This is a genomic window from Marinobacterium litorale DSM 23545 (genome assembly GCF_000428985.1).
GTDB classification, from domain to species: Bacteria; Pseudomonadota; Gammaproteobacteria; order Pseudomonadales; family Balneatricaceae; genus Marinobacterium_D; species Marinobacterium_D litorale.
The window spans coordinates 1-57,054 of sequence record NZ_AUAZ01000021.1 but is presented as its reverse complement, the minus strand read 5'-3'; the positions used below and the strand labels follow the sequence as shown (position 1 = coordinate 57,054).

The following is a 57,054-nucleotide window of genomic DNA, read 5'->3' as shown; positions in this document are numbered from 1 at the left end:
AGGATACCGCGACACAAGGTCGTTTTCCCCATTCCCAGATCGCCGTGCAGAAACAACACGGTGCCCGGTTTTAAAAGTGCGGAGAACCGCTCCCCGAAGGCGACCATAGCCGCCTCTCCATCAAGTTGGATCGATCGATCAGTCATTGAGTTCCAAACCATTAATCACCATCGGCAATTGCTCGAGCAGATCCGTGGCCAGCAAGCCCCGCGAGCCGCGCTGCAGCGCGACCCGGTCGGCAGCCCGGGCATGCACCATCACCCCTAGCCGCGCCGCGTCTACAGGGTCGAGTCGCTGCGCCAGCAAAGCCCCGATAATGCCGGATAATGTATCCCCCATACCAGCGGTTGCCATGCCGGGATTGCCATCACTGCACAAGTGGATCACATCCCCGTCACAGGTCAGCGAGCCCGCTCCTTTCAGCACGGTCACGCCGCCAAAGCGCGCCTGAATCTCCCGGGCCTGCTCAAACCGGTTACTCTGGATCTGGTCCGTGGATACACCCAGCAGCCGCGCAGCCTCACCGGGATGCGGTGTCATTATCCAGTCTGCCTCCTGAACCGGCGCGTCAGCGCCGGCAATCAGGTTAAGAGCATCGGCATCAACAACCAGCGGTTTTCCGCTGGCCAACGCTGCACCTAGAAGCTCGCACCCCCAGTCCGCTTTGCCAAGCCCAGGCCCGACAACCACCGCATCGGCGCTAGCCAGCAGAGGCTCGAGCTCATCGGCGCTTTCCACGCCATGGGCCATTACTTCCGGCACTTTCACTAAAGCGGCCAGACAGTGCTCGGGGCGGGTCGCCAGAGATACCAGCCCCGCTCCACTTCTCAATGCCGCCATTGCTGCCATCAGGGGCGCACCGCCCATACCCTGGTCACCACCGATGACCAGTAGGTGGCCATAACACCCCTTGTGGGCGGAACGCTCTCGCGGCGGCAACAACTCGCGCAGATCTTCATCATCAGTCCGGAATGCACTGACCGGCACCTCTTCAAAGACATCCTCCGGTAGCAACAGCCCATCAAATAGCAGCTCACCGGTGTGGTCGACCCCTTCATGGGTAAACAGACCTTGCTTCAAAGCGATGAAGGTCAGTGTACGCGTTGCCTTAACCGCACAACCGAGCACCCGGCCACTGTCGGCACAGAGCCCGGAAGGCGTGTCGATTGAAAATATATCAATACCGCTTCGATTAAGCTGGGCAATGACCGTGGCAGCATCGCCACGCACCTCGCCTTTCAAACCGATGCCCAAGAGTGCGTCGACGATCAACTCACCACGAAACTCCATCCCCGACACCCAGGGTTCCGCGCTGACTTCCGTGCTGGAGAGCCAGTTCCAGGCATCTCGCGCTTCGTTTTGCAGCCGACTGGCGTACCCTTCACCTACGACCACCAACTGAACATCAAGCCCGGCCTGTGCAGCGAGTCCCGCGACAACCAGGCCATCGCCTCCGTTATTGCCGCCTCCACATATGACTGTAACCCGCCGCACCCCGGGCCAATACTGCTGCAAAACCGCCCAGGCTGCTTGGGCGGCTCGCTGCATCAGCCGAAAACCGGGAATACCAAACTGCTCAATCGCCGCCCGGTCCAGCGCATGACACTGCTCCGCTGTGTATAATGTGGCGGGTAAACGTGTTCGATCGATACTCATGACTCCCACACCCCTGTTAACTCTGCACGCATTATAGTGGAACAGACCTTTACTCAGGCAAACACCGTCAACCTTGACGACTCGACACTGGCCCAGCTGGCCAGAGAACTCAAACAGCAGGCAGCCGACCTGGGTTTTCAGCAGTGCGCGATCACCTACCCCGATGCACGCCTGGAAGCGGACCAGCTAAAGCGCTGGCTTGCGTCCGGCTTTCACGGCGAGATGGACTACCTGGAAAACCACTTTGATAAGCGGACCGACCCACGCCAGCTACTGCCAGGCACTGAACGTATTATCATTTTCCGCATAGACTACCTGCCCCCTTCGGTGGCCACTCTGGATGTTCTCGCCTCGCCCGACAAGGCCTACATCGCTCGCTACGCGCTGGGTCGGGATTATCACAAGCTGGTACGCCAGCGCCTTAAAACACTTGGTCGTTGGCTAGAACAGCAGGTGGGCTCCGAAGCTCAGGTGCAGTTTCGCCCCTTCGTGGACAGCGCCCCGATTCTGGAACGCCCACTGGCGCGAAATGCCGGATTGGGCTGGATCGGCAAAAACACACTGCTGCTAAACCGCCGTGCAGGATCGCTGTTTTTTCTCGGCGAACTGTTCACCAATCTGCCATTACCGGTAGACCCGCCGGAGACTCAAAACCATTGCGGGCGCTGCACCGCCTGCCTGGATATCTGCCCAACGCAAGCCTTTCCGCAGCCCGGTGTATTGGATGCCCGTCGCTGCATCTCATACCTGACCATCGAATACAGCGGCAGTATTCCTGAGCCGTTAAGACCCAAAATGGGCAACCGGATCTTCGGCTGCGACGACTGTCAGCTGATCTGCCCCTGGAACCGCTTTGCCAAACGCTCTGCCGAGGATGACTTCAAACCGCGTCATCAGCTGGATACGCTGGATCTGCTGTCACTGTTCAACTGGGATGAAGCAACATTTCTGAACAAGACCGAGGGCTCCGCCATTCGCCGAACCGGTTACCAGGGCTGGCAGCGCAACCTGGCGGTGGCGCTGGGCAACTCTGCCGGGGGCGAATGGGTTATCAGAGCACTCAAGGCCAAACGCGATGCGTCCAGCCCGCTGGTACAGGAGCATATCGACTGGGCGCTCGAACGTCTGCGCACAGACTCACGCCCCACACCCCTGCCAATACTGGAACACCCATCGACTCAGAGCGAGAAAAAGTGACTGCGGTAGTAACGCAGCTCCTCGATTGATTCACGGATATCATCCAACGCCAGATGGGTGCCGGTTTTCTTGATCCCCTTGAGAATATCGGGCTTCCAGCGCTTGGCCAGCTCCTTGACCGTGCTCACATCCAGATTGCGGTAGTGAAAGAAAGCTTCCAGTTCTGGCATGTAACGGTAGAGAAAACGCCGGTCCTGACCAATGCTGTTACCGCACATGGGGGATACGCCCTTATCGACGTGCTGAGCGATGAACGCCAGCATCATCTGCTCCGCTTCCGCCTCAGTCGTCGTACTCGCCTTCACGCGCGCGGTTAAGCCCGATTGCCCATGAGTGCGGGTACACCACTCATCCATCTGATCCAACAGCTCATTCGACTGATGGACACAGATCACCGGCCCCTCGGCAATCACGTTAAGATCGGCATCGGTAATGATGGCCGCCATTTCAATAATTCGGTCCTTTTCCGGAATCAGTCCGGTCATTTCCAGATCAACCCAAACCAGGTTTTGATCGCGCGCCATCGGCAGCCTCTCCCGTGCAAACGCTGTAAATTTTGCTGATTTTCGAATACCTTAGCACATCAATTCAAGTCACTGCGGGGTAACGCTGGAGACGATGGCGAAACGAAAGCTGACCAGACGCCAGGCTTGGCGTGTTAACAAGATCCAGGAGGAACGCGCGCGCCGTGCAGAACGGTTGGATGAACAGCTGGACTCTCAGCTCGAAGGCGGCGATCTGGGCCCTGAACAGCCCGGTCTGATCATCTCCCACTTTGGCCGCACGGTGGATGTTGAAGCGCTGAGCGGCGAGTCCCGTGGCGAAATTTACCGCTGTCATATGCGTACTCACCTCGGTCAGCTGGTCACCGGTGATCAGGTGGTCTGGCGTGCCTCCAATGATGGTGGCGTCGTCGTCGCGACCAACCCGAGACGGTCGGAGCTCAAACGCCCCAACAATCTGGGCGAGTTAAAACCGGTTGCCGCCAATATCGACTATATCGTGGTTGTATTTGCCGTGGAGCCTCGTGCTCACCCCAACCTGATCGATCGATATCTGGTAGCGGCCGAGGCCTGCGGCATTGAGCCGGTGCTGTTACTCAACAAGACGGACCTGCTCGAGACCGAGCGCGGCGCCTACCTGCCGCCACTGCTCGCTGAGTATGAACGGATTGGCTACCAGGTCCTGCGGGTCTCCACCACTCTGGATCACGGACTGGATCCACTCAAGACATTGCTCAGGGGACACACCAGCGTCTTTGTGGGTCAATCCGGTGTCGGCAAATCGTCGCTGATCAACAAGCTGCTCCCCGGCGTTGACTTGAAAGTCGGCGAACTGTCGGAGCAGACACGCAAAGGGCGTCATACGACTACCACGGCACGGCTTTTTCACTTCCCCGAGGGGGGAGACCTGATCGACTCACCGGGAATTCGCGAGTTTGCGCTCTGGCACATAGAGCCATCGCAGGTTGTGGAAGGCTTCCCGGAACTGCGCGAGCTGCACGGACTTTGCCGTTTTCGTGACTGCCGTCATCAAAGCGAGCCCGGTTGCGCCTTTATAGAAGCACTGGAGCAGGGCAAAATCAGCCCCAGCCGATTCGACAGTTATCAGCAGATCTTGGCGTCGCTCGACGACGGTCAGATTCGAAACAGCTAAGCCCCAACGAGATCTTAACAACGGAAGCGATGGCATGAGCAGTAGCGCCAAACTATTTGGCCTGGAAGACTGGAGCACATACCTCAGCGAGAAGACTCTGCCGGTACGCGCCAGTACACTGGTGCGGCTGAAGCGTGCAATGGCTGACGATCGCACGACACTGGTCCAGCTGGGTCATCAGGTGCGTCAGGACCCGGTACTTTCACTGCACGTCACCCGTCTGGCCCAGGGACGCCACGAGGCAAAAGGCTCCACCGTCACCAGTGTCGATCATGCCATCGCTTCGCTGGGCTTCGATCAGATCGAGCAACTCACCCGTGAGCTTGAGACGATCAAACTGCATGCCCACAGTGTCGCCCAACGGAGTTTCTTCCGCTCTATCGCGACCAGCCAGCATGCCTCTGTTCAAGCCGCTGACTGGGTGAATTACAAGCAGCTGCCCTATGCCGAAGAAGCACGTCTGGCTGCTCTCTTCTACGGACTGGTGCATTGGATGCTCTGGCTTTATGCACCCCTCCACAAAGATACGTTTCAAATTGCCGTGATCGAAGATAACGCCAGTCCGGTGGAAGCGGAGCGGCGCATTTTCGGCTGCACAACTCAAGAGCTGGGCAAAGCGCTGGCCGATAACTGGAAGCTGACCGAACTGACGGTCAACTCGCTCGACCACGATACATCGCCCTCGCTGTCTACTCTCAAACAACTGCATATGCGCGCGCTGAAGGATCCGCGCATAGAGGGTAAAGACCTGCGCACACTCAACCATCTGGTGCAGCAACACTACTTTCCAGTCAAACTGGCGAACTGGATGACACTAACAGTCGGCCGCGGCTGGGACCATCCGCGGGCGGCTCGCATGTTTGACATCATCAGCGATTATCTGGATATGCCTCTGGCCGATACCATGGCACGTTTGCACACAAACTGCGCTGAAGCGGCACGTGCCTACCATGTTCCGGGAATAATGACGCCGGCGGCCGAACTCATACTGCTGCCGGGGGCCGGACGCCTCCCTCACCGGCTCAGCCCAAAAGAACTTCAAGTCTACGAAGAAAAGTTCCCTGCTCCTATGCCCAACGAAGAGCCGATACCGGAAGAGCCCCCAGAAACGCCTGAAGAACCGGTCCTGTTGACACCTCATATTTACCAGCAGGTGCTTGAGCGATTTCAGAAAGGCTACGAACTATACACAAAACCGGCCCATATTCTTCAGGGCCTGATTCAAGGCCTGCACCGGGGCCTGGGGCTGGAACGCGTCATTCTGTTCCTGGTACAGAATAAAACCGGTCAGCTAAAAGCGGCCCGCGGCATGGGAATCGAGCATGAAGATCCGCTGGCCACCCTCGACGTTGACCTGAAACAACCCAGCCTGTTGGCTAAGCTTTGCGAGAAGCCGGCCGCCCTTGCGATCGGGGCGCATAATCGCAAACAGATTCGTGCTAACCTGCCCCGGGACCTGCGGGGCTGGTTCGGGGAAGATGACTGCCTGCTGATGTCGATTTTTCGCGATGGCACGCCGGTCGCAATCATTTATGCGGACCGAAGGGACTTCAGTGGTGAGTTGACCGAGTTCCACCAGAGACACTTCCGCAAACTCTGCACGGCGGCATCGCATGCCCTCAAAAACATAGGCAACGGCCGTTAATTATCCAACTGTATTGGGAGAGTCACTTTGACCGCACTGCCACTGGTGATAGAGCCACAGGCCCTCCACTCAGCAATAAGCCGCGACAATCTACTGATTATTGACCTCTCCAGCGAAGAGAACTACCAACGCGCCCATATCCCCGGCGCCGTGCGCATGGATCCGAAAGATCTGCTGTCGGGCGAGCCCCCGATACCCAACAAGCTCCCCTCGGCCGCTCAGCTCAGCGAACGGTTATCACGGCTTGGCCTGACCGAGGACACTCAGGTTGTCGCCTATGATGACCAGCTGGGGCCCTGGGCGGGGCGATTGGTCTGGACGCTGGCCTGTATCGGCCACAGACGTGCCAGCGTTCTCAACGGCCAGCTGGCTGGGTGGGAAGCACTGGCACTGCCAGTCGAAAGCCAGGCCAACACGCCTGAGCCGAGCCACTTTGAAGCCCGGTTGCAAAGCGGCTTAGTCGTTGATATCCCCTGGTTGATGACGCACCTCTCAGATCCGTCGGTCAAGGTCTGGGATGCTCGCAGTGCCGAGGAGTACAACGGTGAAAAAGTCGTTAACGCCAAAGTGGGCGGTCACCTGCCCGGCGCGCGTTGGCTGGAGTGGACCGACCTGATTGAACCGGGGCCAGTGCCGAGGCTGCTGGCTCCCGAGATTATTCGCGAAAAAATTGAGGCTGCGGGCCTTGCCGATGCAACAACGCTGGTGACTCATTGTCAGACACACCGTCGATCGGGGCTGACCTGGCTGGCCGGTCGCTGGGCAGGCCTCGGTGACATACGCTGCTATGACGGCTCCTGGTTTGAATGGGGCAATACCCCGGACCTGCCGGTCGAACGCTGAACATTACTCGGAGAGTGATTGGTTTGAAAGACACGCTGTTTATCCTGTTCCAGCACCTGGTACCGCAACATCTGCTCTCTCGTATCGTTGGCCGGATAGCGTCCTGCCGCACGCGCTGGATCAAAAACCTGTTTATCCGTCGCTTTCATCACCATTATCAGATCGATATGAGCGAGGCGGCCGAGGAGAATCCAACTGCCTACCCGAGCTTTAACGCTTTTTTCACCCGCGCCCTGAAACCCGATGCCCGTTCTATCGATAACATGGAAGATGCTCTGGTATCCCCCTGCGACGGTGTAGTCAGTCAAGCCGGACCTTTGCATCACGGCCGGGTCATCCAGGCCAAGGGCCGGGGTTACAGCCTGACCACCCTGCTTGGTGGGGAGATGGCACGGTCCGAGCCCTTCATCAACGGCTCTTTCGCAACCCTCTACCTTTCACCGCGGGATTATCACCGGGTCCATATGCCCGTGGATGGCACATTGCGCGAAGCAATCTATATCCCCGGTGACCTCTTTTCCGTAAACAGCACGACAGCGGCCAATGTGGATAATCTGTTTGCCCGCAACGAACGTCTGGTGACCATTTTTGATACCGACCGCGGGCCCATGGCAATGGTTTTGGTGGGTGCCATGATCGTGGCCGGGATCGAGACCGTCTGGAGCGGCCAGGTTGCCCCCCGCAACCGTGAACCACAGCATCTCTACAGCCGCTCCGCACCGAAACCGATCCACCTGAAAAAAGGTGAAGAGATGGGACGTTTTTATCTCGGATCGACGGTTATCCTGGCATTCGGCCCCCAAGTCATGGAATGGGAACAGAGTTTGCAGCCACAGTCCAAAGTCACACTGGGGCGGCGGATCGGGACCTTTAATTCGTCATCTTCGACCCAATAAAACAGTTAAACCGGATAGAAAGGCGACGACATGAACACAGCTTGGCAGGATACGCTTTCTCACTTGGGCTACACCTTGGACGATGAGGCTAAGGCCACACCCCAAGTGCCCTATGACGGCACCGGAACAGCAGTGGCTCCCCTGACTCAGCACCGGATCATCGAGATCATCGGGCCGGAAACCGAAAAGTTTCTGCAGGGCCAGCTCAGCTGCGATATTGCCGATGTCGACAAACTCGGCAGCCGCCTGGGCGCCCACTGCAATATCAAGGGCCACATGATCAGCCTGTTCCGTGTCATGAAACGCTCACTGGATACCTTCTGGCTGCGTACCCGTTCTGACAACCTGGACAAGGCGCTGCCCACACTGAAGAAATATATCCTCTTCTCCAAAGCGGAGGCGGATCTGAACGACGAACTGGTCGGCATCGGGCTGTTTGGTACGGGGGCAGCCGAGATTGCCTCCAAACTGGTCAGCAAGCCGCCCGAGTGCGTGGATGAGGTCAGCTGCGAGGGCGAGCGCTTACTGGTCCGCGTCCCCGGTGTAGATCGTTTTGAATGCTGGCTGCCGGCAGCAGAAGCCGCAACGATCTTGAACGAACTCGGTGACTCGGTTCAACTGGCGGGTACCGATGACTGGTTATTGCAAGAGATCCGCGCTGCCGTCCCCGATGTCTGCGCAAGTACGTCGGAAGCTTTTATCCCACAGATGACCAACCTGCAGGCGTTCGAAGGTGTCAGCTTCAATAAAGGCTGCTATACCGGCCAGGAGGTCGTGACTCGACTGCAACACCGCGGCATCCTCAAAAAACCGATGTACCGTGTCGCTGTGAGTGCATCGGAATGCCCAGAACCCGGCCAGGCTCTGCATACCACCGAGAAAGAAAACATCGGCCAGATCGTCATAGCCGCTCCGACCGGCGACAGCGGCTATGAGATGCTGGCTGTGATCACCAAGGAGCAGGCCGAGAACGCAGAGCTCCACCTTGCCACTCAGGACGGCCCTGTAGTTAAGCTGCTGGAGCTGCCATATACCCTGGATCCCCGGATGTTTGAAAGCAAGCGTTAACATCCCTCGGCGCCGGCCCTCAAGCCCGCGGGCCGGCCCCCAAAAACCATCAGGTCATTCGTTCCCTTCACCACCTCCCGACCTTCTCAGCTCAAGCAGTTGCTGAGATAACTTCTGGTTCTGAAGTCTCTGGTTGAAAAGCTCATTATCAGACTTTTCCAACTTACGCTGAAGCTTTGCAACCTCAGCTTTGAGCGACTCGACCTCGGCTTTCTGACGCTCGACTGCTGCGTTCAGATCCGCAAACCCAGCGGAGCGCCCCTTCGACCCACCTGCCTGGTAATCTGAAGAAGTCCCGAGCTCCGAGCCGATATGACTGTGCAAAGCCTCAAGATCACGTTTCTCCTGTTGGCTGTAACCGATACCACTCTCGACCGCCCGATGAGCACTCGCCGCGCCTATCGAACCGGCCAGACACGCCTCAAGCATACGATGAAACTCCACCAGCTCGATAATGGTGATGTTTCGCTTTTTCTCTCCTTGTAACAGCTGTGCAATCTGCCCAACCTCATGGGCGGCTTTATGTTCCGGCAAATAGCGGGATAGTAACCGCACGGCCTCCTCACGCTTCGCCTGAAAGGGGATATACGCCTCCAACCCCGTGGGACGACTGGCCTGAGCGCGCTGCCCCAGCGACAATGCCTGCATAAACTCTACGAGCTGCAAGCGCTCCCGTTTGGCGGGCGAGTACAGCCAGGAACCAATAACGAAACTGAATACATTCAGAGCCAGAGACCAGAATACACTGTGGCTGAGCGGAGATAGCGCCTCAAACCCCAACAACGCCTCCGGCCGCAACCAATCCAGACGAGCCGGCCCATCGATCAACCACTGCGTTCCGAACCACCCCTCCCGGCTGAAGGCCGGGATAACCAGCGTATAGAACCAGGTTAGCAGCCCCACCAGTAGTCCCGCGATAGCACCCATCCGGTTTGCGCCACGCCAAAACATCCCGCCAAACATGGGGGGCGCAAATTGAAGCACCGCCACAAAGGCTATTGTGCCCATCGCGGCGAGCATGTAGCTATCACTGAAATCCCAGGCAAACAGGTAGCTGCTCAGGATAATCAGCACGATCGTCAGCCATCGCAGCTTGAGCAGACGATGACGCAGGAAGTTAAGCCCCCGCACTTCTTCGATAACCGGCAGCATCAAATGGTTGGTTACCATGGTGGATAGCGTCATGGCACTGATAACAATCATGCCACTGGCGGCCGAAAAGCCGCCGATAAACACCAGCAACGCCAACCATCCTTCACCGGCCGCATACGGAAGGATCAGCACAAACTGATCCGCCTGAGCCGGCGACAGCCCCTGCAGAAGGCCCGCCGCAGCTATCGGTATAATAAACAGGTCAAAAATGACGTAATACAGCACGAAAATGCCAATTGCCGTGAGAATATCCCGTTCATGGGAGTTTTCCACAACTAACAGATGGAACTGCCGGGGCAAACATTGAACCCCCACCATTCCCAGGATAATCAGTGCCATCCACTCCCCCACAAAGGATCCCGATGGAGGGTGCAACGACATCAAGCGCTCAAGGCCCACCGTTTCAAGGCGATTAATGAGGTCTCCAAAACCGTCATACTGCATCCAGGTCACGAAGATACCGATCATCAGAATCGCCACAAGCTTCACCAACCCTTGCAGCGCGAGCACCACCAGCACACCGGGGTGACGTTCGGTGGGGTCCAGCCGACGCGCACCGAAAACGACGGTGAAGACAATCATTGCCAGCATCACCCAAAGCCCAACGCCGCTCCAGTCCTCCTCCCGTACCGGCAAGATGACACTGATAGTGGAGACGATCGACTTCAGCTGCAGGGCGATGTAGGGAATGACACCGAACAGCGCTGTTACCGTAACGAGCCCGGCGACAGCCTGCGAGCGGTTATAACGTGCAGAAATAAAGTCGGCGATATTGGTGATATGGTAGCTTTCTTTGATCCGTACAATGCGCCGGATCGTGTACCACCAACCGAGTACCGCCAGTATCGATCCGATTTCGGTACCCAGATAGAGCAACCCGGACTCAGCGGCAAACCCCACGTTGCCGTAGAACCCCCAGGACGTGAAGTACACCGTTAGGGCAAAGGCATAGATGTATGGCGTCCATGCTGTTCTGCCGGCAGGACGTTTTTCCGCCACCTGCGCCGCAATAAACAGAATCAGCATGTACACAGTCAGGGTGAGGACAACCAGGCTGGTACTAAACATAGGGTAACGGCCCGCCTGCATTGAATTTTTAACCGGCAATTACCCAGTTATAGTTAGCTGGGGGCAGGGAGGCAAACATGAATGAGCCCCAACGCCGGCTGGACGTCAGGGCGTGGCGTTATTCGCTGATCGTTATCCCATGAAATGGGTCGCACAGATTTTATTGCCTGAGGGGTCTCGCAAGTAGGCCAGGTACAGTTTACGACCGCCTGTTTCTCGAAGACCCGGCGGCTCCTCACAGGGGGTTCCCCCACTGGCGAGCCCCGCCTCGTGCCAGGCATGCACCAGCTCTGGGCTGCTTACCTTAAAGCCGATCGTCATACCATTTCCAGGCGTGGCGTTTTGACCATCAATAGGAGCCGTTATCGCAAAAGTCCCTTCAGAACTCAGATAAAAGCAACGCCCCTTTTGATCGATCACACCCTCCGGATAACCCAGAGTGCTTAAGATAGCGTCATAAAACGCTTTGGACTTCTCAATATCGTTTGAGCCAACCATTACATGACTGAACATCGCTTTACCTTTTTATTGTTGATTAATAGGCTGCCCTTCCGAAGGCACACTTGCTATATCTAACGGGAAACATCTTCCGGCAGCTGCCAATTCACGGGCTCCCGCCCCTGAGTTTCTAACCAGGCATTGGCCTGCGAAAAATGTCTGCAGCCCAGAAACCCCCGATGAGCCGACAGCGGCGACGGGTGCGGTGCTTTGAGCACCAGATGTTTGTTCTGATCGATGAATGCCCCCTTTTTCTGGGCATAACTGCCCCAGAGCATGAATACGACGTGCTCGCACTGCTCATTGACCAGGTGAATGATGCGATCGGTGAACTGCTCCCAGCCCTTGCCCTGATGCGCATTGGCGCTGCTATCTTCCACCGTAAGTACCGCGTTCAGCAGAAGAACCCCCTGCTGCGCCCAAGACTCCAGATACCCGTGGCGCACCGGTGTGATACCAAGATCTGACTGGAGCTCTTTATAGATATTGACGAGCGAAGGAGGAACTTTAACGCCGGGTTTAACTGAAAAGCAGAGACCATGAGCCTGGCCCGGCTGATGGTAAGGATCCTGTCCGATGATGACCACGCGCACGTTATCCAGCGCTGTTGCCTCCAGCGCATGAAACCAGTTGCTGGAGTGTGGGTAGATAGTGACATGCTGTTCTTTACGCTGTTTAAGAAACCCTTTTAGTTTCTGCATGTAGGGTTTATCAAACTCCGGCGCCAGCAGGGGCTTCCAGCTGGGGGCGTTATCCAGTGCCATCTTCACCTCGCTATCGATCATGTTTAGAGCTGTCCGCTGTCACGGATCCGGCCGTCGGCGGTTCGCAGCGCCTTGACTACCTCGCCGTGCCAGAGCGAATAGTACCGAATCTTGCCCGGTGCATGGGAGAAGAACGCGGAGATCAACACGATCAGTACAAAGTTAAAAGCGGCTGTACCCGGCCAGATCAACGCGACGGCCAATAAAACCAACTTCAGTAGAACGGCCTGACCACGCAACTGGAACAGCCACACACCATCGCCCCAGATCTCCACCGCCATCATCAACACCCCGCTTACCAACGCCAGCAAACCGTAGAACCGCCACTGCTCGAACGGCAGTTGAAACAGAAACAGGCCCGCCACGCCTGCGACCCCTACCAAGTGCAGGCCCCGCAGAGTCAGGCTGATATAGCGCTTACCCGGCAGGGTCCGGGAGGATTCGGGGAACAGTGTACGCTTGATACCCATGACATCGATCCAAAAAGAAGGCCGCACAGGGCGGCCTTGGGGTGTTCACTTCGCTTGCCTGAGTTCGACTCACGCGCGAGGACGCATGGCCGGAAACAGAATCACATCACGGATCGATGCAGAATCGGTAAACAGCATAACCAGACGGTCGATACCGATCCCTTCACCGGCGGTCGGCGGCAAGCCATATTCCAGTGCGTTGACGAAGTCTGCATCGTAGTGCATCGCCTCATCATCACCGGCGTCTTTCTCTTCGACCTGTTTGCGGAAGCGCTCGGCCTGGTCTTCGGCGTCGTTAAGCTCCGAGAAGCCGTTGGCCAGCTCGCGACCACCGACGAAGAACTCGAAGCGGTCGGTAACAAACGGGTTATCATCGCTGCGACGGGCCAGTGGGCTGACTTCGGTCGGATACTCGGTGATAAAGGTTGGTTGCTTCAGGCGGTGCTCGCAGGTCTCCTCAAAAATTTCGATCTGGATCTTGCCCAGGCCCCAGCCATCTTTCACATCGATATCCAGACGCTGAGCGATTTCGCGGGCCGCATGCTCATTGGCCAGCGCTTCAGCGGAAATATCCGGATTGAAGTGCAGGATCGCATCAAATACTGACATGCGGGTAAACGGCTTGGCCAGGTCATACTCGAACGACTCCAGCACCTCCCCCTCTTCATTGCGCACAGTGTTGGTGATGGTGGTCGTACCCAGCACATTTTGCGCCACAGTGCGCAACATCTCTTCAGTCAGGTCCATCAGATCGTGGTAATCGGCATAGGCCTGGTAGAACTCAATCATGGTGAATTCTGGATTATGGCGTGTGGAGAGCCCTTCGTTGCGGAAGTTGCGGTTGATCTCGAACACGCGCTCAAACCCGCCCACCACCAGGCGCTTGAGGTACAGCTCCGGCGCGATACGCAGGTACATATCGATATCCAGCGCGTTGTGATGGGTCACGAACGGGCGTGCCGAGGCGCCACCGGGAATCGCCTGGAGCATGGGTGTTTCCACTTCCAGGAAGCGGCGCTCGGCCAGGAACTGACGGATCGCAGCGATGATGCGGAAGCGGGTTTCGAACACTTCACGGGACTGTTCGTTGGTGATCAGGTCCACATAGCGCTGACGGTAGCGCATCTCCATGTCCTGCAGGCCCTTGTGCTTGTCCGGGAGCGGGCGCAAGCTCTTGGTCAGCAGCTGGTACTCGTCCAGTGTCACGTACAGGTCACCCTTGCCGGATTTCTGCAGGGTACCGGTCACACCGATGATATCGCCCAAGTCCAGGGACTTGGCGAAGGGGCGCGCCTCCTTGGTAACGTACAGCTGGATACGGCCACTCATATCCTGCAGCACCATGAAGGCGCCGCGGTTAAGCATAATGCGCCCCGCCACGGACACCTTGATACCCGCTTCGGCCAACTCCTCTTTGCTCTTCTCCCCATGTGTCTTCTGCAGATCACCGGCATAGGCATCACGACGGAAGGTATTAGGAAAAGCGTTGCCCTGTTCTCGCTGGGCAGCCAGCTTTTCGCGGCGCTCCGCGATCAGGCGGTTTTCATCTTGCTGAGTGTTGGTCTGAGCGTTGTCGGACATCAGGTCTTTACCTTAAAAATCGGCTTAAATCGGACAATATAGGAGCTCGTATCAGAGCCCGGCCTTCAGGCTGGCCACAATAAACTGGTCAAGCTCACCGTCGAGCACACGGTCACAGTTGGAGGTCTGAACGTTGGTACGCAGATCCTTGATACGCTGGTCATCCAGTACGTAGGAACGGATCTGGCTGCCCCAGCCGATATCAGCCTTGGTTTCCTCAACCTCCTGCGCTGCCTGCTGCCGCTTGAGCATTTCCATTTCGTAGAGCTTCGCACGCAGCTGTTTCATACAGGTGTCGCGGTTCTGATGCTGTGAACGCGCAGACTGGCTCTGCACCACGATACCGGAGGGCTCGTGGGTAATACGCACTGCGGACTCAGTCCGGTTGACGTGCTGACCACCGGCGCCGGAGGCTCGATAGACGTCGACACGCAGATCGGCTGGATTAATCTCGATATCGACGTTGTCATCGATTTCGGGCGAGACAAACACGGACGCAAACGAGGTGTGACGTCGACCGCCGGAGTCAAACGGCGACTTGCGCACCAGGCGGTGGACGCCGGTTTCAGTGCGCAGCCAGCCAAAGGCATACTCACCTTCGAAGCGAATCGTGGCGGACTTGATGCCGGCCACATCACCATCGGAGACTTCAATCAGTTCGGTTTTAAAGCCCTTTGCCTCGCCCCAGCGCAGGTACATACGCAGCATCATATTGGCCCAGTCCTGAGCCTCGGTGCCGCCGGAGCCCGCCTGGATATCAAGGAAGGCATTATTGGCATCGGCTTCGCCGGAAAACATGCGACGAAACTCGAGCTGAGTCAGTTTTTCGATGAGTGACTCAACTTCGGACTCCACCTCGGCAACGGTGTCCTCATCCTCTTCTTCGACGGCCAGATCGAGCAATTCACGGGCATCGGAAACACCGCTGGTCAGCGTATCGATTGTCTCGACCACCGCCTCCAGGCTGGCCCGCTCACGGCCCAGCTGCTGTGCGTTTTCCGGGTTATTCCAGACCTCGGGATCCTCGAGCTCACGCTGCACCTCCTCGAGGCGCTCTTTCTTCACGTCATATTCGAGGTAGGTACGCAGCAGTTCGGTGCGCTCGCCGATATCCTTGAGGCTGTTCAGTATCGGATTGATTTCCATCGGGGGTCAAAAACTCACTGCTTGGAAAAAGGAGCGTATTCTACCTGATCCCGCGCCTTGTTTGAATTATGTACGCCAGTGTCACCGGTTAAATCGACATATTCCGAAATCTGTAGAACAATGAATCCTACTCTTGGGTAGCCTGCACGCCTCAAACACGATGCCTCCAACGACCGCCGTTATTACCCTGCTGCTTCTGGCCCTGCCAGGTACTGCACAGGCTTTCATCCCGGATCAGCCGGCCGAACTGCTGGACCTGACCGATACGAGCTATGGCTACCTGGCGCTGCTGGTGTTCGCCATCGGCTACCTGTTCGTGGTTGGCGAAGACCGCTTCGGACTGCAGAAATCAAAACCGGTCATCGTTGCCGCCGGCATCATCTGGTTACTGGTTGGCTTCGCCTATGCGTCACAGGGGGATACAACAACAGCCGGCATTCAGCTGCAAAAAGCGATTCTCGATTATGCCGAACTGTTCCTTTTCCTGCTCTCGGCGATGACGTTTATCAATATGATGGAGGAGCGGCACGTTTTTGTGGCTCTACGCTCTTGGCTGATCTCCCGCGATTACTCCCTGCGCACGGTATACTGGTTAACAGGAACCCTGACATTTCTGCTATCTCCGATCGCCGATAATATGTCCTCCGCTCTGCTGATGGGCGCGGTGGTCATGGCCGTGGGCGGACATACGCCGCGGTTTGTCGCCCTGGGATGCATCAACATCGTGGTAGCGGCTAACGCCGGCGGTGTTTTCAGCCCCTTTGGCGATATCACCTCGCTGATGGTCTGGCAGCAAGGCCGGGTACAGTTTGTGGAATTTCTGCTGCTTATCGTGCCCTCGCTGGTGAACTGGCTGGTACCGGCTGCAATTATCAGTGTCAAACTCCCCGATGGCCCGCCCCAGGCCCGTCACAACCGCCAGCGAATGAAAAAAGGCGCCACCTGGATCATGGGCCTCTTTGTAGCGACAGTCGCGTTTTCGGTTTTTGTTCATGCCCAGCTTCACCTTCCCCCGGTACTGGGAATGATGACAGGACTCGGGCTGGTCAAGCTCTATGCCTATCTACTCAGCCGACATGACCCTGTCCTGTTTGAACACGGCCATATCCGTCACCATCACCGCGACAATCTGGGTGGTTCTCACCACGAGATTCGCGGTGATCACACCAGCGTGGTTCAGCGCTTCGATATGTTTCGCGTGGTCGAACGCTCGGCCTGGGATACTCTGATGTTTTTTTACGGCATCGTTTTATGTATCGGCGGGCTCGCCACCCTGGGCTACCTGGATGGACTCTCTGAATTTCTCTACGGCGAGCTGGGCGCACTGGGTGCCAACACTCTGATTGGAGTGATCTCCGCTATGTTCGACAACATTCCCATCATGTTTGCCGTTCTGGAGATGAACCCGCAGATGTCACTCAGTGGCTGGCTACTGGTGACCTTGACCGTGGGGACCGGTGGATCTCTGCTGGCAATTGGCTCCGCAGCCGGGGTTGCTTTAATGGGACAGGCTGCGGGAACCTATACCTTTGTCACTCATCTTAAATGGAGTTGGGCGATCCTGTTGGGATACTTGCTCAGCATCGGCTGTCATCTGCTGATTAACGGAACTTAAGGACACTAAGAGATGGATACCTGCGTACAACACACCCAACGACCGGTCTGGGATATTTTTATCCGCATTTTCCATTGGACACTGGCCGCCAGCATTCTGTTTGCCTGGTGGAGTGGAGAAGAGGGCGGAAACTGGATGAATCTGCATATGCAGGCGGGCTACCTGGTCCTGTCGCTGATTGTATTCCGTATTATCTGGGGATTTACCGGCAGCCCCTATGCGCGCTTTAAAAGCTTTCTGGTATCACCAAGCGCTACGCTGACTTACTTCAAACAGTTGCTTGGCGGCCAGGCACCGCACCATGTGGGCCATAACCCGCTCGGCGGTTGGATGGTGATCGCGCTGCTCACATTGGGGCTGATTCAGGCCGGCAGCGGCCTGTTTACCACCGATGATATCTTTACTGAAGGCCCTCTCACAGCGTACGTCAGTGGCGACATTGCCTCAGCCCTGACCACAGTGCACAAGGCTACATTCAATATCATTCTGGCTGCCGTCGCGTTGCATCTGGCCGGCGTCGTCTATCATCAGCGGTTTAAGCGCGAAAGACTGGTTCAGGGTATGCTCCATGGTCAAAAGCCGGTAGCGGATGAATACGCAGGCCCCCCAGCCCCGGCGCATCGCGCTATGGTCGCCGTAATTCCTGCCGTAGCGGTCTTTACCGTTTTAAACCTTCTCTGAGGCTTTAACCAGAAAGGGCGCCATCGGGCGCCCTTTTCATCTCACCACAAAAAACCGCCGATCAATCTTCACGGAAGTTGTCGTGGCACCCCTTACAGGTTTTGGCAACCTCGCCAAACGCCGGTTTGATCATACCCATATCACCGGATTTGGATGCCTCTACCAAAGCCGCTGCGTTGGACTGCAGCTGATCAAAGCCACCGCTGAATTTGTCCATGTTTTCCCAGATTTCAGGTTTGGCCTCGGTTCCTTCAGCGGAGTTCGCCACAAACCCCTCTTCAGCCATGTGAGTCAGGGCAGATAGCAACTCGGCCCGGCGGGTAAACTCCGCCTGATCGTAATCAATTTCACCCTTGATCATCGCGCCCATCGGCGCGAAGTACCACTTCATAGCGCTGAAAATACCCTGCCGATGCTCAACAGCATCTTCCACATCAGCAGCCTGTACATTCAGTGAACCCATCATCAAAGCGCCGGCAACCGACGCGGCAAGCAGTTTCTTCATCGATCAGTATCCTTCTGTCAGACGATTAACGAGCTATATTAGACAGTGTTGATTAAAGAGGTTCCGCATCGCACAATCAAGTCTTTTAAAGCTCGAAACCGCTGAGCACCTCCGGCACCCAACGCGCGATTCGGTTCGCGGTCTCACCGGGCTGTCCGTCCTCATCGATCGCCAGACCGACAAAGTGTGCTCCATCCGCCGTCAGAGCCTTGGATTGCTCAAACTGATACCCGTCCACGGACCAGGGAGCAACCAACTCGGCGCCCCGGGACCGTATCAGATCACCCAGTAACCCCATGGCATCCAGGAACCACTCGCCGTAGCCCAGCTGATCTCCCAATCCAAATAGCGCCACCTTGCGCCCCGTTAAATCGAGCTGTTCAAGTTCCGGCCAGATCGCATCCCAGTCCTCCTGCAGCTCCCCGTAATCCCAGGTCGGGATGCCCAGAACCAGATAGTCATAGCTCTCCATCTGCAGACAACTATCCGTGGCCAAGTCATGCATATCAACGCGTTGACTCCCCAGCAGCCCGGCTATCTGCTCAGCGACCACTTCGGTATTCCCGGTGGTACTGGCATAAAAAAGCCCTATGGTACCCATGTATTGGTTTACTCTCCGATCACTTTAAAAACAAAAAGCAGCCTATGGCTGCTTTATGGGGATGGCGCGTATTAACGCAAGGCCGAATTACTTCCCGGCGTTAAATCGGTCAAAAGCCCCTTCGGTCAGCTTCTGCATCGCTTCACGGGCTTCAGTCAACGCCGTCAGGTTTTGCTGGTTGGCAGAACGCAGGGTATCTTCCAGCTCTTTGGCGTACGCCTTCTGCAGCTCCAGCAGGTCGGCCGGACTCTTGCACTTCTGCAACTCTTTGGTCTGCTGGACCGTCGCTTCAATACAGGCCTTGGTACAATCCATCTGCTGACGCGTCAGCTCTTCCAGCATTTTGGTCTGAATATCGACCAATTCCTTGAAAGGCCCCATCGACTGATCAAGCATTTTGTTCATGTCTTGAAACATAGCGTCCCATCCTTTGTTATTCACTCTTGTTTAATGACCCTAATTAACCATTGTAGATCTATACCCGTATTGCGCGGGATGTAGAGCGATTTTTAAACTTGCCCCACATATAGCCCACAATCTATTCAAATCTGGCGGGCTCAGGCCGTTGGATTTAGCTGCCTGCAGTATAGGCGATAAGGTAAGGGAAAGTAGTCAGCGACCGCAATATGCGACTGGTATTATTCATGCCAAAAAAGGACGCCCGAAGGCGTCCATCTGCCAACTTCAAAGATCATCCAGCCCGTTCTTGATCTGTTCTAGCTTCCTGGCAAGGTCATAGAAGGCGAGCTGAAGTTGCTCGCGACTCATTGCTGCTAGCGTATCCTCCATAGCGAAGACATCGGCGATCACTTCGCCTTGGGCTGACAGCATGCTCAGGTTATTTACCACTATAAATGCCCGTTCGGAGAGTTCGCTTTCGGTCGGCTGCGCTTGTGTTACACTGTTCATGTCTGATTTTCCTTTCGAGTGGACTATTCGGATATCTGGGCCCTTGGCAGTTGCAGCTGCTGAGGGCTTTTTCGTTTTGGTGGCTGCGGTCATGCAACTTCCCCTTCCGCTACCAGTCGGGCCAGCTTTGTTAAACCCTTCGGCGTCACCCTGACCTGTTCGGTCACCTTATTACTCCCGTCTGATCGGGTTACCTCCGTTGTCTTGTGCTCCAGAAGGCCCTGCTGGATCTTGTCCTGGTATGCGGTCCAACTACTACTGCCGGTACGCTTGTAGATCCATTTCCGGTGCGACAGGAAGTTGAACAGATCCTTGGGTCTCACCTGAAGATCTTTGGCCGCATTGGTAATACAGAGCGAGCCGTCAGCGGTAGCTATGCGGTCCAGGGCTTCAGCTTTGGGTGCTAGATAAAGGATCTTCTGGTCGCGCTTTTCTATTTCTTCAGTTGCCTGTAACAGGTAGCCACGGAGTTTGGCTGGGTCGTTGAAGTCGATCGCTGCGTGTGTCTGTGCTTGCTGTTCCAGTTCCTGCCAGCGGTCAACTAGACGAGCTGTGAACTCAGGCGAAAGTTGAGCAACCACAACATAGCTGTCTCTCTTCCCTACTAGATAAACAGTTCCAGGACGCCCGCCAGTTGCCTTTTCCTCAGTTTGAGTAAAAGCGATCAGCCCTTTCTCTGATAGGCTTTCCATGGTGCGCTTCACGTTGTCATGCCGCTTCTCGACAAGTTCGGCAACCTCCCGGCTGGACATTGTGAGATGGTCGCCATTAGTAATCATATCATTCACACCAATCCCTCCTCGTCACGACGCTTCGCATTCTCAAGAATACGGTTCACTACATAATTGACTGGCCGCTCGTTACGCTTGGCTTTTTCCCTCAGCCATTCCATTACATCCGTTGATGGGCGTATTGGGAACGGTTTCATCCGCTGCTTGCTCATAGATCCTCCATTGGATTCAATTTGACTCCATCAAAGAGTAGATATCTTGATAGTTGGAGTCAAATGGAATCCCTGGTTTTTTTGATCCATTTGGACTCATACTTCGCAGATGGAAGATAAACGCCCAACTCCGTATCCGCTACGCATGCCCACAGGGATGCGACAAGCGCTTGAGTCATACGCAAGAACCAATGGTCGCAGCTTGAATGCGGAGATTCTTGCTCGCCTGGAATTCACCTTTGAAATCGAGGATGAACTGCCGAGATGGGAGGAGCAGTACGGTATATCAGCAGTGAGTGGCTTCTATGACTCGCTCATCCCGATCTTCGAGAAGATGGCCGCAAAGGTCGCCGATATTGAGGCTGGCGGCATGGGTAGCTTTGATATGAGAGATCAGCTCGAAAAAATCCAGCAAGACTTGGCCGATATCAAGAAAAGACTGTAGTCAAGTTCGGGACATGCTGCCGTTCAGCAGCATAGGTAAACAGGTCTAAACGAATAATCAAGGAAGGTGGTGTTATGGGATTTGGCGGAATCAGCGTCTGGCAGCTAATCATACTGATTGCGGTATTCGCCCCGGCTATTCATGTTCTTGTGTCGGAACGATCGCACGGCGGCGCAAAATTCGGGTGGTTTCTAGCCATTCTTTTCTTCTCGTGGGTAGGCTATATCGTATTCCTCATAGTTACACAATCCACAAAAGATAGTCTCAGCAGGCGGCGCGACCAGGCATAGAAAGCTACGCAAAAAAAACGAACGAAAAGAACCATACCCTTGTGTCGCAGGAGGTTGTAGGCTGAAAGCTGATCGGTTTACTGGGCTGGAGGTATCGTGGATCTCGGGACTGCTATAGGCGCTATCGCCACGCTGTTCGTTCTATCGCTCTTGATTGTCTATCACGGCAACGTGTTCCATTACAGGGATCAGAACATGACGACCGTACTCCTCGTCATGGCTGGGATTCCGCTGTTCTTCATAGTGATTGCCCTGTTTGGCGCCATCCTTGGCTGATCATCCTATTCCAGCACCTTAACCACCCTCTCCGTGAGGAGGTTGCGCTGTGTCGTCAGTAGATCGATCCGGTGGCGCTTCGCCTCCGCACTCAGGCTCTTATTGGCCCGTGTTAGCTTGATTTGAGCGTTGATCTTGCTGAGCTGTCGCTGCGTTCGGTTCATGAGTTTGCGATAGCGCAAGGTATTCTGATTCTCCCCAAGCAGCTGCGCCGCCTCGGTAAACTCGCCCAGCTTGCGCAGATGCTGGATGTCGGCGTATATCATATTGACCTCCCGCAGACTGTCGTAAAACTCGGTCCCGTATCGTGTGTAAGGCTTGGGTGCGGAATCATCCCGGAAGAAACGCCGGATTGGCTGGTACTCATGCCAGCGCTTATAGGGTTCCTCCACTCCTCGCGCATTCTTGGAGATCACATCGATAGTACTGGCGCCCATTGCACCCACCCACCCAAGATAGCCTTGAATCAGAAAATCCACCTGCACCGGGCTCAGAACAAGGGTATCGCTCAGTATGCCGGTCGTATTCCGAGTAACCCACGATAGCGCGCGCGCAACGTCGGTCGTATTGGCTCGAACTCGGTTTTCAGGACTCAACCGCAACATTGACAGCGACTCTATATCTCGCTGTGTGAAGCTATCCTTGTTCGCGTACAGATCGAACATCGGCTTGGCGATCTGAGGGATCGGGTTGAATGCGAAGGTGTCCGTTAGGATGTGCCCCAGGCGCTCCGCAAACAGCTTTCCATCCTTGGTATCGTCAACCGCCTGCTCAAGGGAACGTTCGGCCATGGTGGCTATCGCGCCAATCTCAAACGGTTTGGGGATTGTGAAATGCGCATCCCCGATCCAGAAGTGCCAGTAAGCATCCCGCTCCCAATCTTCCAACTCTTTGAAGCGGTCATCATCCAGGTTCGCCAGATAGAGCGCGATGGTTGCAGCCGTGAGCGCTCCAACAACAATACTAAAGCGCTGCGCCGCCTGGCGGTCTGTCATGGAAACCTCTTCACCACCGAGCATGTGCTTAATCACGTTAAAGCTTGGCTTGATGCCGCCCCGGTACAGACGGTCCAGGCCCACCAGACGAGCATTCAGGAACGGCACCACATCCGTCAGGAACTTAATCGCAGGCCATGCACCCTGACTGGAGAAGTCCATCAGGTCTCGGGCCTGGAATGCCGCGTACAGTTTCCCCTTCTCTAGGTTCTGTTCATAGATCGCTGCCCGGTTGGCGTTCTCCATGGTGTCACCGTAGCCGGTGTATTGATCCCAAACGGTACGCCATAGGCCCGGGACATCCTTGGGTGACTTGATGACCTTGGCCCCTTTGATCTGCCGCTGAATGCCCGCCTTAAGCGCATCGATATCACCGGCACCGTAGATGTGGCCAAAGCTGAACGCCGCGCCAGAGGCCAGCATATCACCCCTGACCTGGCCTTTATTGCCTGGTGCCCCATACGCCTTGGCGCCTTTATAGACGTTCTTGAAGGCGTTGTAACTCATATTGCCGATAGCGATGGACTGCAACGCATCGCGCATCGTGTTGGCCACCACAAACTGAGGCGAGATGGTTGTGAATGATGTGAAGGTGCGCTTAAAGCTGCGCATCAGTCGTCGGCTAGCTGTGTTGCTACCGATGTCCGACAGGGCGCTCAGCGATTCAAAAACCAGTTCATCTTCGATATCAAACCAGACCTTTTCCCCGTTTTCGAGCACATAGGTGGATGATTTCTTATTGCGACCGGTTTCGGTGGTGCGAGTGGCTACACCGACGATCTCAGCATTCTTTAATGCCTGACGCGCTGCGTTGTTCTTGAGCGACGCCGATAGAAGGTGTTGGAAGTTCATCAGCGTGTTTTCCAGCAGGTCGTTAACCTCCTGTTTTCCACCTTTCAGTCGCTTATAAGCCTCCTGTCGGCTCAGACCCTTTGAGATTCTTGGGCCCTTTACGCCCTCCTCTTCCATGACACGATAGAAGGGAACATAGAACTCATCCCGCCACATAGCCCGGTTGTCAGCCGTAATAATTCCAGCTTCTTCAGCGATGGCCAGTACGTCGTCACGGTGCTGCTGGAACTCCTTAAATACCTGGTTATAGATCAGCGCACGCGGCTTACCGTCCTTCGTTTTGCCGCGATTGAGCTTTACGCCTTCAGCCACTTCTTCAGCCGTGAATAGGCGCTCATCAATCGCGGCGGCATCATTTTCCCGCTTGATAACAGCATCCGCATCCTTGATCGCCTTGTTGAGTTGGCGGATCTTGAGGGGTGATAGCTCAGGCTCCTTCAGCATCGCCTGAAGATTTTCTTTCTCTGCTTTGGCGGCGGCGGCGCGATCCCGGGCATCCTGCGCTTTCGCCATAATGCCCTGTGAGCGGTTAGCTGCAATCCAACCAAGGAAGCGCTCGATCTCCTCGGTGGAGCCAAGCTGCTTAAGTACATCCATCAGCCCTTTGTGTTCACCAGGCTTAAGCTCAACCACTCCATCCGTGAATTGGATGCGACCATGCGTCAGCATGGCTGACAGCGCACCATCCGCTGCATGGGACATTTTTGAAAGAACCCAGGAGCTAAACCGGGTGCGATTTTCCACCACATCATTACCCTGGGCTTTCTTATCCAGCTCCAGCAGCGAGGCATACCGGTCCACCATGCCCTGACGAGTCTTTAGCCCGATATTATCCATGACGCCAGTAATGCGTTCCTTGAGCTTCTGGGTCGTTGTTTTTGGGCCTATCTTGTTAAGGAAGGATGCCTGATTGTCCGATAGATCATCGAATTGTTCCGCGGTCTCGGAGCGGGAGTAGCGAGGAGCATCATCACCTTCCGTGCCTTCCTCCCGCGAATACATCAGTTCATTGAACTGCCGCACAAAGCGTGGATCGTGAGTGGTATAGGTGATCGCTGTTTCGCCTTTTTTCACCGCATTACCGGCAGCGGCCACAATGCGCAGCAGTTCCACATCACTGAGTCGATTCAGGCGCTCGCCAAAGCGAGTCTTACCGAACAGTTTGCGCAGGCCTTCACGGACCAGGTGCGCGATCTTCTGGATGATATCGGGCTGTATATCGCCACGCTGGGCGATATGCGCAACCACCTCATCCGCCATCATGCGGTTGCGCTGTTCTTTACTCCAGGTTTGAGCGTTTTCCCAGTCGGCGGACAGGTTAAAGCCGTATTTCTTCTGAAGGCGCTTGATGCCATTCAGTCCGCCCAGCCTGTTCCACATACGCTCCATGTGGTAGCCATAGGCTGGACCATAGAGTTGCTTTAAGCCGTAGTGCCCCAGCACCTCATGAAAAAGCACGCGCTCGACATCTTCTCGGGTATGGAGTTTATCCGCGATCAGGTAAACTTTACCGTCATGAAAGACGCCCTCTACCTGGCCTGCTGCATTGCCCTCATTTATGGCTGCTTTAAGATCCGCAGGCAGGTCAGACTCCCGCTGAACAACCGTCATGTCGGGTTTATTCGACCAGTCAGCAGTGATCCGGCCGATGATCGCTTCTACCTCCCCTCGCGTGACGGGCTGAAAATCATACGAATTCCGACGGGAGAATCGCGCCTCACCAGCGAGCAAGTCGCGCACCAGCCCCCCAGCCTTAGACCGGGGCCCCAGGATCTTCGCCAGCCCCCCGAGGGCTTGTGCTGACTCACCTGAATCAAGATCGCGCAGGTGCTGGATAGTGCCTTCACGGTCACGCTGAAGTGCGCTTTCAATAGCCTTGTGTGCTTTTGGGGATGCCCACTTTCGTGTCTCGGCGGCCATTTCATTAGCGCCATCACGCATCCATCCAGCGATATCAGCGACAAGCTGGGTGATACGCTTGTGATCTGCGCTTAGTGCCTGATCAGCCTTCACGGCCTCGGGGCGCATCCCGTAAAGTGCGTCACCAATGCGTTTACGCTGGGCCCGCAGCCGATCCACCCGCTTCGTATACTCATCCATGTGCCGCTCATTGCGGCTGTTGGCCTTATCCATGTTGCGGCCACTGCGCCCGGTCACTACCCATGACGGGTTGTTGGCACTGAATCGCGCATCCCATCGGGTAAACTCGGCCTGAGCCTCCAGGTAGGGTTCAATCAGTTCTTTGGCTTTTGCCTTTTGTTCCGGGGTGTCCAGCGTGTGCTTGCGCCCAGCCAGTTCATTCAGCAGGTTTTCCGCTTCGCTGCGAAGCTCTGCATTCAGGTCACGGCCCCGCCCCATATGGGTGGCGCGGTTGTAGTCGTCCGCCAGCTGTTGATCGATCTTCGGTACCTCAACCGTGACGCCATGGGCGGTGACGGTATCACTCTCAGTATTTGCTGTGGTTGCCTCAACTACGCTAATACCTAGCTTTGACTTTGCATCGATGATCGCTTTCTGGCGGGTAGACTCAAAACCAGACTCGATATCACGCATGAACTTATCACCGGCCACCATGGTCCCGGTTGCGCGCTCAAGTCTGTCGGCGACCTGTAGTACCTTCTGCTCAAAACTTTCTCTGCGACGTTCGGCTGTGCCAGCTTCTGCCAGGCGTGATACTTCGTTAATCAGGTCGGTGGCGTCAGAATCAGGAACCGCTGTCGGTGTTTGCGTGGCACCAAGGAGATCGGTCTGTCCGCCTGCTGTCGCTACATCGGCAGGCGCATTTGAACCGGATAGGCGAAAGTCGTTGAGCTCGGCATCCGCCTGGGCTTTTTGCTCGGCAGTGCGGTCCGCTTCAGCTTGCCGGGCACGTTCCGCCCGAGAGGCCTGTTCCCGCTCGGCAAGGTCTGCTTCGGTGTAGCTGGTTAGGAGGGGCTCCGGGTCGATGTCGCCCCAGATGTCGGCGGCATCTTCGTCTGTGAGCGGTCGGGAACTGTTCCACGGGATGTCTTGGTCTGCCCAGTCTTTCGCTGATTCATTTTCTCGTCCGCCAACCTCATTACTTTCTCTGGATCGAAGGCCCGCTTCTTCCGCGCGTTGTCGCTCATTATCTAGCTCCACGGCCGCCCTGGCGGCATCGTCTTTGTTACGGTTCAGTATATCGCTGATAACATTATTGGGCACACCTGCATCCCGGGCAGCGATTACCTGGTCGGCCAGCACGTCATCAATAGGCCTGCTATTCGATTCAGCCTCCTGGAATCGCGCCTCCTCTTCAGCTTCGCGGTCCATCTGCTGCATCTGACCCTCTGGCGTAAGTACGCGGTCGCCTCGCAATGAGCGGTCCAGCTTATCCTGGAGATCAGCGTAGGACTCAACATACCCAAACTGACGAAGGTATTCGGTCATCTCGTCCAGGGTGCGCCCACCGCGACGCGGGAACACGTAACGAATTCCGGCGGCGCGCCGCGTAAAGTCGGCAGGATCCACGCCCTCTGCAGAGTCGCGACTAATGCCGCCACCCAGCGCAATAGCGGCCATCAGATCGTCACTGTTTGGATCTGGCTCACGGTTATAGCGACGCTTGGCTTTCTGTGCTTGCGCTGCCTGCTGCGCCATACGCCGGTCTTCAGCGGCCTGTTGTTCTGCCTCAATACGGCTGGCTTTTTCGGCGTCGACTTGAACAGCAAAGCCGCCCTCCACCGGAACGACTTGAGCAGTGTCCTTGTTACGCCGGAACGGCAAAGAGGCAAAGGGGCTGCCGTTGGATTTGAATTTCAGGGGTTTAGCGCGCGTGCGTTCATCGGTCGCGTCAATTGCCTGGTCGCCAAAAGCTGAGCCGTCGAGCGCTTGCCGAATACGAGACTCCATGCTCTTTCCGAATGACAGTCCGCCTTCGATCTCAGCACCCTTGAACGGGAACCGCCCCTCCCTCAGCTTCTGGCGGATCGCTTGGGGCTCGCCAAGCACGCGAACACTGGCATCAGTGGGCTCGATGCGGAATGACGCCTGCTCTTTCTGCGCGCCGCTCACGCGGAGGTCATCTAATTTATTACGGCTACTCTCAAGGGACCGCTCAGTCATTCGGCGCTTGTCGTCTGCCAGCTTATTCCCAAGCGTGTCTCTACCAGATTGCAGTAGTAGTTCAGCCTCTCGGATACTGTTCTTAAGCTCCTGGGCCCGGACGGGATCGCTGAACTCTTGAGGAGGGCTTGCCTGCTCGCCGACTGGGGCAGCTTGAGCGCCTGCATCCTGCTCAGAACTTGGGAAATCCTTAACCAGCGACACCAAGTCGTTGATCGGCGCTTTTAGCTGAATGACTTTGACCGGCTCGCCAGTCTCACGCTTGGCCATCCACTGGTGATGACCGTCTACAACATGACCATCAGCCGATACCAGGATCGATCGGTCTCCACCGGTAAACTCTCGCGCCTTCTGGACCTTAGCGGGCGAAAACTCGGCCTGCGTCGGCTTCAATACTCGAGGATCTACCTCGGTCTGCTCATGCTCTACGCCCCGGGCATTCAGGTAGTTAACCAGAGCCCCTCGGTCCTCGGCTTTTACCTGGGGCATTTCAGAGCGCGGAACATTCAAAGTGCCCGACTCAGGCGTGAAGCGAGCCCAGTCTTTATCGATCTGCTCGCCGGTAATGCGCGGGGTAGCTTGATCCGATTGAATATCTGCATCTGGGGCAGACCTGGACAGCTGATTGTTCGCCTCCTCCGATCTGAGGACGACATATTGAAGCGCCTCATCGTGACCGTATCCAGCCAGGCGCAGCTTGGCATACCGAATCTGAGAAGGCCTATCTCCACCGCCGCTCAATGTCAGTGACGCATCTTCGTAGTTTTCTGGCTCGGTCTCTTTGAGCTTGCCTAAAAAGTCGCCATACGATTTAACGCCTTGGAGCGCCACCGCATCGCTCATGCCGCCCATTACCATGCCACCAGATCGCTTCCCTTGACCTTTCGGCATATCACCCCAATCCACTTGGTAGGATGATGCGAGATTACCGTCCGTTTGCTGGATGAGCTCGTCGACTTCCGCATGGGTCATGGATGATAGCGGCCGTCTTTGGGTCTGTGCGCTATCTGTAACTTCAACTTCCCCAGCCCGCACAGCCTCAACGGTCTGAATGGCTTCGACCTGCTCTGCGGTGCGTTCACGCAACTTGGTGCGCAAACCCTGATTGCGCAGCATCTGCATCTGACGGTATTGCTTGGGCGTGATAGCACGAGTTGCGTTACCTGGCGGCAGACGCTCAGGCTGGCCCTGTGCGGTGCGTTCGACCGTATTGCGGCCTACGCCGTCGTATTCGGTTGGAGTGGGCGTGAAGGTGCGTTCCGGGCGCTCACGGCCCATATTGATATGTCCGGTGCCGGGTGGGAGTTCTGCCGGGCGTCGTCCGGGCGGCAGTTCGGTGCTGCGGTCCAGCTCGCCAGTGATCGGTTCGCGGCGGTAAGGGGTCTGACCCTCTTGCCCGTAGCGAGCACTAAAGTCATCAGCCTGGCGCTGCTCTCGTAGCGCCTCCAGGTCTGCCCGTGCCGTGCGGTATGCCGGAGGTTCTTCGGCATAAATGATGCCTGATTGAATGGGCCTCTCGCTGCGCTGCTGCTTAATCGACGCAGGTCCTGCAACAGCGCTCGGCTGATCATATATCGCACCGCGACCGCCTGATGCTTCTTTGCTGACCACCAGGTCGCCACCCTCGACGGCACTCGGGCCAAAATCGAATACATAGGGGGCTGGAAATTGGTCTGCGATGGGTTTGATGCGATCGTTCACTTCGGTGGCAGATCGGTACAGACGGTTACCTCGGTCCGCATACTGACCCGCGCGCACCTCATCACCGGTACTGCGGGCCTGTTCGGCCTGCTGATAAAGGCGCTTGGCCGTTACCAATTGTGCAACTTCATCAGTGAAGCCCATGCGCTCGGCGACGGTGATTAGACCATCCAGGCCATCTAGTCCTCGAGTGGTGTTGCGCTCACGATTAACCGCAGGGGCTTCATAGTCGGCGGGGTTGATCTGGCTTACTGTTCGCGTCAGCTCATCTGTTTTTTCTTGAGCGGCCGCCTTGGGAATCTCATCGACCGCCGTTTTGGCCTTGGCGATCTCCTGGTCCAGGGCGTCACCACCTTGCTCGGCGGCCTGCTGCCCGGCTTGCTCGATACGCTGATTGGCGTCATCCATGGGGCGTCTGGCATCAAGCGCTGCAGCTACCACATCACCAGGCGCAGTAATTAGCTCCAACAAGCCTTCGGCAGCGAGCTCCCCAGGCGTAACCTCCTCACCCACAGCTTTGGCGCCAGCGTACTCACCGGCTGCACCACCGCCTGCCTGGAGCGCCATTTGAGCCGCAACGTTAGTGGCCTGATTGGGACCTATCTTGACGGGGATCATACCGGAAGTGGTCGCGTCGACTGCGGCTTGCGCCCCTGTTCGCCTGGCCGCTCTACCAATGGCGTCACCAAAGTTATCGATATCGCCTTCCATATACCTCGCGGTATTGGGGCCAAGCGTTGCGGACGATGATGCTACACCCCCACCCATCCCCATTCGCAGGATCTGAGATGCCTTGCCTGTACCTTTCACCAGAACGCCAGCACCCTTGGTGCCGAGTATCTGCGCCAACACCTGCGGCGCCTGCTCGGATAGTGTATCCAGCAGAAATCCTGTCGTATCTGGTGAATCATTCACTTCCCTGGCAAATGCCACTATCGCATCAAGCCCACTCTCCGCGCTGTTCGCTGCGTCGATAGCGCGCGCCATCTCAGGGCGCTGCGGCAAGGAAGCAATGGCTTCTTCGTCTCTCAGTATGTCCCGCTTATCCGTATCGGCCTCTTCCTGAAGCCAGCGCCCAAACGTAGACTCTCTGACGCTCTCCGGCAGGGCGTCCATGACAGTATCACCAAGCCATGCACCTGCAGCATTGAATGTCTGATTGGCTCTAAGCAGGCCGCGCTTTAGCGACGAGGCTGCACCTCCCCCTTGATCTTCGTATTGTCGAATTTCTAGTTCGCGTGGCGACAGGATTGCCTCTTCACGAACCTGTGACATTGGCTTGTTGCCGAATCGCTCCGGCATTAACTGGGGAAGGGCTTCAACAATCTGATCGTCGCTGAAATTCTTGAGGTCCGGATTGGCATCACGGAGCCTGGATAGGTAATTCATGGATGCGTGTCCTCACGACAGGCTGGGAGATAACAGTTTACATGCCGGCCAGCTTTTTAGCCTTCTCCAGATAATACGGATTAGTCTTCAGGTGAGGCATGGCCACCTCTATGAGTCGTGGGTCAATCGGGGCGCCTTCACCTACCGCTTCCACGATCTGTTCATAGGCCTGCCCGGCCTCTGCGCCTGCGCCGAAGTCAAAGTAGCTTCCGACCTGCTCAAGAAGCCCGGGGCCAGACTGGGCCGGTTCGGCTGCTGCTCTCCCGGAACGGCGCACTTGCGGAGGCGTTGCTTGCTCCGACGACGGAGCTGCATCCGGATCATTTAGCGTGAGCTTTCCGCTCTGGGCAGCTTGAATTAATGGATTGCTTCCGCTCGCCTGTCCGCCCTGTAGCTGCTGAAGCGCCTCCTGTTTGAATTGTGCCTTTGCGGCCTCTCGAATCCCGCCATACTCCTTAAAGTCAGCACCGTCTCCAGAGAGCCATCCAGCCATGGAATCAACGCGCTCATTGGCTATCTGCTCGGCCTTGGCATCCATTTCAGGGGTAATACCGCTGCCTGCGCCACCATTGCTAATCATCTGCCCGGTCGCAGAGTCGAATACTGCGGTGACATTCCCGACACCGTCATCAATCGGCTTAAACCGGCCGGACTTCAAGCCGCCCCCCATTTCCGCGAGCTCAACATCATGGCCGTGCTTAATTCCAGCCAGTTCAACACTTCGATTATGGTTGGCCGCATCCCGCGCAGTCTGGTACTTATTACTCTGCGCCAGTTCACCCATGCGGTATCCGTGCTGGCTTTCATCTCTCTGCACCTGGAAATTGTTTTGCATCTCCAGCCGGGCCCGCGCCTTCGCGTCCTCGATATCAATCAGCTCCTTCTTCAGGTCAAACTCCTCCCGGCGCTTCGCCACCTGCTGCGCCGCTGTAGCGCCACCCTGGACACCACCCAGTAGAGCATGCCCCAATAGTCCGCCTAAGCTCATGCTGCCCCCTTGCGCTTCTGTTGCGCTGCCTGATCGGCTTGGTCAATCTGCTGAATAGTGGATTGGTACTCCTGCCGTTCCTCTTGCGGCAGGACCTTCTTGGTGCCCTGGCCGACTTTCTCCATGCCTTCGTAGAACGCCTGTTGAGCCACCTGGTTGGCTTCTTCCTTCTTAACCACTCCGGCTTCCATTGCCAGATCGGTCACGGCTTGGGAGAGCTCGAGCGTTGCCTTGATCACCATTAACGGCGGCAACTGCTTACCCTGCTCCTTTACATCCATGACAATCTTCTGAGCAAGACGCCCAACGATCACGCCGATATTTTCAGCCGGTGAACCGGGCATCTTGAGGCCCTGCTGGATCATCTGGACGCCCTGTTCGGAATAGAGGAACTTCAACGCCATCACGATCAGTCGCTGATAGAACTCTTTCTGTGGATTTGGCTTCCCGGGCTGCGCTTGCAGCCCCTGTGGCTGCGCTGGTTGCGGTGCTGCCGGCTGCTGAGCCTGCGGCATTTGAAGTAGTCCTGCCATGCTGTCTCCTTACGCCCAGGCACTGAGGGCGCGGCTACTGAAGTTGTTGAGGTGGGATGAATAGTTACCGAACTTGGATTGGTAGCCGGTGGTGGTTTGCGAGGGTGCGGGCTGCGCTTTGGATGCCGTTGCTACCTGGTTGGTATTTAGGAGGCCGGTTGCTGAGGGGGATTGGGTGTTGGTGTTGTCCTTTCCGATACTGTCGGCACTAGCCTTGCCTAAAGCATCGGCACCATAAGCCTTCCCTAGAAGAGTGCCCGCTATCATGCCTGGCGCCCCAAAGGCCGCACCACCCAGGGCGCCGCCAACCTTTCCACCCAGTAAGCCGCCCGCCAAATTTGACACCTGGCCTTTAAGCGATCCGCCGATCGCGCCAACCGTATCACGCTCCATTCCATAGGCATCACGAAAGTTAGCTGACTGGACGGCATCAATAGCCGCATTTACGCCAACGCCTAATGCTGGATTGATGCCATACGACAAAGTACCAACAAGCCCGTTCTTGGCTGTGTTTGCGTAGGCCTCATCAGCTGCCTCCATGGCTGACTCGCTGTAGCCGCGCGACTGGTTTTCTCGGTCGGTAAACCCCTGTCTGTCGGAAGCAGTGCTCGGGTTGTAACCATCAATATCGCGCATCTTGAGTGTTGCAGCAGTGAGAGCTGGAGCATCCAGCTTGGCGATATCCTCCGGGCTTTCTTTGAGCGCATCCCGCCGATCCATCGATGTGGCCCTGGCCGCTCTGGTCTGGCTTCGTGGCGCGCTTTTGAACGCACTCATCGCACGAGCCGCTATGTCGCTATGCCCGCCCGATGCCCCCCCGCCAACCGCTGTGGCCATTCCGCTATCGATGGCGTCCTTGGCCGCCTCGCGCATGCCGAAATTATCATTGTATCCAGCGCTTCCGTTAGGGCCGCCACTACCCCCAGAATTACTGTCGAAGCCACCGCCACCAAACTGGCCGGCAGCATCCATGCCATCTAATCCACCAGAGCCAAACCCCCAGCCATTCACCATACCCAGGGACAAACGCCATTCAAATGAACCTCGCATTCCGCCCCCTTAGTATTTCTTGTACGGCGTGGCCAGCAAGCCGGTGCCACCGGTTAAATTGGTCGTGTGCGATCCATACCCCTGACTGCCCGACGACGGGCGGCGCGCATTGAAGCGCTCCTCCTGCTTCAGCTTTTTCTCGTAGTAGTCTTGCTGCTCCTTGGCGCTGAGATACTGAAGGCCTGCCGAGGCCGCCCCGGCAATCGCGCCAGTTGCAGTCGGGTTCTCTTCCATCCAGTCAAACGCCTTGCTGGCATAGTCACCAACAGTGTCGAATAGGTCTCCGAAATCGAGCCCACTGGTGGTTGGTACACCTTGGGTTGATGCCGCTTTCATCCCAAGGCTTGTGAGGTCGCTTAACAGTCCCATCATGCACCCCCTTCAAGCGATACACCCGGGGCTGCCGGCATTTCCGCCATATCAAGCCAGTCGAAATTCCAGGTAGGCATGTTGGAGTAGAGCTGCCGGGTAAAGGCCAGATCCGCGTCGCGTCGCGCGATTGTGTTCTGGATCATCGTATCCTTCTCCTCTTGTGTCATACCGGTCGCCACTTCAATCTCATTGATGGAGACGGCGGCGTTATCCGTTATGTCGTTGATTGCATCGACATAGCGCCCCTGCAGATTGGCGGACGTGGTTTTTGCCAGGCTTTCGTTGTTGTATTTGTTTTCCTGTTCAAGCAGCCCTAGTTGTTGCTGTCGATCCAATTGAGCCTGCTCGGCCTGTACCCCTGTCTGCCAAGCTGAGTGCTCCCGATCCAGTGACGACTGGTCTGAAACAAAATCCTGTTCCATCTGGAGCAATCCTGTGCGCTGCTCTCGATCCAGTGAGTTCTCGGACGACTGCCATTCGCGCTGCGCCTGCTGAAGCGCTTGCTGCGCTGTAATTTCCTTGTCGGCCAGCATGATTTGCTGCGCCCGATCCATTTCCGCCTGAGAGGCTTGGAATTGCTGGCCCATTTCCGTCAGCTGAACTGACTGATCCCGATCCAACCCAGCTTGCTGTGCTTGAAACTCCTGGCGTGACAGTTCCAGCGCCCGGGTGGCATCGATCTCCTTATTGGCCATCAGTATTTGCTGCGCCCGATCCATCTCTGATTGGGATGCCTGGAATTGCTGGCCAAGCTGAGTCAATTCCATAGCCTGAGTTCGATCAAGCTGAGATTGCTGAGATTCAAACTCCTGCCTGGCCGCTTCCAGTGCTTGAGTCGCCCCGATCTCCTTATCTGCAAGGATGATCTGCTGCGCCCGATCAATCTCGGATTGGCTTGCTTGAAACGACTGGGCTTCTCTTGCCAGGTCGGCCGCCTGAGTACGATCCAATCCCGCTTGCTCTGACTGGAATGATTGCCGGGACTGCTCTAACGCTTGGGTGGCGTTAATTTCTTTATCTGTCAGCATAAGCTGCTGAGCCCGGTCACGCTCTGCCTGGCTTGCCTGGAACGTCTGGGCCTCACGCGCCAATGATGTTGCCTGGTTTCGGTCAAGCCCGGCCTGCTCCGCTTGGAATGCCTGCCTTGATTGCTCAAGGGCTTGCGTGGCATCGATTTCCGTATTGGTGAGCATAATCTGCTGCGCGCGGTCGAGCTCGGCTTGCGATGCCTGGAAGCCCTGCTCTTTAGCAATCGCCTCAAGCTGGAACTGCTGTTCGGTTGCGAGGTTTTGTTGAGTGTATTCCTGGGTTTGGGCATTCAGCTGTTGCTGGAGACTATTTGCAAGCTGCATGTCACCGCGGTTGTACGCGTTCTGAATTGCCGCCATACCCTCTTCTATCGCAGCCGCCTTGTCCATCTGGTTCATCTGGCGTGCAAAATCAGCCGCTGACTGCGCCTCATTAAGCTGCTGCTGAAGCTGCATGTTCTGCTGGGTATATCCCTGCTCCATCTGCAGCCTGTCGCGCTGGTTGGTGTTTTCAAGGTTGATATTCTGTTGCGTGTACTGCTGCTGGAGTTCGGCCATCTGCTTGTCGATGCTTGCCGCTTTATCCATTTGGCCCATTTCGCGCGCGAAGTCGGATTGAGCCTGGAGTTCATTTAGCTGCTGTTGCAACTGCATGTTGTCGCGCGTAAAGCCTTGCTCTGTTTGTAGGTTCTGCTGCGTAAATCCTTGCGTCTGTTGGTTGAGCTGCATTTGAAGCTGGTTGGCCAATGCCATATTGCCCTGCTCCAGCGCATTCTGCAGCTGAGTCATTTGCTGCTCTATACCGGCAGCCTTATCCATCTGATTCAGCGTTCTCGCATAATCAGCCGCCGCCTGCGCCTCGTTAAGCGTACTCTCTAACTGCATGTTGGACTGCGCGTAGCCTTGCTCTTGGGCCATGTTTGACTGGGTGTACTGCTGCTGGATATCAGCCATCTGGCGCTCAATCGAAGCCGCCTTATCCATCTGACCAAGCTGGCGAGCATTATCGGCCCGTGCTTGCAGTTCGTTCAGCTGTTGCTGAAGTTGCATATTGTCGCGCGTAAAGCCTTGCTCCATTGCCATATTCGACTGAGCGAACGCTTGCTGCTGATCGTTCAGTTGTCGCTGCAGTTGGTTTGCGAGAACCATGTCGCCACGACTGAGCGCATTATCAAGCTCGGCTCTGGTTCTGGCCAAGCTGTCCTCGAGGCGGATATTTCCCTGTTCTAATACATTTGCATACCCCATCTGGCCCCGTTGAATCGTATCCGCCAGCTGCATATTGCCCTGCTCCAGCGTATTCCCGAAGGCCATCTGACCGCGTTGCAAGTAGTCAGACAGTCGCATATTGCTTTGCTCAAAGCCTTGCATTTGTTCGTTTTGGCCGCGCTGCAAGGTGTCACCAAGGCGTAGATTGTCTTGCTCAAAACCCTGGAGTTGCTGGTTCTGGCCACGCTGCAGCGTGTCAGACAGCCGCATATTGTCCTGCTCAAATCCTTGGAGTTGCGAGTTTAGTGACTGCTGGAGGCTGTTGCCTAGCCGCATATTGCTTTGCTCAAAGCCTTGGAGCTGACTATTGAGTGATTGCTGGAGATTGTTATCGAGCCGCATGTTTTCCTGCTCAAAGCCCTGAAGCTGGCTATTCAACTGCCGCTGAAAACCGTAATTCTGATCAGCAAGCCCTCTCTGTTGGGCATAATTTTGATCATTAAGCTCAGCCTGAAGTAGTCCGTTGTACTTTTGCAGATCCATGTTCGCAAACGTTGATGCGTCCTGTTGCGCCATCGGCATGGCCGCATCAATCATGGCGGTCTGAGTAGCGCCCGCAGCCATGGAACTATTCAGCAACCCGCGGCTGTTTGCATATTGTTTACCCTGGGTTTGGGCGCGCTGCATCAAAGGAGAATCCTGCTTCAGGATGTCATCCATCTGCCCGGTGACGGTGCTTTTCCGGTCTACCGTATAGGACGGTGAGTCATAATTATTCGCCATAGCGATTCCTCTGTTTCCCAACAGTGGTGAAAGGGTGTGGTCATTACAGGGATATAGCGTCTATCTGGGCTTTTGCGTCAGGGTCAGAAAGGTTGATTGCATCCAGTTTTCGCAGCGCTTCTTCTTTTGCTTGGAACTTGATTTGATAGTCTGCACCGATCGTCGCTGCAATCGCTTTGGCTTGCGATATTGAAACCGGATGTGGGTTTTTAAGCGCGTCACGAAGGATAATCTCCCCAGCTCCTGAGTAATCTGCAAGATCCGCCGCATTCTTGATGGACACTGCCGACGCCTCACCGCCTCGCCAAAGCACACCATTGAACTCGACGTATTGGTGGCACTGCGCTTGGTGATCAGCCTTGATTGCTTCGCGCTTCTCCCATCGAATATCGGACAATTCCGGCGTCGTATAGGGTCGATATGCCCACTGTTGAACCCATACACCTTCAGCTTTGGCTGGGTATGCCTCGGTGGCATACTGATCAGTCCTGGGCGTCTCTGGTCTGACATAAACTGGGACTTCTGCCGCAATAGAGTCACGCAGCGGCTGCAAGTCTTCCGACGTCCAAAAGGTGCGATCAAGCAGCGATTCGAGGTGTTTTTTGTTGCGATCAATAACAGGCTGCCAATTACTGGTGTCGCCTACAGGCTGGCCTTTCTTGAGAAGTTCAACCGAGTCCAGAGCAGCCGCGTAGATATCGGCAATCTCATCATCATTAATAACCGTCATGCCGACCTCCCGCTAGATTCCAACTCCTCAACGCGCGCCGTGAGCTCCTGTATAGCCTTAACCAGCACCGGAAGCAGTTTCCCATACCCTGCCTCCAGCTGGTTTTTATTGGCAGAGAAAACCAGTCCAGGAATTTCAATACCTGAATCTTCTTGCGCCTTCTGAAGATCCTGCGCGATGAACCCCGCATCAGGATCGCCAACCTTGCCGCCATCACGCATGTGCCATGTGAAGCGCACAGGCTGCAGGCGCTGAACAAAATCCAACCCGGCATCAAGCGGTTTTATATCCGTTTTATCTCTACGATCTGAAAGACTGGTTATCGTGGTTACTTGGCAGAGCAACGTCGAGATGGATGAGTTGCCTAATGTAATTTCGTTCACCGCACTACTGGATGATGCGGCGGCTTGGTAGCCGATAACCGTGTTATTCGCCCCTGTTGTTAGGTCATTCGTTCCAGAGTTGCCCGCGTTGTAGCCAACAACCGTATTGTTGTAACCGGTAGTAATGTCTCGTCCAGCCTGGAATCCAACAGCCGTATTATTATCCCCAGTGCTAATAGAATAGAGCGAATATGCACCGATGGCAGTTGTGTATATAGCACCTTCGCATGAATAGGCGGCACTTTTGCCTACCGCAACCATGTTCATGTTGTTTCTAGAAGCTGCACCCATCCCAGCGTTATGCCCAACGCAGACAGCACCACCGGCTGTGGCGCTTTGGTTGTACCCAGCTTTTGAGCCGATGAAAACTCCGTAGTCCTCCCCTCCTGAGTAACCTGCCTCATCACCGATTGCTATGGTTTCATCACCGCCACTTGTTCGGCCTAACCGATAGAGCGCCCTGTACCCAATAGCGATGCACTTTTCGGTTGTTTGTGGGTACCTAAACGCATCGCTTCCTATGGCGATATTCTGAAATCCGGCAGTTATATCGGAGCCCGCGTTATACCCCATGCAGACATTATGGGTACCCGACGAGATTGCATCGCCCGCGCCGGAGCCCAGCAATGTGGCGTATGGGCTTGCGGAATCGGTAACCCCGTCGAGCGCAGCGCCCGGCGCAGACGACACCCATGAAGAGCCATCGCTTGTCAGCACATTGCCAGACGTTCCGGGCGCAACCATATTGACCCCAGATGCACCATTACCAGTCAGCACGTACCCACTGGTTAGCGACGTCCTGCCCGTCCCGCCTTTCCCAATCGCAAGCGTCCCCGATAGATTTGCCGCCGGGTAGCCGCTGCAGTTTGTCAACGTTCCTGATGCAGGCGTCCCAAGCGCTGGAGTGATGAATGTTTTGTTGCTTAGCGTCTGGGTATCAGAGGTGCCAACTATATCGCCGGTCGGCGCCGTCTTGCCGGAATCTTGAAGATCGCCAGACGCATCAAGCCCTGCTAGATTGCCCGGTGCTGCCGGGACTGTTTTTTCAGCCTTGTCGCCATCTACCGATGAGAACGCCGACTCTATCGCCTCAAGGTCGGTAGCCTCCATGTAGTCGCCATCAACCTTGGAGTTTGTATAATACGGTCCCGCCATGCTACCTCCGCTTTCGACCCATAAAGTAATCGATTGTTATCCCGTTTATCTCCCAGGCCGCACTGTCTGTGGTGCTGGAGGAGAACTTCAGACTGATATATTTGGCAGTCCCGGACAGGTTGATCCTGCCATCAGCTACCGGTTGAGTACCAAGCACCATGGCGCCAAGTCGCCCGATACCCAGCGGCGTGCCGCCACGCTCGATATCGAATCCACCCAACGACTGGTTACTATCACCATCGTTATCGATCAGGCAGGTGGCTGACACATTGAGCGACTCACCACCGTTACGGCCAAGATCAACCCATAGGCGCCGGAACCGCTTCACGTGGTGAGGGTCACCCATGTCAGTAAAGGCTGTTTCTGCATACGCACTGATCGCCTGCCCGCCAAACGAGCGCCCGGACTCCATCTGGTACACGATCCCGTTATCGGCACCAAAGTAGATGCGCTCATTGCCTGAACTGTCTTCAGTGTTGGTGACACAGTGAACGACGTGAGGGAATTGGATTTGGGTGATCATCACCCGATTGGCTGCAAAGGTCAGGATGACGCCGGAGCCATCATTAAAGAACAGGCGGTATTGGTTCTTTGCGCGAACCACTGTCGCGCTAATCGCCCTCCCCCAGAGCCCCTGGATGGCGCGATCCATATCATGGCTGATGATGGCGTCATAAAAGTCAGAGGATGTATCAGACGCCGCAAAATCGATGATCCCGCGACTGTCGCAGAATCTGACTGCCGCCCCCATGGATTGAATCGTTCCCGCTATAGCGCCTGCATTGTTACCGTATTCCACCATGTTATTGGCCACCCAGTCGCTGGAACTGGTGCCTGCCAGTAGCGTGATGCCGCTGCGCGTAAAGACCCCGAGAGAGCCGTTCGGCATGACTGAGAATCCGGTAACGTTTTCGGAAACCAGCAGTTCGCCAGCCCCGGTGACCGGGGTCCATGATGATGAATTACCAATACTAGAGTGCTGCACGCTGTTTGCGAACGAAAGAAAGAGATGCTGCTTGTGAGCCGCAATATGACTCGGGACGTCTGCCGCCATTCCAGTGGTGATATCAGTCCAGGTAGAACCGTCAAACTTGAACGCCTTATGGGTGCCTGATGCACCATACATCGCGGGCGAACCGTCCATGTCTGACGTGATCATCCGGTATGTCCCGTCTGCCGTAAGGCCTGACTTAATAAGCGTCCAACCGCTGCCGGTAGATGACCACATCTGGCAGCTTGTGCCAGCGCTGTCGTTTCGAAACGCGTACAGCTTGCCGTTGAAATAATGGATGCCTCGAATGGGCCCGGAGCCAGTTATCTCGTCATCGAAAGCGGTATACCCCTCCATTCGCTGGTATCCACCACCAGGCTTAGCCTCAATGTTGACGCCTGTGCGTAGTCGGCCAGGGCTAACTTGTGTTTCGGGGGAGGTGCCGTCCACGCCGCCGCCGAGAGCGACAAATAGTGAGCGCTTGGTCATGCTAGCGGTCCAGCCATGCGTATTTTTGGCGCCTGAGAGGCCTCGAGCTGGCGAAGTAGGCGGCGATGTTTTTCTCTGCCGCGCCCAAGTACCTCATTAGCGACTTCGTAATAACCGTAATCCATCATCGCCGCGTAAACGATTAGCATGTGATAATCGGACGGCATTTCCGGGGTGTCATCATCTGCGGCGAGCACTTGACTGCCGCGGTGGTACTCACCACTCAGGACATACACGTCATTAGGTGTTGGGCCAAGCACCAGGTTATTAGATGGGTCGACAGCAACGTGCGCAGGCGGCCCGTTTGGCGTGGAACCGATCAGGTAGATCTGCCGATACTGCTCCCATGAGATCGGCGTTACCCAGTACTCGGCTGATTCGCCACTGGATTGCAGGTAGCACAGCATTTGGTTGCGCCGGTCAATGATCCATTCCCTGAATCGATCAATGGCCTCATTAGCCACAACATCCGTGCAATCGCTATAAACATAGCGCTTTGTGCCAGAAGCAGTTGTCAGCGTGAATCGGCGACGGAGCCAGCGCCAGCGGAGTCTGTTCTGGAGCTCCACATAGGCGCTAGATACCCAATCAACCGCCTTGGCATGATCACCAGTTTGCCCCACTACCGTCGTAGGCCCGGTGCTGGCATACCCAGTTTCCTGGCGATATCGTTGAACAAGTTGTAGGAAGTTCATTCAAACCTCTGCGGCCTTCACAGGCAGCAACTTGGGGAGGAGGAGGCGAACCATGAGCGCTTCGCCAGAGCCGTAACTACTGTTGGCGAAGCACAGATTTCAGCCACGATGCCCCATTCGGGTTGCCATCATGAACAACATTGAACGGGTAGCGCAAACCTGTCTTGCTCGGCCAGACGTATTCCTGAACACCGGTCTCTGGATCCACTTTGAGTTGATTGCTGTAGCCCGTCTTTTTCGCGCGCGCCAGACCCTCAACAAACTTTCGCTTCACGGTGCGCTCTTCGTCGCGCCGAAAAATCTCACACTCACCGTTTACGAAGATCGGGAAACCCGGATCTGCCTGATCTTCCGACACGTCATGAATGTAAATGGTGACCGGCTCTTCCATGAATTTAAGCATGTCGGCTTTTTGCTTCATTAGCGGATCATCCATTGTCCGCCCTTCCACGCGTACCAGGTCGCTATCATCGAAATGCGCCACACCGTCTTGGCCGATTTGCTGTTCCATGACTTCGAAGCGTTTTTGCAAATCCTGAATGATCGCAAAGCTGCTGTGCGCTTGAGCTTTAAGTTCTTCATTTTCTTTTTCCAGCCGCTCATTCTGTTTGGCAAATTCTTCATTCGCCGATACCAGATCCTGGACGTCAGCGGCGCCTGATTCGGTTGCGTTCTGCACTTCGGTTTCTCCCTGTTGTGTCGGGGTTGTTCTTTTACGTGGTGGCATATTGGTATCCTCGAATTACTTCCAAAAAAGACCCCGCGAGGCGAGGTCAAGGAAGTGCGCTAGGCGCAATTAGAAAAGAGGCCGAAGCCCAGACTTATTGATCAGCAAATGAAGGCACGGTTGCGCTAACGACATAACCGCTCAAGACCCAATTTGTCCCGTCACAGATCGCTTTAATGCGTGTCCCCACGTCTGGCGTGACCACGGTCAGCTTGGAGTTACTATCGCCATCACCCGCAATTGGCACCACCTCGTCGCCGCCAGATCCCGCGTCTGTATCCAAGTGCGCAAGCCCACCCAGGAAGAAGTTGGTATCAGAACCGGTATCGATCACCCAATTCTGCGCATCCGCTGCAACCCCTTTATAGATAAACTCATACTCAAGCCCTACCGCTGCTGCCGGCAGAGAGATGGTGCAGGATGCTGTCAGGTTCGGCAGGGTGTGTGGTTTGCCGCTATTCGCCACAAGGGCTGTGTACGCCGCCTCATCACTCACTGATACAAGACGATCAGCCGTTGCCAGTGAAGCAAGCTCTGTCATGGTCACTTCAGTGTCTGTTCCATCATCCCCACGGATCTTAATTGCTGCATGAGACCACAGGTGTAGGAATCGCTTAATGATCAGATTACTGATCGTCTCGTTAGTTTTCATGGCAATACCCTCTAGTTGGAATTTATGCGGGGGCGGCCAGCCCCCTATTATCAGGATGCAAGGCCCTGCGGAGGCGGCGCGAAGAAGTCGTAGAACGTGTCTGTCACACCGGTTCCAGACAAGTCAGTGGTACCACTGGTAAAGGTGCCGCCATCCATGACGACTTTAATCCCGCCAATCGGACAGTTGCCTGCATCAGGGCGAGGCCACTCAAGCGCGTACTGGTCATTTGCAATCTCGGCGTTCAGGCGCTCAGTGCCTTTTTTCAGGGAGATGGTGCCGGCGGCGTTAATCTGCACCAGATACAGGCAGGATGTCAGGTCTGCCTGCTGTTCCAATGCCGTCATGGCGATATTGTCACCTTCAGCTTTGTGGTACAGGATGCCATCGATGCAGTAGTCGATACCGGCGCCATTCGGAGCAGCGGTCTTGATAGTTGCGGAGTTGGTGCCCTCAGCCAATCCAGCCTTAGACAGACAGAACGTACCACCAAAGTGCTCATGAGAAAGGTTGTTCATCTCGAAGTCCTCATAAAAAAGGGCTGCCAGAGCAGCCCTTATTGATCGTCAGTCGTTTACAGGTCGGTAACGCCCGCCTCGATAACTGCCATCCAGCCATCATTTTGGATAAACGCCGCACTGTAGAACTTGGCGCCGATGTAGCCGCGCTGCCCAAGCGGGTCGCTTTTGTCCTTCTTGTCTGCCGGGATATGGATTGGATCGAGAGAGTCCATTCCTCGCAATGCCAGGTTAGCCCAGGCATCGGCCGCCACCACAATGAAGGGGTAGACGTCGATATTGGAGGCGCTGGTTGAAGCCAAGCCCGTGGACCCAACCGCTGCACCAGAATCAGCAATCGCTGCCAGCTCCGGAGAGACCACGAAACGGTAGTTCTCCACCGCGCCGATCTCCATGGCATGCATCGTCTTCATCTGGCCGTACTCAGCCACCTTGGTGAAGCCGGGCAGATCGCGCACATCGTTCTCGCCATCGGTGTGCACGAACACCAGGTAACCAGCTTCAATCGGAGAGGTGTTGTAATCACCGGAAGCGCCCAGAACGCGGGTAACCATGCGGCCGCGATTACCCTTGATAGAGCGCGTCACCTTACGCAACAGACTCAGACTGATTTTTTCATCCACCGTCGCACGACTGGAGCCGCCCGCGTAGAACTTGTTCGTACAACCTTTCAGTGCGCCGTAGTCAATCATCTCGCGCACCAGGCCCATCCGCTCACCACACTGAACCTTCATCTCGTCCGGGATCTTGTCCTCGTAGAGGTCGGCGGTTTTATCGGTGTAGTTATACAGGCAGGCGTACTGCTGGATGTTGACGGTGATATCCTGCGGCGCCATGGTATCTGCCGTCGGCGTGACACCTTCGCTGACGATGTGCGCATTAGCCTCGACAGACCATTGGTTGATGGTGCTCGCATTTGTGGTCGCTCCACCTTTCGGCAACCAGCGGCGATACACAACGGTGTCGCTCTGGTTTTTTGCCATCTTCTTCTGGTCTCCGGAGATGCCGAGGCAGGTCACCGGCACCGCATGCTTGAGAATTTCCCCTTTGAGTTTTCCGACGCGGGGAGTCGCCGTATTGTATTTCTGAGACATGATATTGCTCCTGATCCGTTATCCGTTGAAGGCTGCTAAGAACTCTTCATGTTCGGTTTTGGGTTGGCGTCGCTGCGCTGAGCGTCCATCTGTGGGCGATACAGCGCTTTCCAGGCGGTTCTGGCGGCGTTGAGCGGTCAGATCAGGGTCCGAGGCAGGTTTCATGCTTTCTGCGTAAGCGTCGAGCACCTTGATTGCGTCGGCAGCATTCTCACTATGAGTGAGAGCCTGGGTTTCGGGGGGTTGATTACTTAGCCAGTTAAGGTACCGCTCTGACTGAATAGTGGACTCCCACTCTGGGTGGGCGTTATCCAGCCGAGCCATTTGACGCGCTCGGTTCATCAACTGAGGCATCGTTTGTGCTGTTTGATCGATGCGCTGGTTGATTGAGCTCACGTCCACTTGCGGCATCTGAGTGGCGATACCTGAAAACATCTCCTCGAGCGCATCCGCAAACTCAGGGAAATCTTCCTTTAGTCGCGCCATCTTCTCGCCGCTTTGCATGGCTTCGCGCATCTGGTGACCGTCGGGGGCCTCTGCGCCCTGCTGCTCGGCGGCCTTGGCGGCGGTCGAGAGTTGTTGCAGGTTGTGCTTGAGGCCGCCAATATGGCCCTCGATGTTACGAATCCGCCCAGACAAGCGCTGCTCGATCTGGGGTGCAAGTTTTTCCATCATCTGTGCTTCGAGCTTTTCAACAACGCTCGGTGGTAGTGATGATAGATCGATATCGCCATCTCCTTCAGCCGCCAGCGGGAGATCGTCATTATCATCTCCCTCGCCCGGGTCGGCAGCGCCATCTTTAGGCGCCGAGGTGGATTCTGGCTCTGGATCAGACTCGCCCTTCGTTGCAGCAAGGAAGTCGCGTTCCTCCTGCTCGGCCATCTGATCCGGGGTTAATTCTTGATCCTGCTGCACTTCGGTTGTCATTCGCGTGTCCTCTCGACAGGCTATTCAGCTATTACCGTTAGTTATACGGATTGCGTCTTTGCGCGCTGTTTGTGGTTTCTGTTGATTCCATCGCTTTGAGAAGGCGTTTTACTTCTGCAATTTGTCCGCGCAGCAGGCCGGTCGATTCCATATCAGTTGACCTGTCATTCTGCTCCCGTAGCGATTGCAGTCGTTCGTTTACTTGTTCCTGTAGCCGCTTAAACCAGGGCTGACCCCGATCCACATCACTGAACTGGTACATCTGAAACCTTTTCGGCCTTATAGAGGCAGCCGTTAGCCAGTTCCAAAATCTCACCGGCCATCATCAGCCCCATGTTATCCGGGTGCTTCAGACTGTCCGGCACGTCATCTGGCGCTACTGGCGCCCAGTGATTTCCGTCAGTGGAAATAAAAACGACCGCTTGGGCGGCCGTCTCGATCGTTTTGTAGGGAATCGGTTTCCCGTTCGCTTGTAGGATCATTGCTGATAACTCATTCCGGGTCGTGCCCGTCCTGCGGGTTCGGTAGGTGGCTTAGGCATCATGCTTGCCGGAGCTCGCTGAGCGGATAGTTCTTTCTGGGTTGTGAGTCGCATGACTGTTTCGTTCAGGCTCGTCTTCAATTTGTCGAACTGCAGATCCTTATCACCCTGATACTTCATCTCAGCCAACTGCTTTTCCAGATCACCCTGGAACTGTGTCACTGCCTGCTCAATACCTGCCTGAAGCTGCGCAATGCGCTCCTTAGACTGAAGATCGGCGGCCTTCATCCGCTCATCATGGGCATGTTCACGCTGCTGACTGTCCGCATCCCCTTTTTGCTTCATCTGTTCGATAGCCATCTTCAGCTGCGCATTCATTTGGGCGATTTCGGCGCGCGGGTCGTTCTGCTGAGGGTTAGCCAGGTTCGCAACAATCTGCTGCCACTTCTCGTCGTCGTATTCAAATGCTTTCGGATCGAGCTTGTCAGCCCGCATCATCTCCCAGGCCACCTTTTTCGGATCCATGCCGAATGCCGGATTCAACGAGAGTTGCAACCACTGACCAGTCTTCTCTTTCTCGATAGTACGCTCAACCAGGTTGCTCGAACCTCTGGCGTCAATGATGAACTCACCTTTCTCCTCATCCTTGCCGTACTGAAGCAGATAGGCGTAGTAACGACGAATATGCGGCTCAGTTACCAGGTCATCGAACAGGCGAGCAATACGGCGGCGCACGATATTGGCGTTATTGTTGAGGATCTGCGTCTGGCCCAGAGTGTCCAGCTTCTGAGCACCCATTTGGCCTTGCATGATCATCGGCATACCGGTGACATCTTCAGCCATCTTTAGCCCCAGATGGATTATCGCCTGAAGCTCATTCACCATCATATCGAGCTTGAAATAACCGAAGGCGTTTTGCAGGTGGTCAAGCTCTGCATCTTCGCCGGCGATCCAGCCCTTACGCGGCGCCAGTTCGGCCACGCCATCGATAGGCTCCAAGACGCCTTGCTTGAAGTACCACATCGGCCCGCCTGCCAGACCGGCGTTATCCATCAAGTTACGCCCTGCGCCATTGATCATCCGCTGCGGCGTTCGAATCTGGCGGGCCACCCCTGTTCCCCATGGCAACCCCTTGCGGCGCTTCCATACCATGATGTCATAGGGGAAATCGCCGGTATCCAGCGGGTTAAGCGTGGCCTTGATCACACGGTTATTCACCATTGTGATCTGCGCGGGTACTACATCATGCTCACACTCGCAGCCTGCCGCCTCCATATCCTCTCTGGTTATTTCGCCGTAGAAGTACCAGATCTCAAACAGGTTCTTCGTGTCGCGGCGCTTCATATCGCCAACTTCAGGCTTGTACTCCTTCTCGGCCTGCGTTGGGCCTTCATCCAGCACCGCCAGAATCTGGCTTTCGATATAATCAGGCGTTCCGATCAATTCCCGCAATTGACGCGAGGTGATGTCGTCGCGCTCAAACGTATAGGAGCCGTTATGGATGTTCTCGCCACACCCAGGGTCAGGGTAGAAATTCCAACAATCGATACGCTTTGAGCCCGGTTTGATCTCCTCCTGAATAATCAGGGCGCCTTCTGTGAACGCCATCTGCTTGCGCTTAACAGGTATTGGCCCCTTTAGAACGCCGCTACCGATTTTGGCAGAGTCCTCAATGACGCTGCGCACTTCAGCATGGTAGTTACTCTCGACCTGCCAGTCCTCAATGCGCTTCTGCGCCTTCTCAGCCTTGCTCTTAGCTGCAGCGATTGTTTGCTTAGCAACCTGCTGTACCTCGGCCTGCTTGGTGGCTACATAAGCCTCCGGGTTCGGCTGCTGTCTCGCCTCGCTCTGGATGCTACTCAGGATGTTGTCAGGGATCTTGCCATCTTCAAACGGAACCAGTTCCGGTATCGGCGTCGGGGCTATCTGCCAAGCGCTATCGTCAGTCGGCAACAGCATGTCCGCGAGACTTGCGCTGGCTGCATCACAATACGGGGCAGTGATATTCAGGAATATCGTAGAGCTGGTGTCCTCATCCTCGTCACCCACCTCGCGCCCCGGTGGCTTGCTGGACCATGCGGCCATCTCCCCCCGGTTGGCATCGTCGATACCTTCGTAAAACTCCTCATCCTCCAGCCATTCATCTTCAATGCCGCTACCTGCACGGCCAGAGATCGCCTCAGAGCGACGCTGGGCCAGCGTGGCGCCCAGCGCATCCAGCCGCGCTATTTGCTCTTCTTTCGCGCTCTCAATCTGCTCCTTGATCTGGTCGATCTCATCATCCGGCAGCCCGGACAGCAGATCCGCCAGTTCGTCATCGGAGAGCTTTAGGAGTTCATTACCCAACATCCGTTACTGCCTCATGCCGGTTGGGCGGTGACAAATCACTGTGACATCCAGGTCAGTACTGCCATCTCCAGCGGTGATGTGCGGGCGGACAAGCTCAGCAGGCACCTGGCAGTGTTCAACGCCAGCGGACTGGATATCCAATGCTGTACCGTTGACATCGTTCAGTGTTGCCCAGGTCGTACCGCCATCATTACTTCCCTCCCAGGACAGCGTTCCTCCAGTGCCGAACGTACCTGTCACCTGGATGGAGCAGTCGCACCACGCCCCCAATGCGATTGGTGCGCCATCATCATTGGTAGTGGTGAGCTCTACAAATTCATATTTCCGGATACTGCCGTCACCCTCTTGAGTGACTGTCGGATCGATCGTTGTCATGGATTAATACCCTATTGATCTGTCGCGTGGGCGGCGGATTTTGTATTTGAGCTGTTTGGCGGTTGTTGTTGGGGGTTTATAGGCCACGCACATCAGGCCGAATGCATCTGCACCGTGGCTTGACCAGTCGTGCTCAGGACCGAGGCCTATACCTCGACTCTCGTCCCGCTTTTCGTGATACCACCCCAGAGCATCCAGCCCAGGACCACAGGTGTCTTCGTTGATCCAAATAGATGGGAAGCGCTTGCGCACCTCTTCGATACGGGCGGCAGCAGCTCCTGCGCCCTGATTAGGAACGACCGTTACCTTATATCCTGCCTGTTTGAACGCAGACTGATAGGACACTTTGTAGACCTTGTCGTGCTGTCTACCGTCGTGCGGCAGGACGATTTCGGCATTCTCTGGGCCATACCCCTGCTGCCGCATCCAGGCAAGATGATGCCCTAGCTCCTGGCCCACCGCTTCGTAGTAGTTGAGCACCCGGATTTCATGGCCCACAAACTGAGCCGCCCAAATTGAAAATGCGTCCGACTTGGCTCCGGTTCCGCCGATATCACAAAACAGCTTGACCGGCAGGTATGGGTCACGCGGAACGCGCCCTATTCGCTTCTGCAGCCGTGCTTCGGCGATGTGTTTTGCGAAATAGGCGCCAGTGGCAACCCGGATATAACCACCCTCCCAAATATGGTCGTACTGATCAGGCTCGGTATTCAGACAGTCTTGGCGTTCTTGCTCCAGAACAGCCGGAAACCAGGGGTTGTCCGACCAGTTGGCTCGCACCACTACCGCATTGGTAGGCTGTTTTGACCGAAGCAGTTCATCCACCGGGTCAACATGGCGCCTCGGGTTCCAGCTAAACCAGAGCTCCGACCCTTCCTTACGGATGGTTGGTCGCAGCAGCTTGAGCGATGTGGCAGAGAGAGTTTGCGCCTCCTCCACCCAGGCCACATCAAAGCCCTCAAGCGACTTGATCGACTCAGCCGTGTGGTCCTGCATGCCCTGGAAAATCACCACTCCGCCGCCTGGCGTTTTAATCTGATCGTTCAGGATCTCAAAACCAGCGCCGACTCCATGCTGCTGTATTTTATCCTCGATCAGTTTCTTAGCTGACTCCTTGAGCGACTTCTGGACTTCACGGATACAGACTGCACGAAGCCCTTGGCGGCGTATCGCCTCCTCTACCAGCAGTTCCGCGAAGAAGTGCGACTTGCCAGAACCGCGCCCGCCCCATGCCCCTTTGTATCGGGCTGGCTCGAGCAGCGGGACAAATACCCGAGCTGTCGGTATATCAAGCGAGGCCATCAGGATTTTGGATCAACAATAGTTCTGCGGACCTCCGTTACCTCAAGAGAGCCGCCGTGTTCCAACTTCTCCTTGTAGGCCTGAACATCGACATGTTTACCCATCAACTCAAGGTTTCTGATCTTGTCGGGCCATTTGATTTTCTTCATAACGCCAACGATGGCTTTCTCGTCGCCACGACCATCAAACAGCTCGGATACATCCATGCCTGATATGAATTGGCGCCATACTTTTGGCCACTGACGAACAGGTAGCAGGCCGCCGTCATCATCCATGATGTCGATAACATCCATCTCATCGATCTCACGGTGTCGTTGCAGGACGTAATCCGCATCGATTTGGGTACGCTTGCAGCGCTCTTCACGCAACACCGCAATTCTCGCCCCTATATGGGCCTTATTTTTGAGTGCGTATGCCTTGTTGTTTACCGTCTCAGGCTTCATGCGCTCAGTGTTGTAAGCCTGACGATAGGCGTCGCTATCATTTAGCTCTGGGTCATAGGCGATTGCCTGACAGAAGACCTCTTCTCTGTCAGTACAGCCTGTGGTTTTATCTCGTGCTGCTCGTGCCATCGCGGCCCCTCTTCGGGCGGCTGATTAATACGGAGCCGCGCTTTCACGGCAGTCAGATAGTCTTTCCTACCAGTCAAGACGCGGATCACCTCCTTAGGGAGTTGCCCCGGATTCTATTTATCGTTGGTGTTGCTGGGATCGCTCTTGATCACATTGACCAGCCCGTTATGTCGCTCAGCGCATGCCTTGTACTGAGACCGCCACTTGATAGCTGATTCTGTCCAGGCCTCACCGGTCTTCTCGGTTACCTTGAACAGAAAGTCATCAGCGCACTTAGTCAGTAGATTCTGCTGTTCCGGCTTCAGGAAGCTCACCGTTGATGATCCGCAACCCGTCATCATCAATACACTCAAGCTGATACACAGGGCGATCAACGATTTGGGTACGCCACTTCTCGATGATTCGCTCATGGGTTTGCACCTCGGCCAGCCTTGATTCAAGTGTTTCGGCAATTCTCTGCTCAGTTTGGCGGTAAGCTTTTACTGCCCGGTCAACCGCGTCGGCAGCAGCGAGGTCTTTACTGTCCTCATACCAGCCACGGACAGACCAGCCACCAAACACTAAGACGACAGCTAATACTGCCGCGATGCGACTACTCACGACCGAACACCCATCTTGCGCTTGAAGCGATCTTCCATGAGCGCGATGGCGCGGCTTCCCATATGACCACTAACGCCAACAAATGCGGCAGTCAGCAGTCCAGGGAAATTACCGAGCTCACACAACCAGAATGTGAGCACCCCGGTAAACGCTGAAATAACAATCTCGCCTATCAACTCCATAAAGCTGAACTTCTCGGCTGTACCATCTTTCACTCGTCTGATGTAGCTCGCTATGCCACCCCAAGCAGCCAGCGCCATTACCCAGAAGTACGTAAGAAGCTGGTAGCTTGTTGGGTCTTTTTCAGGATCCATTCCATGCTCTCTGAAAATGAGGTCCATCTTTTAGGGTTCGCCAGTCACCACCCCACTCAATCGCAATCCCCAGTTCTTCGGCTGCGCGTTTGAATGCTCGGGCAATCTCTTCGTACTTATCCCAATCCCACGTCAATTGACCATCCACATATGCGGCGACATCAAGAGCGTCACCGGTCAGATGTCTCGACTTCATGGTTTGAGATTTACCTGCCTCAACAAGCTCGCGCTGCCGGGACTCAGTACGAAGGCCTTCAGTCACTCCAAAATCAACTTCGGAGTACATCAATGCGCGGGACGCGATCAGCACAAGTTCTGGGTGAACCCCATTCATGCGCTCAATTGAGCGTTGAGAAAAGCGGTATAGAGACATAGCGATCCTCACGGATGGCTTGAATTAGGGTCCGCCGAAGCGGAGGGTCTGACGCCTCACGGCGTTAGCGTGTCGCCTCACGGCGAGAAATTACAGGCACAAAAAACCCCGCTCCAGTGCTCGACTGTGCGGGGTGCTTTGCGTGGCCGTCACTCTTGCCACTCTAGAAAAAAGAGTACCAAAAATGGTGGGTTTTGCAAGCGATCACTGGATAAATATCCAATTACTAATTCCTTTGCATTCTCCCTACCATAAAGCCATCAACCTCTTCGAGCTTCAATCTGATATCCATGCCAGATCCTGCCATTAACTGCCCATCTCCAAGAACAATGCTCACATCAATAAGATGGATATAGCCAGGATCATCACTCTCTCGATACCCGAGGTGACTCGGATGGTGTCTTTCGCCAGCTATTCGATAGCTGTCACCAAAAGATTTAGCGGCCTCTTTATCTCCAAAGCCAGCAAAAAACTGCTCATATGAATCAGCAAATTTTTTAAAATACGTCGCCCCCGAAACAGCCTTGCCTGATAACACAGTACCATCCACAAACAGCGTAATCGGAAATCCAAAATCATCAGCAGCTGTCTTGTCGGAAATCTTATCCAAAATCTGGATTAGGCCAACAAGAACCGGATCCACTTTCAATTTTTTGCTCATTACACGCTTCCTTTCAGTTAAATGCGGCCGGTAAATAGTAGCTCATATTTCGCGGTCATGCTGCCCTCCGTTCATTCCGTTCGCCGTACTGCTCAACGAATCGCACTAGTTTCCGCCGCCCCATCTTCACACGGTCCCGGTACTGATCAACGCTTAGATGTAATTCCATCGCCAGCTTACGAGCCGTCCAGCGCCGCCCTGTTCTAGCATCCACTGTTCCGGTGTACCGGCAATGAACCAACAGCGGTATGCGGTACTTGGTTTTAACCTGGCCGATCATCTCTCGCGCCTCGGGGAGTAATGCATGAGGCTCCCTTAAAAACCGCATCTCCTGAATCATCTTCAGGTCGGCTTGGTCATTGCCGGTAGGCGGGGGTATATCCCCACCGAACTCAACCATCCGTTGCAGCATGCTTGGTTGGTGCCAGCCCGCATCGGTATCGGAACTGAGAAGCCAGGCCAGATACACATCGATCAGTTTGTCTGCTTGTGCTGCGTAGTCGATCGCCATAACCAATCCTCACCCTGCCTTGCGTATCAGTTCCTGCGGATCCAGTGCCCGCCAGTCCCGGGACGGTGGCTCACCCTTCTCCAGCCGTCGTTTCTCAGCATTGAATACTTTGCGCATCTCTTTCAGCTCATCGCAGGTGTAATGTTTGGCTGGGTGCGGGCCGGTCAGGTAGTCGACAAGCTCTTGACCGTAGCGACGCACAAGTTCAGCCGTGAACTTCTGCCGAGTACTGGCCTTATCCCCTTTTGCGTATCGCTGGACGCCGCTATTACATCCACTGCACTGTCCTGCACAATTGCGCGGGTCGAACCGTAGTTCCGGATGAGCACCGACGGTCTGGTAATGCCCGGCTGTCAGCGTGTACTGGCCAGCAGGCTTCCCACAGCTGACACAGGGCTGGTCTTTGTCCAGTTCACGGATCATGGCGTTAAACGCCTTTTGGGTCAGTTCGAGCTGATGCGGAAGACTGTCACCGCGCAGTCGGTCCTTTGCCTCGCGGTGCTTCCGGCGTTTATCTGCCTGCCTGTCCTTGCTCACCTTGGCGATAGCGTACTGTCGGGCGCACTCACCATCACAAAAGGCACCTATCGGAACTTTCAGCATCGTTTCCCGAGGCTTACGCTCTTTGCAGTGGCGGCATTTGAGGGTGGCGGTGGTCATCTATTTCTCCACCGGCTTAAACCAGCCAAGGTAATAAACCCTGGTGATTTCCAGCTTTCCGTTGCGCTTCAGGTGCCGAGGGATGGCGTCAATCATGTGCTTTGAGCAATCCTTCTTGATCTTGCGATCATCGGCGATGGCTGCTCTGTCAGGCATCCAGATATTGAACGTATTGGTTATATTTACTTGGCCGTTCGAATTGTCGGGCGTGTAGCGCAACTCAATCTTGAAGTGGTGCTGACGCCCTGTGATTTTGCTTAACCAACTCATGCCGCCCACCTCTCATAGTCATCAATCCCCAGCATGGCCGGATCCGTCAGCTGAAAACCAATACCGGTAAAGTGCTGCCAGACCTCGTTCAGGTAAGCCGTCATCGTCTTGACCTTCATCCGGCTGGTGACCGGCAGGTCGATAGGCGGGCTCATCATGCGCAGCTTGTGCTCGTAAGGCGCTGGTTTGATGATCTGGTCGTAGACCTCGCGGAATTCCTCATCCTCGGCGCGCAACAGAGGCACACCGAAGTGCAGCTTGCAATACGCCCGGTACTCCTCGACGGCCTGATCGCCCTGGCTGGCCGCATCATTCAGCCACTGGAATTGGAGCCGGTTCTGCTGGTTGCTTCTCGGCTCTTTCCCAGGCTCGATTTTTACCCGCGTTGGATACGAGTTAATCCCGTTGATATATCGCAGGAGGAACTGCTTATCGCCTTCGCTTTTGAGTGTGCGTGTAATGGTCTTATTCACCGATCACCCCCAGTTCCCGCAGCGCATCAACCGGCAGTAGTACGGCGTCCACGGCGCGAAACCGGGTGATCGCTAATGGCTTCTTGTCATTCAGCAGGCCGGAGATAGAGATAGCACCAGCATCAGCTACGCTAATTCGGTTACTCATAGCTGCACTAAATAACGCCTTCATTTCGCTGAGCCGGTTATCCCGCTCGATCAGGGCGCGCTGGAGGCGTTCGATTTCAGTACTCATGCTGCAAACACCTCTCCAATCCGATTGAGCGGCACCCGGGCAGCAAGCAAGCTGGCCCGGCCGCACAGGGTTGCATCACACTTAACGATCACGCGCTGGAATGCGTACTGACGGAACGCCTTGGCCTCTTTGTCGCTCAAGCCGAAGCGTTCGATGGTCATAGCAATCAGAAACTCAGGCGGATGCCCCTCATGCCGGATGGCGTATGCGTATTTTTTGGCGTCGAATAGTCGGCTCATATCAGTCACCCATCGGAAACGGTCGTTGGTGAGGCAGGCGTGATTCAGTGCGAAGCGGCACAACTGAGTCAGCGCACGGCAGATCGGCATCATCAGCCACATTGCCCCGGTAGCTACCCCAGTCGAATACAACCAGCTTGCCCCCGCCTTCACGCAGACGATCCAGGGCTCGCTCACCGACATACGCCTTGATCTCTTCAACTGTCAGGTTTGACAGGATGATCGTCGGACCAAACACGGAGTTGCGCTCGTTCAGCACCTCGAACAACAGGTGCTCTTCGCTCTCGGTGCCGCGCTGAATCCCAACCTCATCGATAATCAACAGATCCACATCCCGCAGTGAGTCGATCATCTGCTGTTCGGTGTACTCAGAATCGCGCCGGTATGTCTCTCGAATGCGGCGAATCATCTTTGACACAGTGACAAACAGGACTGTGGCGCCCTTCTCGATCAGCGCATTGGCAATAGCGCAGGCCAGGTGCGTTTTGCCGGTTCCGGGCCGCCCTATCATGATCAGCCCTGCCCCGGTGCGCTGGAACTGGTCAAAGTGCTCAGCGAAGCGTCGTGTCGTCTCCAGGGCTCGCCCCTGGGCATCGGTTTCCACGCGGTAGTTATCAAACGAGCGGGTCAGGTATTTATCCGGAATCAGGCTGGATGAGATGCGCTGCTCAAGCTGCTTGCGCTTTGCAGCTACTGCGGCCTTCCGGCGCTCTTCCTCAAACTCGATCTGGCGCTTCCGCTCCTCTTCGGCCTCACGCTCTTCGAGGCACTTAGGACACTCGCTTTCCAGAGTGCGGCTGGCAAACTTTGTAAATTCGCACACCCAGTCCAGGTCGTGTTTTTCGCAGTGGCGATCTTCGGTTTTGATGACTTCAAACACGTTCGAATCCCTCCGCGCCTTTTGAGTAATCAACCCCGGTGAAACTTGGGGTGGCATGCCTCGGTGCTCGGGAAGCGCCAGGCTTCGGCGGGAATACACCCTGCCAGCCGTTCATGATCGACTCCTCAAGCATGGCAACCGGGTCATGCCCTTCCGCACGGTGCTTGTCGAGTTTGTTGATCAGGAGGGTGAGTGCCTGCTGAGTCATTGGTTTTTTGATCGACTTGCGGTGATCAATGAATCCAGCGACTGATTCAATCGAAAGCCACTCAGGGATCGATGACAAGTCGAGCCCCTTGTGTTTTGTATTATTGTCTTTTGTAGAAGTGTCTTGTCTTTTGTGGGTCCCGGTTTGGGGACTTATACGTCCCCGTTTGGGGACTTCTGAGTCCCCGTTTGGGGATTTTTTAGTCCCCATTTGGGGATTTTCTGGAGAGTCCCCGTTTGGGGACTTTTGGCTATTTTTTGCTCTTGTCGTGGGTGCTGATGATTCATTGGTAAGCCACTCTGAGATCACTTTATTAACCCCGATAGCGCGCCCTTTTCGGTACAAGATTTTGCGTTCAACCAGACCCTTGATGACTGCCGAGACATGGTTTGCTGAAATGCCTGTCAGATCCTCGATCTGATCCCGCCCTATCCAGTCGCACGGCTTGTTAAAACCGAAGGTCTTGTTGATCACTGCAAACATTACCTTCGTCTCACGCTTGCTCAGATCAGTCCTGCACAACTGCAGTACCAGGTCATTAGCAAGGCGCGTATAGCCGTTTTCGACTTCCGCAACCACTTGGACCTCCCGTGGCTCCTCAGTCGCCGGCATCCCCGGGAACTGGTAAACCTCCGCAGTATTCGTCATAATCACCTCTACTCTGCGTGAGTTGATGAAGCCCCGGGTTTGGTTTGCCGACATCCGGGGCTTCGTTGTTTTCGGGCCATTCAACCCGCCCTTTCCGTTCGCACCGAACGGATCATTCACTTGGCACCGCCAGCAGGATTCGAACCTGCAACCATCCGGGTAGAAGCCGGATGCTCTATCCAGTTGAGCTATGGCGGTACGGTGCCGGTTACCCTCGTCCGGCGACACGTCACTCCCGTGCGGCGGGATCTATTGTGCCGGGTGCCCACGGGATCACCCCGGGGTGCAGCGTCAGGCGGGCGGCTCCGCCATCGGCATCTTTATGCGGGCCTACTTCACCGGCACCAGCTCGCAGCGTCAGATCAGATTGCCTGCCCAGGGTGGTACAGGCGCGGCCCTCTCGGGTGTGTTCGGTGTTGCGGTGGCCGGTGCTGATCTCCGGCACAGGCGTCTGTTCAGAACGCCAACAGCCCACTATCTGGCTTCCCCCCTCCGTACATTGCTGCACGGCCACTTCTTGCGCATCAGCCTGCGCATTCACCGCAACGAGATACCCACTGGTGGCGCCCTGATCAGAGACTTACCGGCTCGTTGCCAGTCAGTGGGTATTTCGTTGCCCTCTGCTTCCTTAGCCCGCGCAGAGGGATGCGGGCG

The 57,054-nt window shown here is 55.6% G+C and carries 59 protein-coding genes and 1 tRNA gene (1 of these 60 only partly in view); 11 read left to right on the top strand and 49 right to left on the bottom strand.

The window, feature by feature from the left end; genetic code table 11:
* Both tsaE and G403_RS0115120 read right to left on the bottom strand, forming a co-directional pair.
* A protein-coding gene (tsaE, locus tag G403_RS0115125) for a tRNA (adenosine(37)-N6)-threonylcarbamoyltransferase complex ATPase subunit type 1 TsaE (RefSeq protein WP_027854729.1) crosses the window boundary here: on the bottom strand, positions 1–146 show its 5' end (the start). 328 nt of this gene lie to the left of the window's left edge; 146 of the gene's 474 nt are visible here — the first part of the coding sequence; the start codon lies at positions 144–146; its stop codon lies off the left edge, out of view.
* Positions 139–1,656, bottom strand: coding sequence for a bifunctional ADP-dependent NAD(P)H-hydrate dehydratase/NAD(P)H-hydrate epimerase (locus G403_RS0115120; RefSeq protein WP_027854728.1), 1,518 nt, complete (start codon positions 1,654–1,656; stop codon positions 139–141). The genes tsaE and G403_RS0115120 overlap by 8 nt, the downstream gene beginning before the upstream one ends.
* Positions 1,657–1,692: 36 nt before the next feature.
* Between G403_RS0115120 and queG the strand changes: the two genes are divergently transcribed.
* A complete protein-coding gene (queG, locus tag G403_RS23540) occupies positions 1,693–2,853 on the top strand; it encodes a tRNA epoxyqueuosine(34) reductase QueG (protein WP_051299108.1) in 1,161 nt (386 codons plus the stop codon).
* Here queG and orn read toward each other — a convergent pair.
* Positions 2,835–3,377 carry an oligoribonuclease gene (orn, locus tag G403_RS0115110; RefSeq protein WP_027854727.1) on the bottom strand — a complete coding sequence of 181 codons (543 nt, stop codon included), beginning with the start codon at positions 3,375–3,377 and terminating at the stop codon, positions 2,835–2,837. The two genes, queG and orn, sit on opposite strands and share 19 nt — an antisense overlap.
* A 94-nt stretch (positions 3,378–3,471) precedes the next feature.
* On the opposite strand from orn, the gene rsgA reads away from it, so the two are divergent.
* From rsgA to ygfZ, 5 genes are read left to right on the top strand one after another with little or no spacing between them, the layout of a single operon-like run.
* The gene (rsgA, locus tag G403_RS0115105; RefSeq protein ID WP_027854726.1) at positions 3,472–4,509 is read left to right on the top strand and encodes a small ribosomal subunit biogenesis GTPase RsgA; all 1,038 of its coding nucleotides are present in this window, start codon (positions 3,472–3,474) and stop codon (positions 4,507–4,509) included.
* Positions 4,510–4,543: 34 nt separating this feature from the next.
* Positions 4,544–6,154 carry an HDOD domain-containing protein gene (locus G403_RS0115100; RefSeq protein WP_027854725.1) on the top strand — a complete coding sequence of 537 codons (1,611 nt, stop codon included), beginning with the start codon at positions 4,544–4,546 and terminating at the stop codon, positions 6,152–6,154.
* 27 nt (positions 6,155–6,181) lie between these two features.
* Complete coding sequence (locus tag G403_RS0115095; RefSeq protein WP_027854724.1) at positions 6,182–6,997, top strand: sulfurtransferase; 816 nt, start codon at positions 6,182–6,184, stop codon at positions 6,995–6,997.
* A 23-nt stretch (positions 6,998–7,020) separates the two neighbouring features.
* Positions 7,021–7,893, top strand: coding sequence for an archaetidylserine decarboxylase (gene asd, locus G403_RS0115090; protein ID WP_027854723.1), 873 nt, complete (start codon positions 7,021–7,023; stop codon positions 7,891–7,893).
* Between the two features lie 30 nt (positions 7,894–7,923).
* Entirely contained in the window at positions 7,924–8,961 is a 1,038-nt protein-coding gene (gene ygfZ / locus G403_RS0115085; RefSeq protein ID WP_051299106.1) for a CAF17-like 4Fe-4S cluster assembly/insertion protein YgfZ, read from the top strand.
* 54 nt (positions 8,962–9,015) lie between these two features.
* Here ygfZ and G403_RS0115080 read toward each other — a convergent pair whose 3' ends face one another.
* The 6 genes from G403_RS0115080 to prfB all read right to left on the bottom strand — a co-directional run bounded on the left by G403_RS0115080 (position 9,016) and on the right by prfB (position 15,640).
* Positions 9,016–11,181 (bottom strand): solute carrier 5/6 family protein, encoded by a 2,166-nt coding sequence (locus G403_RS0115080; protein WP_027854721.1) that lies wholly within the window; start codon positions 11,179–11,181, stop codon positions 9,016–9,018.
* A gap of 132 nt (positions 11,182–11,313) precedes the next feature.
* Entirely contained in the window at positions 11,314–11,694 is a 381-nt protein-coding gene (locus G403_RS0115075) for a VOC family protein (RefSeq protein ID WP_027854720.1), read from the bottom strand.
* A gap of 59 nt (positions 11,695–11,753) precedes the next feature.
* Positions 11,754–12,443: a uracil-DNA glycosylase gene (gene ung / locus G403_RS0115070; RefSeq protein WP_027854719.1), complete on the bottom strand. Its 690-nt coding sequence runs from the start codon at positions 12,441–12,443 to the stop codon at positions 11,754–11,756.
* A 23-nt stretch (positions 12,444–12,466) separates the two neighbouring features.
* A complete protein-coding gene (locus G403_RS0115065) occupies positions 12,467–12,913 on the bottom strand; it encodes a hypothetical protein (RefSeq protein WP_027854718.1) in 447 nt (148 codons plus the stop codon).
* Between the two features lie 69 nt (positions 12,914–12,982).
* Positions 12,983–14,494 (bottom strand): lysine--tRNA ligase, encoded by a 1,512-nt coding sequence (gene lysS, locus G403_RS0115060; RefSeq protein ID WP_027854717.1) that lies wholly within the window; start codon positions 14,492–14,494, stop codon positions 12,983–12,985.
* A gap of 51 nt (positions 14,495–14,545) precedes the next feature.
* Positions 14,546–15,640, bottom strand: coding sequence for a peptide chain release factor 2 (gene prfB, locus G403_RS0115055; protein WP_027854716.1), 1,095 nt, complete (start codon positions 15,638–15,640; stop codon positions 14,546–14,548).
* 160 nt (positions 15,641–15,800) lie between these two features.
* Between prfB and nhaD the strand changes: the two genes are divergently transcribed.
* Both nhaD and G403_RS23535 read left to right on the top strand, forming a co-directional pair.
* Positions 15,801–17,255: a sodium:proton antiporter NhaD gene (gene nhaD / locus G403_RS0115050; RefSeq protein WP_027854715.1), complete on the top strand. Its 1,455-nt coding sequence runs from the start codon at positions 15,801–15,803 to the stop codon at positions 17,253–17,255.
* Positions 17,256–17,267: 12 nt separating this feature from the next.
* Positions 17,268–17,936, top strand: a complete 669-nt coding sequence (locus G403_RS23535; RefSeq protein ID WP_036234040.1) for a cytochrome b/b6 domain-containing protein — start codon at positions 17,268–17,270, stop codon at positions 17,934–17,936.
* A gap of 61 nt (positions 17,937–17,997) precedes the next feature.
* Here G403_RS23535 and G403_RS0115040 read toward each other — a convergent pair whose 3' ends face one another.
* The 6 genes from G403_RS0115040 to G403_RS25335 form a co-directional block, all read right to left on the bottom strand.
* Positions 17,998–18,441 carry a c-type cytochrome gene (locus tag G403_RS0115040; protein WP_027854714.1) on the bottom strand — a complete coding sequence of 148 codons (444 nt, stop codon included), beginning with the start codon at positions 18,439–18,441 and terminating at the stop codon, positions 17,998–18,000.
* A gap of 85 nt (positions 18,442–18,526) precedes the next feature.
* On the bottom strand, positions 18,527–19,042 hold the full coding sequence (gene fldB / locus G403_RS0115035; RefSeq protein WP_027854713.1) for a flavodoxin FldB: 516 nt from the start codon (positions 19,040–19,042) through the stop codon (positions 18,527–18,529).
* A gap of 87 nt (positions 19,043–19,129) precedes the next feature.
* Positions 19,130–19,459: a phasin family protein gene (locus G403_RS0115030; protein ID WP_027854712.1), complete on the bottom strand. Its 330-nt coding sequence runs from the start codon at positions 19,457–19,459 to the stop codon at positions 19,130–19,132.
* A gap of 267 nt (positions 19,460–19,726) precedes the next feature.
* On the bottom strand, positions 19,727–19,951 hold the full coding sequence (locus G403_RS0115025; RefSeq protein WP_156899722.1) for a hypothetical protein: 225 nt from the start codon (positions 19,949–19,951) through the stop codon (positions 19,727–19,729).
* A gap of 89 nt (positions 19,952–20,040) precedes the next feature.
* Positions 20,041–20,730, bottom strand: a complete 690-nt coding sequence (locus G403_RS0115020; RefSeq protein WP_036234063.1) for a phage antirepressor KilAC domain-containing protein — start codon at positions 20,728–20,730, stop codon at positions 20,041–20,043.
* A gap of 5 nt (positions 20,731–20,735) precedes the next feature.
* The gene (locus G403_RS25335) at positions 20,736–20,894 is read right to left on the bottom strand and encodes a DNA-binding protein (protein ID WP_156899721.1); all 159 of its coding nucleotides are present in this window, start codon (positions 20,892–20,894) and stop codon (positions 20,736–20,738) included.
* 109 nt (positions 20,895–21,003) lie between these two features.
* On the opposite strand from G403_RS25335, the gene G403_RS0115010 reads away from it, so the two are divergent.
* Both G403_RS0115010 and G403_RS0115000 read left to right on the top strand, forming a co-directional pair.
* Positions 21,004–21,339, top strand: a complete 336-nt coding sequence (locus G403_RS0115010) for an Arc family DNA-binding protein (protein ID WP_084404059.1) — start codon at positions 21,004–21,006, stop codon at positions 21,337–21,339.
* A 386-nt stretch (positions 21,340–21,725) separates the two neighbouring features.
* Complete coding sequence (locus G403_RS0115000) at positions 21,726–21,905, top strand: hypothetical protein (protein WP_027854708.1); 180 nt, start codon at positions 21,726–21,728, stop codon at positions 21,903–21,905.
* Positions 21,906–21,910: 5 nt separating this feature from the next.
* On the opposite strand, the gene G403_RS0114995 is transcribed toward G403_RS0115000, so the two are convergent.
* From G403_RS0114995 to G403_RS0114830, 34 genes are all read right to left on the bottom strand, one after another.
* Positions 21,911–30,925: an LPD38 domain-containing protein gene (locus G403_RS0114995; protein ID WP_027854707.1), complete on the bottom strand. Its 9,015-nt coding sequence runs from the start codon at positions 30,923–30,925 to the stop codon at positions 21,911–21,913.
* A 37-nt stretch (positions 30,926–30,962) separates the two neighbouring features.
* Positions 30,963–31,913, bottom strand: coding sequence for a hypothetical protein (locus tag G403_RS0114990; RefSeq protein ID WP_027854706.1), 951 nt, complete (start codon positions 31,911–31,913; stop codon positions 30,963–30,965).
* Positions 31,910–32,446, bottom strand: coding sequence for a hypothetical protein (locus G403_RS0114985; RefSeq protein ID WP_156899720.1), 537 nt, complete (start codon positions 32,444–32,446; stop codon positions 31,910–31,912). The genes G403_RS0114990 and G403_RS0114985 overlap by 4 nt, the downstream gene beginning before the upstream one ends.
* A 9-nt stretch (positions 32,447–32,455) precedes the next feature.
* The gene (locus G403_RS0114980; protein WP_027854704.1) at positions 32,456–33,496 is read right to left on the bottom strand and encodes a hypothetical protein; all 1,041 of its coding nucleotides are present in this window, start codon (positions 33,494–33,496) and stop codon (positions 32,456–32,458) included.
* A gap of 9 nt (positions 33,497–33,505) precedes the next feature.
* Positions 33,506–33,865: a hypothetical protein gene (locus G403_RS0114975; protein ID WP_027854703.1), complete on the bottom strand. Its 360-nt coding sequence runs from the start codon at positions 33,863–33,865 to the stop codon at positions 33,506–33,508.
* Positions 33,865–36,888: a coiled-coil domain-containing protein gene (locus tag G403_RS0114970; protein WP_027854702.1), complete on the bottom strand. Its 3,024-nt coding sequence runs from the start codon at positions 36,886–36,888 to the stop codon at positions 33,865–33,867. Before G403_RS0114970 ends, G403_RS0114975 begins: the two co-directional genes overlap by 1 nt.
* Positions 36,889–36,931: 43 nt before the next feature.
* Positions 36,932–37,618: a hypothetical protein gene (locus G403_RS0114965; RefSeq protein WP_027854701.1), complete on the bottom strand. Its 687-nt coding sequence runs from the start codon at positions 37,616–37,618 to the stop codon at positions 36,932–36,934.
* Complete coding sequence (locus G403_RS0114960) at positions 37,615–39,156, bottom strand: tail fiber domain-containing protein (protein WP_027854700.1); 1,542 nt, start codon at positions 39,154–39,156, stop codon at positions 37,615–37,617. The genes G403_RS0114965 and G403_RS0114960 overlap by 4 nt, the downstream gene beginning before the upstream one ends.
* A 1-nt stretch (position 39,157) precedes the next feature.
* Positions 39,158–40,636, bottom strand: coding sequence for a hypothetical protein (locus G403_RS0114955; protein ID WP_027854699.1), 1,479 nt, complete (start codon positions 40,634–40,636; stop codon positions 39,158–39,160).
* Positions 40,633–41,331, bottom strand: a complete 699-nt coding sequence (locus G403_RS0114950; RefSeq protein WP_027854698.1) for a phage adaptor protein — start codon at positions 41,329–41,331, stop codon at positions 40,633–40,635. The genes G403_RS0114955 and G403_RS0114950 overlap by 4 nt, the downstream gene beginning before the upstream one ends.
* 76 nt (positions 41,332–41,407) lie before the next feature.
* Positions 41,408–42,058, bottom strand: a complete 651-nt coding sequence (locus G403_RS24595) for a vacuolar protein sorting family 37 protein (protein ID WP_156899718.1) — start codon at positions 42,056–42,058, stop codon at positions 41,408–41,410.
* A 94-nt stretch (positions 42,059–42,152) separates the two neighbouring features.
* The gene (locus G403_RS0114940; RefSeq protein ID WP_027854697.1) at positions 42,153–42,710 is read right to left on the bottom strand and encodes a hypothetical protein; all 558 of its coding nucleotides are present in this window, start codon (positions 42,708–42,710) and stop codon (positions 42,153–42,155) included.
* A gap of 50 nt (positions 42,711–42,760) precedes the next feature.
* Complete coding sequence (locus G403_RS0114935; RefSeq protein WP_027854696.1) at positions 42,761–43,228, bottom strand: hypothetical protein; 468 nt, start codon at positions 43,226–43,228, stop codon at positions 42,761–42,763.
* 56 nt (positions 43,229–43,284) lie between these two features.
* On the bottom strand, positions 43,285–44,322 hold the full coding sequence (locus G403_RS0114930) for a N4-gp56 family major capsid protein (protein WP_027854695.1): 1,038 nt from the start codon (positions 44,320–44,322) through the stop codon (positions 43,285–43,287).
* Between the two features lie 18 nt (positions 44,323–44,340).
* Positions 44,341–45,249, bottom strand: coding sequence for a hypothetical protein (locus G403_RS0114925; RefSeq protein ID WP_027854694.1), 909 nt, complete (start codon positions 45,247–45,249; stop codon positions 44,341–44,343).
* Positions 45,250–45,286: 37 nt separating this feature from the next.
* The gene (locus G403_RS0114920; RefSeq protein ID WP_027854693.1) at positions 45,287–45,511 is read right to left on the bottom strand and encodes a hypothetical protein; all 225 of its coding nucleotides are present in this window, start codon (positions 45,509–45,511) and stop codon (positions 45,287–45,289) included.
* The gene (locus G403_RS0114915) at positions 45,495–45,731 is read right to left on the bottom strand and encodes a hypothetical protein (protein WP_027854692.1); all 237 of its coding nucleotides are present in this window, start codon (positions 45,729–45,731) and stop codon (positions 45,495–45,497) included. Before G403_RS0114915 ends, G403_RS0114920 begins: the two co-directional genes overlap by 17 nt.
* Positions 45,728–48,079, bottom strand: coding sequence for a hypothetical protein (locus G403_RS23520; protein WP_051299100.1), 2,352 nt, complete (start codon positions 48,077–48,079; stop codon positions 45,728–45,730). The genes G403_RS0114915 and G403_RS23520 overlap by 4 nt, the downstream gene beginning before the upstream one ends.
* Positions 48,080–48,082: 3 nt before the next feature.
* Positions 48,083–48,454 carry a hypothetical protein gene (locus G403_RS0114905; RefSeq protein ID WP_027854691.1) on the bottom strand — a complete coding sequence of 124 codons (372 nt, stop codon included), beginning with the start codon at positions 48,452–48,454 and terminating at the stop codon, positions 48,083–48,085.
* Positions 48,455–48,457: 3 nt separating this feature from the next.
* Entirely contained in the window at positions 48,458–49,756 is a 1,299-nt protein-coding gene (locus tag G403_RS0114900; RefSeq protein WP_027854690.1) for a PBSX family phage terminase large subunit, read from the bottom strand.
* On the bottom strand, positions 49,756–50,328 hold the full coding sequence (locus G403_RS0114895; RefSeq protein ID WP_027854689.1) for a terminase small subunit: 573 nt from the start codon (positions 50,326–50,328) through the stop codon (positions 49,756–49,758). The genes G403_RS0114900 and G403_RS0114895 overlap by 1 nt, the downstream gene beginning before the upstream one ends.
* A gap of 273 nt (positions 50,329–50,601) precedes the next feature.
* Entirely contained in the window at positions 50,602–50,928 is a 327-nt protein-coding gene (locus tag G403_RS25330; protein ID WP_156899716.1) for a hypothetical protein, read from the bottom strand.
* Positions 50,925–51,242 carry a phage holin family protein gene (locus G403_RS0114885; RefSeq protein ID WP_036234033.1) on the bottom strand — a complete coding sequence of 106 codons (318 nt, stop codon included), beginning with the start codon at positions 51,240–51,242 and terminating at the stop codon, positions 50,925–50,927. The genes G403_RS25330 and G403_RS0114885 overlap by 4 nt, the downstream gene beginning before the upstream one ends.
* Positions 51,232–51,615, bottom strand: coding sequence for a M15 family metallopeptidase (locus tag G403_RS0114880; RefSeq protein WP_027854686.1), 384 nt, complete (start codon positions 51,613–51,615; stop codon positions 51,232–51,234). The genes G403_RS0114885 and G403_RS0114880 overlap by 11 nt, the downstream gene beginning before the upstream one ends.
* Before the next feature lie 226 nt (positions 51,616–51,841).
* Positions 51,842–52,276 carry a hypothetical protein gene (locus G403_RS0114875; RefSeq protein WP_027854685.1) on the bottom strand — a complete coding sequence of 145 codons (435 nt, stop codon included), beginning with the start codon at positions 52,274–52,276 and terminating at the stop codon, positions 51,842–51,844.
* 55 nt (positions 52,277–52,331) lie between these two features.
* Positions 52,332–52,787 (bottom strand): hypothetical protein, encoded by a 456-nt coding sequence (locus tag G403_RS0114870; protein ID WP_027854684.1) that lies wholly within the window; start codon positions 52,785–52,787, stop codon positions 52,332–52,334.
* 9 nt (positions 52,788–52,796) lie between these two features.
* Positions 52,797–53,447 (bottom strand): recombination protein NinG, encoded by a 651-nt coding sequence (locus tag G403_RS23515; RefSeq protein WP_051299098.1) that lies wholly within the window; start codon positions 53,445–53,447, stop codon positions 52,797–52,799.
* Positions 53,448–53,717, bottom strand: a complete 270-nt coding sequence (locus G403_RS0114860) for a PNPOx family protein (protein ID WP_027854683.1) — start codon at positions 53,715–53,717, stop codon at positions 53,448–53,450. It lies immediately after the preceding gene.
* Entirely contained in the window at positions 53,714–54,190 is a 477-nt protein-coding gene (locus G403_RS0114855; protein WP_027854682.1) for a hypothetical protein, read from the bottom strand. The genes G403_RS0114860 and G403_RS0114855 overlap by 4 nt, the downstream gene beginning before the upstream one ends.
* Positions 54,183–54,425, bottom strand: a complete 243-nt coding sequence (locus tag G403_RS0114850; protein WP_027854681.1) for a hypothetical protein — start codon at positions 54,423–54,425, stop codon at positions 54,183–54,185. Before G403_RS0114850 ends, G403_RS0114855 begins: the two co-directional genes overlap by 8 nt.
* Positions 54,422–54,664: a hypothetical protein gene (locus tag G403_RS0114845; protein WP_027854680.1), complete on the bottom strand. Its 243-nt coding sequence runs from the start codon at positions 54,662–54,664 to the stop codon at positions 54,422–54,424. The genes G403_RS0114850 and G403_RS0114845 overlap by 4 nt, the downstream gene beginning before the upstream one ends.
* Position 54,665: 1 nt before the next feature.
* On the bottom strand, positions 54,666–55,544 hold the full coding sequence (locus G403_RS23510; RefSeq protein ID WP_051299096.1) for an ATP-binding protein: 879 nt from the start codon (positions 55,542–55,544) through the stop codon (positions 54,666–54,668).
* On the bottom strand, positions 55,537–56,520 hold the full coding sequence (locus tag G403_RS0114835; RefSeq protein ID WP_036234031.1) for a replication protein: 984 nt from the start codon (positions 56,518–56,520) through the stop codon (positions 55,537–55,539). Before G403_RS0114835 ends, G403_RS23510 begins: the two co-directional genes overlap by 8 nt.
* A gap of 1 nt (position 56,521) precedes the next feature.
* Positions 56,522–56,598 (bottom strand) — tRNA-Arg (locus tag G403_RS0114830).
* A gap of 85 nt (positions 56,599–56,683) precedes the next feature.
* Between G403_RS0114830 and G403_RS25560 the strand changes: the two genes are divergently transcribed.
* Positions 56,684–57,054 (top strand): hypothetical protein (locus G403_RS25560; RefSeq protein WP_211232692.1); only part of this gene is annotated, 371 nt, incomplete at its 3' end.

Bases quoted from the DNA above. Each gene is read 5' to 3' on its own strand.
- G403_RS0114915 (WP_027854692.1), bottom strand. From the start codon at position 45,731: ATGATCCTACAAGCGAACGGGAAACCGATTCCCTACAAAACGATCGAG.
- orn (WP_027854727.1), bottom strand. From the start codon at position 3,377: ATGGCGCGCGATCAAAACCTGGTTTGGGTTGATCTGGAAATGACCGGA.
- G403_RS24595 (WP_156899718.1), bottom strand. From the start codon at position 42,058: ATGCCACCACGTAAAAGAACAACCCCGACACAACAGGGAGAAACCGAA.
- G403_RS0114940 (WP_027854697.1), bottom strand. From the start codon at position 42,710: ATGAAAACTAACGAGACGATCAGTAATCTGATCATTAAGCGATTCCTA.
- fldB (WP_027854713.1), bottom strand. From the start codon at position 19,042: ATGGGTACCATAGGGCTTTTTTATGCCAGTACCACCGGGAATACCGAA.
- G403_RS0115025 (WP_156899722.1), bottom strand. From the start codon at position 19,951: ATGAACAGTGTAACACAAGCGCAGCCGACCGAAAGCGAACTCTCCGAA.
- G403_RS0114845 (WP_027854680.1), bottom strand. From the start codon at position 54,664: ATGAGCCGACTATTCGACGCCAAAAAATACGCATACGCCATCCGGCAT.
- ygfZ (WP_051299106.1), top strand. From the start codon at position 7,924: ATGAACACAGCTTGGCAGGATACGCTTTCTCACTTGGGCTACACCTTG.
- G403_RS0114965 (WP_027854701.1), bottom strand. From the start codon at position 37,618: ATGACGGTTATTAATGATGATGAGATTGCCGATATCTACGCGGCTGCT.
- G403_RS0114905 (WP_027854691.1), bottom strand. From the start codon at position 48,454: ATGACAACGATCGATCCGACAGTCACTCAAGAGGGTGACGGCAGTATC.
- G403_RS0114960 (WP_027854700.1), bottom strand. From the start codon at position 39,156: ATGGCGGGACCGTATTATACAAACTCCAAGGTTGATGGCGACTACATG.
- G403_RS0115080 (WP_027854721.1), bottom strand. From the start codon at position 11,181: ATGTTTAGTACCAGCCTGGTTGTCCTCACCCTGACTGTGTACATGCTG.
- G403_RS0114995 (WP_027854707.1), bottom strand. From the start codon at position 30,925: ATGAATTACCTATCCAGGCTCCGTGATGCCAATCCGGACCTCAAGAAT.
- G403_RS0114930 (WP_027854695.1), bottom strand. From the start codon at position 44,322: ATGTCTCAGAAATACAATACGGCGACTCCCCGCGTCGGAAAACTCAAA.
- G403_RS0114875 (WP_027854685.1), bottom strand. From the start codon at position 52,276: ATGAGCAAAAAATTGAAAGTGGATCCGGTTCTTGTTGGCCTAATCCAG.
- G403_RS0115100 (WP_027854725.1), top strand. From the start codon at position 4,544: ATGAGCAGTAGCGCCAAACTATTTGGCCTGGAAGACTGGAGCACATAC.
- G403_RS23515 (WP_051299098.1), bottom strand. From the start codon at position 53,447: ATGACCACCGCCACCCTCAAATGCCGCCACTGCAAAGAGCGTAAGCCT.
- G403_RS0115065 (WP_027854718.1), bottom strand. From the start codon at position 12,913: ATGGGTATCAAGCGTACACTGTTCCCCGAATCCTCCCGGACCCTGCCG.
- lysS (WP_027854717.1), bottom strand. From the start codon at position 14,494: ATGTCCGACAACGCTCAGACCAACACTCAGCAAGATGAAAACCGCCTG.
- G403_RS0114975 (WP_027854703.1), bottom strand. From the start codon at position 33,865: ATGGGACTGTTAAGCGACCTCACAAGCCTTGGGATGAAAGCGGCATCA.
- G403_RS0114895 (WP_027854689.1), bottom strand. From the start codon at position 50,328: ATGGCACGAGCAGCACGAGATAAAACCACAGGCTGTACTGACAGAGAA.
- G403_RS0115040 (WP_027854714.1), bottom strand. From the start codon at position 18,441: ATGAAGAAACTGCTTGCCGCGTCGGTTGCCGGCGCTTTGATGATGGGT.
- G403_RS0114925 (WP_027854694.1), bottom strand. From the start codon at position 45,249: ATGACAACCGAAGTGCAGCAGGATCAAGAATTAACCCCGGATCAGATG.
- G403_RS0115120 (WP_027854728.1), bottom strand. From the start codon at position 1,656: ATGAGTATCGATCGAACACGTTTACCCGCCACATTATACACAGCGGAG.
- rsgA (WP_027854726.1), top strand. From the start codon at position 3,472: ATGGCGAAACGAAAGCTGACCAGACGCCAGGCTTGGCGTGTTAACAAG.
- ung (WP_027854719.1), bottom strand. From the start codon at position 12,443: ATGGCACTGGATAACGCCCCCAGCTGGAAGCCCCTGCTGGCGCCGGAG.
- G403_RS23520 (WP_051299100.1), bottom strand. From the start codon at position 48,079: ATGTTGGGTAATGAACTCCTAAAGCTCTCCGATGACGAACTGGCGGAT.
- prfB (WP_027854716.1), bottom strand. From the start codon at position 15,640: ATGGAAATCAATCCGATACTGAACAGCCTCAAGGATATCGGCGAGCGC.
- G403_RS0114870 (WP_027854684.1), bottom strand. From the start codon at position 52,787: ATGGCGATCGACTACGCAGCACAAGCAGACAAACTGATCGATGTGTAT.
- G403_RS0115075 (WP_027854720.1), bottom strand. From the start codon at position 11,694: ATGTTCAGTCATGTAATGGTTGGCTCAAACGATATTGAGAAGTCCAAA.
- G403_RS0115020 (WP_036234063.1), bottom strand. From the start codon at position 20,730: ATGATTACTAATGGCGACCATCTCACAATGTCCAGCCGGGAGGTTGCC.
- G403_RS0114970 (WP_027854702.1), bottom strand. From the start codon at position 36,888: ATGGCGAATAATTATGACTCACCGTCCTATACGGTAGACCGGAAAAGC.
- G403_RS0114850 (WP_027854681.1), bottom strand. From the start codon at position 54,425: ATGAGTACTGAAATCGAACGCCTCCAGCGCGCCCTGATCGAGCGGGAT.
- G403_RS0114990 (WP_027854706.1), bottom strand. From the start codon at position 31,913: ATGAGCTTAGGCGGACTATTGGGGCATGCTCTACTGGGTGGTGTCCAG.
- G403_RS0114985 (WP_156899720.1), bottom strand. From the start codon at position 32,446: ATGGCAGGACTACTTCAAATGCCGCAGGCTCAGCAGCCGGCAGCACCG.
- G403_RS0114860 (WP_027854683.1), bottom strand. From the start codon at position 53,717: ATGAGTTGGTTAAGCAAAATCACAGGGCGTCAGCACCACTTCAAGATT.
- G403_RS0114880 (WP_027854686.1), bottom strand. From the start codon at position 51,615: ATGTCTCTATACCGCTTTTCTCAACGCTCAATTGAGCGCATGAATGGG.
- G403_RS0114980 (WP_027854704.1), bottom strand. From the start codon at position 33,496: ATGCGAGGTTCATTTGAATGGCGTTTGTCCCTGGGTATGGTGAATGGC.
- G403_RS0114920 (WP_027854693.1), bottom strand. From the start codon at position 45,511: ATGTACCAGTTCAGTGATGTGGATCGGGGTCAGCCCTGGTTTAAGCGG.
- G403_RS0114900 (WP_027854690.1), bottom strand. From the start codon at position 49,756: ATGGCCTCGCTTGATATACCGACAGCTCGGGTATTTGTCCCGCTGCTC.
- G403_RS0114885 (WP_036234033.1), bottom strand. From the start codon at position 51,242: ATGGATCCTGAAAAAGACCCAACAAGCTACCAGCTTCTTACGTACTTC.
- G403_RS23535 (WP_036234040.1), top strand. From the start codon at position 17,268: ATGGATACCTGCGTACAACACACCCAACGACCGGTCTGGGATATTTTT.
- G403_RS25335 (WP_156899721.1), bottom strand. From the start codon at position 20,894: ATGAGCAAGCAGCGGATGAAACCGTTCCCAATACGCCCATCAACGGAT.
- G403_RS0114950 (WP_027854698.1), bottom strand. From the start codon at position 41,331: ATGAACTTCCTACAACTTGTTCAACGATATCGCCAGGAAACTGGGTAT.
- nhaD (WP_027854715.1), top strand. From the start codon at position 15,801: ATGCCTCCAACGACCGCCGTTATTACCCTGCTGCTTCTGGCCCTGCCA.
- G403_RS0115010 (WP_084404059.1), top strand. From the start codon at position 21,004: ATGGAAGATAAACGCCCAACTCCGTATCCGCTACGCATGCCCACAGGG.
- G403_RS0115030 (WP_027854712.1), bottom strand. From the start codon at position 19,459: ATGTTTCAAGACATGAACAAAATGCTTGATCAGTCGATGGGGCCTTTC.
- G403_RS0114955 (WP_027854699.1), bottom strand. From the start codon at position 40,636: ATGACCAAGCGCTCACTATTTGTCGCTCTCGGCGGCGGCGTGGACGGC.
- G403_RS0114935 (WP_027854696.1), bottom strand. From the start codon at position 43,228: ATGAACAACCTTTCTCATGAGCACTTTGGTGGTACGTTCTGTCTGTCT.